This window comes from Parapedobacter lycopersici (assembly GCF_024643285.1).
GTDB classification, from domain to species: Bacteria; Bacteroidota; Bacteroidia; order Sphingobacteriales; family Sphingobacteriaceae; genus Parapedobacter; species Parapedobacter lycopersici.
Genome location: NZ_JAMSLW010000004.1, coordinates 115344 through 173014, shown reverse-complemented (window position 1 = coordinate 173014; position 57671 = coordinate 115344). Strand labels below are relative to the sequence as shown.

Below are 57671 nucleotides of genomic sequence, written 5' to 3'. Positions count from 1 at the left end.
TTGGCAGCTTGTCTTCGCCCAGGCCACGGGGGCGGAAAATGAAATATGACCCCATAACGGCCAGCAGTGCCGAAGTAAGATAAAATAATAAACTGATTAATACGGCAAGATGCGCATCAAGCTGGAAGTATTCCGCGCCGTACACGTATACCATTTCGCGTGCACCGAGGCCCCCGACGGTAAAGGGTACGACGGCAACCAGCGAAGAAAGGAGAAACATGAATAAATAAGGTGAAAATTTGCCGTCAAACCCCAATGCATATAACAGTAGAATTGCACAGACTACCTGCATCGACTGGACGCCCAGTGCCTTCAGGTGTGTAATCAGGAAATGGCGGCTAAAAGCATTGAAATACTTATTAATCACAAAATAGTAGGCCGCAGAACCCGCAATGACGCAGGCAATGGGTACCTCCCGCGGGATATTCAATTGCGGGATAAAAAGGACTAGCGCCGCTGTAATGAGGCATAGCGCCCAGAGTCCGCTTACGCGATCGAAAAACACCGCTGTGAGCAGGTGCCTGCCCTTGACATGAAACTTGCGGCGGAGGAAATATATCTTATAACCGTCTCCCCCGACACCTCCGGGTAAAAACAGGTTGTAGAACAACCCCAGCAGGTATAGCTTCAGGTTATAGCGTTCGGACAGGTGCAGCCCCATTCCCTTAAAAAACCCATTCAGCCGGGACGATGCGATTAAGATGGAACCGCAATAGGCAATAAACGCCAGCACCAGGAAAAGCGGGTTTGACTGTACCAGCGCTTCCCGGAGGTCCCTCGGCTCTACTTTGCCGAATACCCAATAGAGGGCCAATGCGGTAACACTTATTTTAAGCAGCGTCTTGGTTGTGCGCCAGAATTTCATCAGCATACCGTTAATCGCGACAATCAGCCAAAGATGACCGGGTAAATCCGAATGTAAAGCATGACCACATAACCAATGAGCAATGCAGCGTTCAACGACAGCATCCAGTTTAGATCGACCAGTCGATATTGATGCCTGAGGGTGAGAACCAGCAGCGCAATAAAGCTTAGAAACAGCAGTCCGGGGAATATAAAGGCCCACTTATTATCGAGATAGAAAAAGGTCTGCGCCAACGATCCCTGCGTCTGTTCCTTCAGAATAAAGGGTGCAAAAGCAAATAATAACAATAAAATAAACAACCGGACCAACAGTTTAGCAACAAATTTGCTGATGGTATGGTTTTTGGATGAAATAGTCATACAAATTCTGTTATCTTTACATCACAAATGTACAATTACCAAACGACACAATTTCTTTTAATTATGAATAGGTTGTTATTCCCAATCCTCGCGCTCTTTCTGTTAGCTTCCTGTGCCGCTCAGCAACAAGGGTCGGCAGATGGCTCTCCTTCCGCGTCAGCATGGCGCAATGGTGTAAAAGGCCAATGGGTACTGAAATCCGTAGGAAAAGAAAGCTTTCCCGATGCTTTTGCAGTAAAGACTGTATTTGAAGAAGCCCCTGCCGAATGTTTTGTCGGCAGCGTCTGGAACCTCCCCAATAACGGTAATGGCAGTATTACATTCAATGCCGACGGGAAGCTTTGCGCCCCCGGAGCCGTGCGTAATATTGTCTGGTCTATCTATAACCCCGGAAAAAACATGGGTGAACCCCAGTTTCAGTTTAAAAAGATTTATCCCGGAGACCGGGCCAGCAACGTAACTTCCGGTTACCGGCTCGACCTGGCATATGCCGATGCCGAACGGATGGTGTTACGTATGCCACTGGATCTTGAGGGACAAACCGGCTATCTGGTGTTCAATTTCGATCGTTATCAATAAGCTAAATTAGTTTAAACTCCATACATGATTATGAAAAATGTGAACTTATTATCCCTGCTTTTTATCGCGGTCTTTTCACTGGGTGCCTGTGCACAGGACAAAAGTAGCCGTCCGAGTCCGTTGGACAACACCATGGTCACTACCTCCGACGGTGTTACCATCACCATTCAATACAGCAAGCCTTCGTTGAAAGGCCGCCAGTTCGGTGTCGAACTCGCGCCTTACGGTGAAGTATGGCGTACGGGTGCCAATGAGGCCACCACGTTTGAAATCGATAAGGCTGTGCAAGTACAGGGGCAGCCGCTGCCGGCAGGGAAATACAGCCTGTATACCATTCCCAGCGAACAGAATATGGTCGTGATCTTTAATAAAAACTGGGAGCAGTGGGGTACGGATTATGATGAATCAGCCGATGCCCTTCGGGTTACATCAGATCCCACCGTTCAACACGACCAAACCGAACAATTTACAATTACTGCCGATCAGGACGGTAAAATTTCGCTGCTCTGGGGAGATGACCAGACATCGTTTACCGTTAAGGCCGCCAATTAATTTGTACGGCATTTTATCTGCGTGATATCACGCGGTAATACCACATTGCCATTCCATTCCGGTCGCCGGAGCGGAATGGCAAATTTTTTTCCATACGATCCCTTAAATTTAATACTTTTATCCCTTCAAGGATAGTTAAATAACACACAGTATGAAAGGAATTATTTTGGCCGGAGGCTCCGGTACACGATTACATCCGCTTACATTGGCCGTTAGTAAGCAGCTGATGCCGGTTTACGATAAGCCAATGATTTACTATCCATTGTCTACGCTGATGCTTTCGGGCATCCGCGATATTTTGATTATTTCCACACCACACGATTTACCGATGTTCCGCAGCCTGCTGGGCGACGGCTCCCAACTGGGGTGCACATTTTCCTATGCGGAACAGCCTGAACCAAACGGCCTCGCACAGGCATTTGTTATCGGCGAATCATTTATCGGTAATGATAAGGTGGCGTTGATACTGGGCGATAACATATTCTACGGCGACGGACTCTCCCGTCTGTTGCAGCAAAGCGCGGATCCCGAAGGCGGCGTTGTATTTGCCTATCCGGTTTCCGATCCCGAGCGTTATGGCGTGGTCACGTTTGATGACCAGCAGCGCGTCATCTCCATTGAAGAAAAGCCGGCTCATCCCAAGTCGAATTATGCGGTTCCCGGAATCTATTTTTATGACAATTCCGTCGTCAGCATCGCAAAAAATATCCAGCCGTCTGCCCGGGGCGAATATGAAATTACCGATGTAAATAAAGTGTACCTGACGGAAGGGCGACTGAAAGTCGGCGTGTTCAGCCGGGGGACAGCCTGGTTGGATACCGGCACATTTACGTCGCTTATGCAGGCCGGACAATTTGTGCAGGTTATCGAAGAACGCCAGGGATTAAAGATCGGCTGCATTGAGGAAGTAGCATACCGCATGGGATTTATTGACGGCGGCCAGCTCGAGACGATCGCGCAGCCGCTGCTGAAAAGCGGGTACGGACAGTATCTGCTTCGTTCCGTGTTGAAGAAAAGTAATGGATAAGGATAACCCTATGGCTGAAAAAACGAAAAAAACGGCATTAATTACCGGTATAACGGGACAGGATGGCGCTTACCTTGCTGAATTTCTATTGCGGAAAGGCTACCGTGTGCATGGATTGAAAAGAAGAAGCTCGTTATTCAATACCGACCGGATTGATCACCTGTACCAGGATCCGCACGAATCGGACCGGCAGTTTAACCTGCACTATGGCGACCTCACGGACGCTACAAACCTGATACGGATTATCCAGGAAACCCAGCCCGATGAAATTTATAACCTGGCGGCACAAAGCCATGTAAAGGTGAGCTTTGATACGCCGGAGTATACGGCAAATGCGGATGGTCTGGGAACCCTCCGGATACTGGAGGCGATCCGGTTGCTCGGCATCGGTGACCGGTGTCGTTTTTACCAGGCGGCCACATCCGAATTATACGGGCTGGTACAGGAGGTCCCCCAACGCGAAAGCACCCCGTTTTATCCCCGCAGCCCTTATGCGGTAGCCAAGTTATATGCGTACTGGATTACGGTAAATTACAGGGAAGCCTATAACCTGTACGCATGTAATGGCATTTTGTTTAATCACGAAAGCCCCGTCCGGGGCGAAACATTTGTAACCCGGAAAATTACCCGGGCGGTAAGCCGGATCGCACTCGGGCTACAGGATCAGCTTTTTTTAGGTAACCTCTCTGCCCAGCGCGACTGGGGACACGCCAAAGACTATGTGGAGGCGATGTGGCTGATGCTGCAACAGCATACCCCCGAAGATTATGTCGTGGCCACGGGAGTTACAACCACCGTCCGTGAGTTTGTGAAACGTTGTTTTTCGGAATTAGGCATCGATGTCGAGTTCAGCGGAAAGGATCAGCACGAAAAAGGAGTTATTATTGATGTGGATGAGACGCGGCTCGGCGAGCTGGGGATCGATCCCCAGCATATCCGGTTCGGACAAACCGTTGTCAGGGTCGATCCGATGTATTACCGGCCGACAGAAGTGGACTTGCTGATCGGCGATGCCTCAAAAGCCCGGCAGCAGCTCGGTTGGGAACCAAAGTATGACCTTCAGGCGCTGATTGAAGATATGGTACATGCCGATCTTCAGCTAATGCGAAAGGAGCAATACCTTAAATCGGGCGGCTTTGAGACCCTGAACTATTTTGAATAATTGCCGCCGGCGTTATTAATTGCCACCTCCTTTGCCGTAAAGCATGTTGGAACAATTTTTGCATTGTTGAACCAGTTAGATAATGGTGGGGTTTTGCTGTATATAAAATTATGCAAGAAACACATACGATGCAGGAAACAAGTGTTGATTCCAGGACCGAAGAAGGCAGAAAAGACACGACAAAGATTTACTTTTTTTTAGTTGCTATTGCAGCGCTGCTTGCAACCAATGTGTATTTTTATATCAAGTATAAAAATTCGGGCGATACCGTATATGAACTGACCAGCGGGAAAGTGAATATGGAAACCGAGATTGACCGGATAGAGGCAGAGTTGGATCGGTTGTCGGGAGAGCGCGTTGCACTTAGCGAAGCATTGCAGGCATCACGGGATAGTGTGCGGGTCGGAATCACCCGGTTGCGGGAACAGTTGGCCCATAATGACCTCACCCAGGGGCAGCTTGCCACTGCCCAGACCGAAATAAACCGGCTGAAAGGAGAGGTGGCCAGGTACGCTGAGGAAGTAGGTAATCTGCGCAACCGCAATACAGTACTCCGCACGGAGCGGGATCAGTTACGGGAACAGGTATCCAGCTCCGCCGACCAACTGGCAACACTGGAAGAAGAAAATACAGACCTGGAAGCGAAAGTACGTCTTGCGTCCGCCCTTAAAGTATCGGATATCCAAATTGTCGGCGTTCGTGAACGCAGCAACGGTAAAGGAAGCCAGGAAAGCCGGGCACGCCGGGTCGATAAGCTGGAAATCAATTTCAATGTTGTGGATAACCCCCTGGCTGAACTGGGGACACACGAAGTATACATGCGGGTCATCGATCCCAACGGCAACCTGCGTATGCGTGACAACGGACTTTTTGAAGTTGATGGCAACCAGATCCAGTATTCCTATAAAACCAATATTGAGTTTAGCAACGATGGTAAGTCCTACCGGATCGATTGGATAGACCCTAAAGGATTCCAGCGTGGTACTTATACCATCCTGCTGTACGCGGATAACACCGTGATGGGCCAGAGTAGCATCGTGCTGAAATAACGAAACCCTACCCGAGGTCGCTATATAAACTGTTTTTCCTCCTGGTAAGATCCAATGAAGGGATGACGATATAGAAGACCGTTCCTTTCCCAACCGCGGTTTCATACCGGATTGTGCCATTCATACCTTCTATCGCCTGTTTCACAAATGCCAGCCCGAGACCGGTTCCGGAGCTCTTGGTTGTGAAATTGGGCTGGAACATTTTGCCCCGGGCCTCCGGCGCTATGCCATGCCCGTTGTCTTTGACAGCAATCGACACATGCTGCTGCAGATCGTAACCGATACTGATATCGATACGGCATTTCCGCTTGGCAATGGCAGCCTCAATCGAATTTTTGATCAGGTTATTGAAAGACCGGAGCAGTTGGTCATGGTCACCCTGGATTTTGACGGAATCGTCATCACATAGTTTGGTAATCTGTATTTCTACCCCTGCATTGCTGCGGAATACTTCCACGGCGTTGGTCATGATGTCCAGTATGTCCACCTCCTTGAGCTGGATATCCGGCATCTTGGCGAATTCGGAGAATTCCGAAGCAATCAGCGACAGGCTGTCAATCTGTTCGATGAACGAGGTGCTGAATCGCTCAAACCGCTCGTCAAATCTCGGATCCCGTTCCTTCCATGAACGTTCCAGTTGTTGAATGCCCAGCTTTAATGGCGTAAGCGGATTTTTGATTTCATGGGCTACCTGCTTCGCCATCTCACGCCAGGCAGACTCTCGTTCCGACCGCATGATCGTATTGGCACTTTGTTCAAGCGCCACAATCATCAGGTTATACTCCCGGATAAGACTGCCGATCTCGTCGTGGCGCTTCCAGAATATCGGTTCATTCTGCTGGCCAATACCGGTCTTGGCCAGGCTCCGCTGTACCAACGCCAGCGGCGCAGTAATCTTGTTGGCCACGAATACCGCAAATAACCCAAGTACCAATATCACCAAAGCATAAATATTGATCAATGTGTTAAGCAGCATGCCCACATTTTGATCAAATTCTTTTTGATACGAATAATGGGGCAGACTCAAATAAGCAACAGGCTCATAACGATCGTTCCGGATGGGTGCATAGGCCGCAATGTAATTCAGCGTACCCAGTTCCTCGTGCTGAATGAATTCCGATCGCTGACGCGCAGCCATGTGCAGCCAGGCTTTCGGGTCCATGTAGCGGGAAATAAGCCGGAGATCATAAATCCGGGGCTGTGTGGAGTAAATAAGCTGGCCATCCATTCCGTATAAATTCAGGTCAGACGCAATGGATTCCACCATTGCGTTGAACTGCTCATCGTTGTGAATACCATGGGTAATTCCCGTCGCCTTGAGCATGCGCAGTTCAAACCGCCTTGAAATATCAATGACGTACTTCAGCACAGCATTCTCCTGCTGCTTCCGGAATTGGCTGCTGATGCTGAAATACGTGATAATACCGGCGGTAATCAGGGTGAAAACCACGGCCATTACCATAAAAGTCTGTATACGGGTACTGTATAATACCCGATTGGTCAGGATCAGAAAACTCCATCGCAGGTTCCGTAGACTGAAATCGTTGCTGTTTAACGTAAGAATAAGCCACTGGATGGTGTAAGCGAGGATTGCAAAAATAAGCATCACCAGAAAAATGAAGGAAAGTGACGCCAGTTGCATCCAGTTGCTTTGTTCCGGTTTGCTTAACACAATCAGTGTCCGGCTATTCGGGCGGTACATCAAGTGCCCGAATCCGTCGGTATAACCCAGGTGGATATATTTGCGTTGTTCAGTGGGAAAATTGTTGTCAGTAGGGGGATATACATAGTCACCATACTGGCTGACCAGGTTGCCGTCGCGGTAAAATGCATAGGCATATTCAGCAATCAGGTTAGTCTGCTGTTGCTCAAGTCGACTGTCAGTTAAGATGTCCGGATAGGTGGATAGCTGACTGAACGACCTGTTTTGCAATTCAATGACGAGAATCCCCAATTGATCCCCGTCTTCGATCACGGGTAACTGCGCAAAGTATTCAAAGTTGCCGAAACTACTATTTCCACGATAGAAATTTTCCGACACCTTAATTGCACCCGATATTACTTTTTCACGATATTCTTCGTGCTTTCTGGCCGAACTTTGGCCAATCGGAATCCAGTTTGTATCGTATTCCCCCGCGCTGAACTCATATTTCGACAAGTATCCGCTCAGGTATGTCCGTTTCAAATGCTCATCCAATAACCCCTGGTCCTTACTCCCCGGGTTTTTGAAATAATCAATCAGTACCGGGTCCTTGACTATTTCCTGTTCCAGGTCATAGAAAAGTGCGATCGCATTGGCATCGTCCAGCGACTCCAGCCGGGAGATGGCCAGCTTCTGTTCTTCCTGTTTTTTATGGCGCTGAAACTGGGCGTGCTTCAGGGAGGTTACCGAAGCCAGAAGCAGCAGCGTCGAGATAAATACCGCCAGGTCAAACTGCCCCTGGTGCCTGACATACCAAGTGCGCAGCAGAATCAGTGTCGTCAACAGGACAAACGTGGTCGAGAAATGCCGGGTGTACATGAGCAGTACCGCCACGATTGCAAAGGCAAGCACCTGGATCGAAAATAACCGGCGCATATTGGGAATGAGCTGATGTGCAATATGCACCAATAGATCGATTAACAACAGAAGCGCCATCATACTCAGGCACAGTGCCGAAATTCCCAGCCAGCTGTACACGTTGAGGTTTAGGATGTTTGCCAGATTGAAATTGATCCCGGAATTATTAATCAGTCCTGCAAATACTTCCGATAACCCATAACTCAACAGGTAGAGCAACAGTCCGAAGGTTAGGATAACCGCCGCGCTTCCGATTTTGGTATAGCTAAAGGCCGGCATTTTCAGGCGGCCCTTAAATGCATAAAGGTATCCGACAAACCAGGTAAAGGCAACGATGTTTAAAATGAAGCCGCCCAGGTGCGGAAATAAGAAGCTGGAAGCGTAATTGCGCGGATCGAAGATGCCTGTAACGAAATGGTTGGCCAGCCATCCGAAGTGCAGGTCGATATACCGGATGCAGGCCAGGCATACCGCAAATACCAGGATGGAAACCCATATCCAGCCCCGTCTGGCCATCCACATACAGATGATATTCAGCAATAACATCACGGAGAAACCGGCCAATAGCCACATGGTTAATTCCAGTTTGGTAAAAAACGTGTCGTGCTGTGCATCCTGTAATTTTACTGAAAACAGGTATTCTCCGGTGACACTCCGTATGTTGTAAACCGGGCTATCGTCATAGTCGGCAATCGCTAAGTTGTCGGTCCGTATTAAATCACGGGAAAACGTGTTCTGCAAATACACGTTATTTTTCTGGAAATCCGCCTTAATGGGAATCAGGAACAGGGCTGAAAAGTTTCCTGCACTTTTTTTGATGGACTCATACCATCCGTTTCCGGCTTTGACGATCCCTACACCATCCCGTATGCCGGCATCCGTCTTCGGAACAAATTTGTCTGTTCCCCAGAAAACCAGCTCATTGTTGACGTAAGTGAACGGGTAAATATCGTTGCCCTCAACAAAATACGAAATTACTTCCTCGGACAGCTCAATGTTATTTTCGAGGTCTTTTAAGGCCTCAAACCGGGCCGCATCCTCCAAGAACGTATTGATTGTCTGTTCCTTGTTATGCAGGTTGCGCTGAATGGTACGTGCATCAAGCAGCAGCGTTTCGTCGTTGTTGAACGTAAGGTGGATGGTGATAGCGGTGCCCACGAAACACAATGTCAACGCCAGCAGCAACAGCCTTATTTTGAAAACAGTACTCACGTTCCGTTTATTTGGATAACGTAAAAATAGAAAATCCCCACAACAATAACGATTGAGGGGATTGCAAATTGCGTACTGGCCATTGCGAACAACAGCCGGTCGGCACCATTAATGGGCTTCTTCTTCCTTGAATAGCTTCGCGTTTAAATACTCCCGGTTCATGCGGGCAATATTGGTCAGCTTAATGCCAACCGGGCATTCAGCCTCGCAGGCACCGGTATTGGTACAATTGCCAAACCCTTCCGCATCCATTTGCGCCACCATGGCCTGGGCACGGCTGTAGCGTTCGGTCTGGCCCTGTGGCAATAGGGCATATTGCGAGATCTTAGCCGATACGAACAGCATAGCGGACGCATTCTTACAGGCCGCCACACAGGCACCGCAGCCGATGCAGGTTGCCGATTCAAAGGCCTCATCAGCCACGGTTTTGGGGATCGGAATGCCGTTTGCATCGGGCACGCCTCCTGTATTGACATTGACATATCCACCGGCATGCTGAATACGGTCAAACGCGGTACGGTCAACGGCAAGGTCTTTAATAACCGGGAAAGCCGCGGCCCGCCAGGGTTCGATCACGATGGTTTGTCCATCATGAAAGCTGCGCATGTGCAGCTGGCAGGTAGTCGTCCCCTGCTTGGGTCCATGCGGCCGGCCATTGATGTGCAATGAGCACATCCCACAGATGCCTTCGCGGCAATCGTGGTCAAAATATATCGGATCTTCTCCCTTCCGTACCAGATCTTCATTTACCACATCCAGCATTTCAAGAAACGACATATCCTGCGATATGCCATTTGCTTGATAGGTGATGAATTTCCCCCGTGTTTTGTCATTTTTTTGACGCCATACTTTCAGCGTCAGGTTCATGTTTCCACTCATGTTTTTTTGCTTTAAGCATTAAGCGATGCATTATACTTTACGTTCATGGCATGATAGGCCAATCCGGTAAAGCGTATCGCCTATTTTATTTATAGCTTCGTTGCGTCAGTTTGACATTCTCAAATTCCAGTTCCTCTTTATGAAGTACCTCCGGCTGGTTATCTCCCCGGTATTCCCATGCAGCAACATAACGGAAGTTCTCATCGTCACGTTTCGCTTCCCCTTCCTCCGTTTGGCTTTCTATACGGAAGTGTCCCCCGCATGATTCCCGGCGGTGCAGCGCATCATCTACCATCAGCTCACCCAATTCCAGGAAATCGGCGACCCTTCCCGCCTTTTCCAATGACTGGTTCAATTCTTCGTTCTCACCCAGTACAGTCACATCTTCCCAGAATTCCTTGCGCAATTCCTGGATCATTCCCTTCGCTTTTGCCAGTCCTTCTTCGGTACGTGCCATGCCGCAGTATTCCCACATGATGTGGCCCAGTTTTTTGTGGATATCGTCCACTGTTTTGCTGCCTTTCAACGACAGTAACCGGTGTACACGGTCTTCCACTTCTTTCCGGGTCTTTTCAAAACTGGGGTGTTTTTCATCCACCGGGTCAAACCCTAAACCGGCCAGGTAATCACCCACCGTATAAGGAATCACAAAATAGCCATCGGCAAGTCCCTGCATCAGGGCCGAGGCACCTAAACGGTTCGCTCCATGGTCAGAGAAATTACATTCGCCAAGCGCGTATAATCCCGGCACCGTGGTCATCAGGTTATAGTCCACCCATACACCGCCCATGGTATAGTGCACGGCAGGATAAATGCGCATGGGTTGTTTATACGGATTCTCGTCCGTAATCTGGTAATACATATCAAAGAGGTTGCCGTACTTGGCCCGTACAGTATCCTCACCCATGCGGTTGATGGCATCTTTAAAATCAAGGAAAACGGCAATGCCCGACGCACCTACGCCGCGCCCCTCGTCCACTACCTCCTTCGCATTCCTTGATGCCACGTCGCGGGGCACCAGGTTTCCGAATGAAGGGTACTTGCGTTCCAGGTAATAATCCCGGTCTTCTTCCTTAATATCGGAGATTTTCAGCTCTCCTTTGCGCAGTTTCTGCGCAAGCTCCACTGTTTTCGGTACCCACACCCGGCCGTCATTCCGCAGCGACTCGGACATCAGTGTCAGCTTCGACTGGTGGTCGCCGGTAACCGGAATACAGGTAGGGTGAATCTGCGTATAGCAGGGGTTGGCAAAAAATGCACCCCGTTTATGCGCCCGCCATGCCGCGGTGACATTACAGCCCATGGCATTGGTCGATAGGTAGAACACGTTGCCGTACCCGCCGGTGCATAGCAATACCGCATGGCCCGCGTGCGTTTCAATGGCACCCGTCACCATGTTCCGGGTAACGATACCACGCGCATGGCCGTCAATCGTAACCAGGTCCAGCATCTCATGCCGGTTGTATGCTTCTACTTTCCCTTTGCTGATCTGCCGGTTAAGTGCTGAATAAGCACCTAGTAAAAGTTGCTGTCCCGTTTGGCCACGGGCATAAAACGTACGGGAAACCTGCGCACCGCCAAATGAACGATTATCGAGCAGGCCGCCATATTCGCGTGCGAACGGCACGCCCTGTGCCACGCACTGATCAATGATATTAACGGAAACTTCCGCAAGGCGATAAACATTGGCCTCGCGCGAACGGTAGTCACCGCCCTTAACCGTATCATAGAATAAACGGAAAACGCTGTCCCCGTCATTCTGGTAATTTTTTGCCGCGTTTATACCGCCCTGGGCAGCAATGGAATGTGCCCGGCGGGGGCTATCCTGGTAGCAAAATGATTTTACATTGTAGCCCAGCTCAGCTAATGAGGCTGCAGCCGAGGCACCTGCCAGCCCGGTTCCTACCACGATAATGGTATATTTCCGCTTATTGGCAGGGTTTACCAGTTTAAGATTAAACTTATGTTTTGACCATTTTTCGGCCAGTGGCCCTGCTGGTGCTTTGGAATTCAACATAACAGATTCTTTATTAAGAAGGCCTTTTGGGCACGGTAATTAGCTTATTTTAAAAAATAGAAGTACAGCGGCATAGCTGCGAAAGCAATCGGAATAACCACGCCGAAAATCCAGATACCCAGGAAACGGATAATAGGGATGTATTTCCGGTTGTCAAATCCCAGCGTTTGGAATGCGCTTTTAAAGCCGTGGATCAGGTGAAATGATAAAGCGGCCATACCCAGCACGTAAAACGCAACCAGGTACCATTCCTTGAATGCAAATGCCACCTGCTTGTAGAGGTCTTTGGCCTTGATGACTTCCACTTCGTTATCCACGTAACTTACGTATTCCGTGAATTCACCTGCTACCAACTCGGTCACCGTGGTCTGATTTGTTTTTAAATCGGTGCGGTATTCCACATAGGGTACACTGTCGTTATGGTATTTCCACCAGAAATTACTCATGTGCGTTACAATGAATACCAGCAGCACCGTGCCTAAAATGCCCATGTTCCGGGAACTCCACGCACTGTTTTCCGATCCGCGGTAAACCGCATAGCCAACCGGCCGCGCCTTCCGGTTATGGATGGTCACCACCAATGCGTATATCGCGTGTACCACGATCGACGTATACAGAAGATAAGAGATGATCTTAATCGGCGTGAAATGGGTCATAAAATACGCATAATCATTGAACGCCTTGCCCTGGTCATTATAGAACAGCTGTAGGTTGCCAATGAGGTGCACCACTAAAAAACTACACAGAAACAACCCGGTCAAACTCATGATCAGTTTCTTCCCCAACGAAGAAGACAACACCTGTTTAGATTTACTCATTCTCCTTGAAATATTAATTTTGGTAAGCAAAACTACCAATAGATTTAATATCGGTGAAACCAAACCAAAAAAATCAGTAATTTAGAACTGTTCTAAGTTTAATATACCCAAAAAAAAGCGCCAGGTTGTTAAACCTGGCGCAGTAATTATTAACGTAGCCGGATGGATTAGAACAGGCGATAACCTACTCCAACCGTCCAAAGATTTACTTTTTGCGGGGCGTTGTCATTTTTGCTCAGTTCGCTTAAGCCATGCTCATAACGAACATCCGCCCGGAAATTGCTGATGTCCAGTCCAAGTCCGCCCGTTACCGCCCAAGCCTGGTTTTTATACTCGCTGAATTTTGGAACCTGGCGTAAAGATTCGCCAATATTCTTATCTACAACAAACGAAACAACGGGACCGGCAACAATGCGTAATCCCGCGGGTCCAAATCCAATCCGCGTGCCCAGTAGCAGGGGTAAATCCAACGAAGTAAAAGTCACTTTACCTTTTTTATCTTCTTCAATCAATTTGGCTTCCGAGCTTTTGCCGGTTACGTACAGTTCGGGTTGGAAATGGATTCCCGCACCGCCGATCCGTGCCCATACCCCGGCCTGGTATCCCGTACGGGTGCTGGCATCCAGCCATCCGCCATCTTCCGACTTCAGGTTGGAAAAGTTAAGTCCTGCTTTAACACCGAACTGGAATGTCGGCAGCAGCTGTGCATTGGCTACAAAAACCGTTGCAGTAAAAAGACAGAGTAGAATAAAATACTTCTTCATAATAATCCCATTTAGTTTTTTAATGTAATTGTATGGTACCTGATGTTTACTTTCCAAGGGTCCGCAAAATTCAAGCCGAAAATGTAAACCCTACTAAACTTTTGCCTGCATTACGGGATTTTATATTTTTGTAGAAATCAAACGACATGGCAGCATTTAAAATGAGCCCCGAAGAATGGGAAATACTGAAGTTGAAGTTTACAAGGAAATACAATCACCTGACCGAAGAGGACCTGCAATTTCAGGCGGGGCAGGAGGACGAACTGATCGGCAGGCTTGCCCAGCGGGTGCGTCGCAACCGGGATTATATCCGGTACACGCTCAGTAAAGGGCTGGTCGACCTGGAAAGTAACCGGCTCTAAGCAAATGGAAGAGATCTCCTGGGCCGATTTCGAAAAAGTGGAGCTTCGTGTAGGTACCATTATCGCCGTTTCCGCCTTTCCCAAAGCAAAAAAACCAGCCTACCAGCTGAAAATTGATTTCGGCAGTGAACTGGGAGTCCGGCAGAGCAGCGCACAGATCACTGCGCATTACCAGCCGGAAGCCCTCATCGGCAAACAGGTTATTGCCGTTGTTAATTTCCCCAGAAAACAGATTGCCAATTTCATGTCGGAGTGTCTGGTTACTGGCTTTGCAGATGAACAGGGAGACATTGTGCTCAGTACCGTGGAGCGAAAGGTGCCTAATGGAGCCAGGTTAATCTGAATAATGGACTGCCAGTTAATATCCGACGAATGAAATACATCAATTTTGAAGATGCCGAGGATGCTGTTTCTGATGAATATTTCATGAAACTAGCCCTTAAGGAGGCCCAACAGGCACTTGCACAGGATGAAGTTCCGATCGGTGCGGTGATTACCTATAATGGCCGGATCATCGGCAAAGGACATAACCTTACCGAGCGGCTGGGCGATGTAACTGCCCACGCGGAAATGCAGGCCTTTACCGCCGCCGCCCATTACATTGGCGGCAAATACCTTCAGGGCTGTACACTGTATGTCACCGTTGAACCGTGTGTCATGTGCGCAGGTGCTGCCTACTGGACGCAGATCTCCCGGATCGTGTTCGGGGCACTCGATGAAAAACGGGGATTTTCCGGATTTGGAGATGCCATACTGCACCCCAAAACAACCATTGTCGGCGGTGTTTTGGCCAATGAATGTGCCGAACTGGTCACGTCATTTTTCCGTAATAAACGGTTGAAGTAGCGGGCGGCTGCGTTATCCAAAACAAAATGCCCGTTATTTTCGTTATATTTGTCTATCACTTACTCAATAATTATTAACTTTTAAAACTATATATATTATGGCTTTTGAATTACCGGCGCTACCTTACGCCACAGATGCATTGGAACCCCATATCGATAAGGAAACCATGGAAATCCACCACGGTAAACACCATCAAGCTTACGTGGATAATCTCAATAAGGCCATTGCCGGCACCGACGCGGAAAACAGCTCCATAGAGGAAATCAGCAAGAACATTTCCAAATACTCAGCTGCGGTACGCAATAACGGCGGCGGGCATTTTAACCACTCGTTATTCTGGACCATCCTGTCGCCAAACGGCGGCGGTGCACCCTCAGGCGAACTGGCAACAGCGATTAACGAAGCCTTCGGTTCGTTTGATGAACTGAAAAAACAACTTCAGGCTGCCGGTGCCACGCGTTTCGGTTCAGGCTGGGCCTGGCTGATCGTGGATGGCAACGGAAAATTACAGGTCACATCAACGGCAAATCAGGATAATCCGCTGTTCGATATCGCAGAAGTAAAAGGAACACCGATTCTGGGCATTGACGTATGGGAACACGCTTATTACCTGAAGTACCAGAATAAACGGCCGGCCTACCTCGATGCGGTTTTTAACGTGATCGACTGGAATGCAGTAGCCAAGCGTTATGCTGACGCGAAATAAAGGCTGAGCGCCTTAAAATATCACAACGGACAGCGGCTATGCCATCGGCATATTAGCCGCTGTTTGTTTTTACTGCGGTGGTGGTTCGGCTAAAGGCAAGGGTTTTTAACCTGCCGGATTGGTGAAACACCGGGTGTTGGCCCCGCAATTGATTCATATTCAAGGACACCCCGACCAAATGGACAGACGGATAAATTGCAGAGTCCGCCGGCTTTTGGTACCTTTGTATTGTCTTACCCAAAAGATTATACCATGTTAAAAGGTTTTTTCCATGTCCCCGAACCCGTAAATGAACCCATACTTTCCTACGCGCCCGGATCCCGGGAGCGGAAGCTGCTGCAGCAGGCACTGCAAACGGCCATGGCGCAGGAAGCGGATATTCCGATGTATATCGGTGGCCGGGAAGTCCGTACGGATGACCGGGTTTCCCTTCATCCGCCGCACCGCCATAAACACGTGCTGGGTCATTACCACCGGGGAAGCCGGGAGCACATCACGCAGGCGATCGACGCGGCGCTGGCAGCCAAAAGCCGTTGGGAAAACCTTCCATGGGAACAGAGGGCCGCTGTATTTTTAAAGGCGGCCGATCTCATTGCCGGTCCGTACCGCTATAAGCTGAATGCAGCAACTATGCTGGGCCAATCCAAAAATGCGTTTCAGGCCGAAATCGACTCCGCCTGCGAAATCGTAGATTTCCTGCGGTTCAACGTAAAGTACATGACCGAGATCTACGCACAGCAACCTCCTATTTCGCCGCGGGGTACCTGGAACCGGCTCGAGCAACGGCCGCTGGAGGGGTTCGTATTCGCCCTCACGCCGTTTAATTTCACGGCCATTGCGGGCAACCTGCCCACCTCAGCCGCATTGATGGGCAATGTGGTGGTTTGGAAACCGGCCGATACACAGATTTATTCAGCCAATGTACTGATGGAGGTTTTCCGGGAAGCCGGAGTACCCGATGGCGTGATCAACCTCATTTATGTCGATGGTCCCACGGCTGGCGACGTTATCTTCCAGCATCCCGATTTTGCGGGCATACACTTTACCGGTTCCACCGGCGTGTTCCAGACCATATGGAAAACAATCGGGGAAAACATTCAGCGCTATCGGTCGTATCCGCGGATTGTGGGCGAGACCGGCGGCAAGGATTTTATTGTCGTACACCGTTCTGCGGATCCAAAGGCAGCCGCCACGGCCATTGTACGGGGTGCCTTTGAATACCAGGGACAGAAATGCTCCGCCGCATCAAGGGTATATCTTCCCCAATCGCTGTGGCCGCAGCTCCGGGAATTGATGGTCAACGATATCCGGTCATTTAACATCGGCCCGGTAGAGGACTTTTCCAATTTTATCAACGCGGTAATCGATGAAAAATCGTTCGATAAACTCGCTGCTTACCTTGACCGGGCAAAACAGGATACAGATGCGGAAATTATTGTCGGGGGCACTTACGACAAACAGGAGGGGTATTATATACAGCCTACCGTGATCGTGGCTAAACGTCCGGATTACGTCACCATGTGCGAAGAATTGTTCGGCCCGGTACTGACTGTTTACGTCTATGACGACGCGGATTGGGAAAACACATTGCAATTAATCGACCAGACGTCCATTTATGCCCTGACGGGAGCCGTCATCGCGCAGGACCGCTATGCGATCGACCAGGCTGCCCACGCACTGCGTCATGCAGCCGGAAATTTCTACATCAACGACAAGTGTACCGGAGCTGTTGTGGGGCAGCAGCCTTTCGGGGGTGCGAGGGGGTCAGGAACCAACGACAAAGCGGGCTCCATGATCAACCTCCTGCGCTGGGTTTCTCCGCGTACGATTAAAGAGACATTTGATCCGCCAACGGATTACCGATACCCGTTCATGGAAAAGGAGTAACCCGATACCTGCCTGCAATACCATTATTTATTTATGAAGAAACCCCGCCGGTCCGGCGGGGTTTCATATTAAAATGAATTCCCGGCTTTTGGCCCCCCGGGAACTCAGGCAAACGCATAGGGGATGCTATTTGTAGGCAAATACTTCGCCCAGTCCCTCCATATCCGTAAACGTGATGTTTAAGTCAACAAGTTTACCGGTTGCAATGTCAATGACCATACCATGCACAGCCAGGTCATCCCGTTCCTTCCACGCATTCTGGATAATGCTGGTGGTGCACAGGTTGAACACCTGCTCAGCCACATTGAGTTCAATCAGGCGGTTTACTTTATCCTCGTGCTCGCCAATGCCGTCAATTTCCTCACGGTGCAGCCGGTAAACATCTTTAATGTGGCAAATCCAGTTATCAATTACACCAAATTGACTGCGGCTTAACGAAGCTGCCACCCCGCCACAGCCGTAATGACCTGCCACAATCACATGCTTTACCTTGAGCACATTCACCGCATAGTCAAGCACGCTTAGCATGTTCATGTCGGAATGCACCACCATGTTGGCGATGTTGCGGTGCACAAAAACCTCTCCGGGCAGCGTATTCGTAATCAGGTTGGCCGGTACACGGCTGTCGGCACAGCCAATCCATAAAATCTCAGGATTCTGCCCCTTGGCCAGCTGCTGGAGCTTTCCTGTCTTATCCTCCTGTACTTCCTTGATCCATATTTCGTTACCGGCTAATATCTTTTCAAAACTTGCTTTTAGTACGGGATTATTTAATTGTTTCTTTAACATATAGTATTGATTACAATGATTATTAAAATGATTGCTCCGGGGTTTTATACCCGAAGATTTAATACACCTTCGCTGAACTATTCTTCTTCCTGTTTGATCCGTTCTTTTTTAGGAACATTATTCTTGAGGATGGTCTGTGTAAAACGCTTGATATTCGGCACATTTTTCTTGTTTACGATGCCTACCAGTTCAATTGTTTTCCCCTTGCTTACGGCGTTCTGTTCGAAATCCTTAATGACTTCGATGACATCCTTGTCGATGAAACGGCTCTGTGAACCGTCAATAATGATCTCGTTGATCCGTTTCGGGAGACCGTAAAGCGACTTCTGTATCGACGCCTTGTTCAGAAACGATACTTCCTCTGCCAGTGTGATCGTGATTTTCGCACCATGGTCATTGACATCAATATCGTATTCAAATGCATTCGACAGGTTGTTTTTAAGGATGTAAAATATACCAACTACCAGTCCAATGGCTACTCCGGTTAGCAGGTCGGTGAAAACAACAGCTAATATAGTCACAATAAATGGAATAAACTGATCCAATCCTTTATGCCACATCTGCTTGAAGATCGAACCCTTGGCCAGCTTATATCCGGTGTGCAGCAGGATAGCTGCCAGACACGATAACGGAATCAGGTTAATGACGGTCGGGATGGCCAGTACGGCGATGAGCAGCCAGACACTGTGTAGAATCGCACTCTGCCGCGAGCGCCCTCCGGCATTGACATTGGCTGAGGAACGGACGATAACGGCTGTCATCGGCATACCGCCCAGCAGGCCGCTGGTCATGTTGCCGATGCCCTGGGCCACTAACTCACGGTTTGTCGGTGATACCCGCTTGAACGGATCGATCTTGTCGACCGCCTCCAGGCTCAGCAGGGTTTCCAGGCTGGCGATGACTGCAATTGTGAAACCGATAATCCAGACGTCCTTATTGAAGAGCTGTGAAAAATCAGGGAATGTGAACAAGCCGAGGAATTCATTGAATGAATTCACGATGGGAACAGCCACCATGTGTTCGTTTCCCACGTCCAAAGCCGTACCGGTAAAGGCCTGGCCAAGCACCACACCCATCACTACGACGAGCAGCGGCGCAGGCACCACATTAAGTTTCTTGATTCTCGGCCAGAAGATCAGGATGGCCAAGGATACCGCACAGATAATCAGTACGCCGGGGTGAATGGCTCCCATGGCTTTCTCCAGCGCCGAAAATGTATTTTCCTGATTGAGCTGGATAAAACTCTCCTCGCCGAAGAAACTGGAATCGTATCCCACGGCATAAGGAATCTGCTTGAGAATAATCGTAATACCAATGGCAGCCAGCATACCGATAATGACAGAAGATGGAAAAAAATTGCCAATCATTCCGGCCTTCACTATCCCCAGAACAAACTGCATTGCTCCTGCAATAAGGACAGCAAGTAAAAAGGTCTCGTATGCACCCAGTTGCTGGATTGCCCCGAGTACAATGACGGTCAATCCCGCCGCCGGACCGCTCACGCTTAATTGCGAACCGCTAAGCGAAGCGACCACGATACCACCAATAATCCCCGTTAAAATGCCGGCGAATAAGGGTGCGCCAGAAGCCAGTGCAATACCCAAACATAAGGGCAGTGCCACTAAAAACACCACGATACTGGCCGGTAAATCGTATTTTAAGTCCCGCTTTGATAATTTTAAAAACGCGGACGCACGTGTACCTAACATAATAAATAAATCTAATTGTTAAATGAATTTTACAATTCCCTGCCGCACAGTACCTGCCTATAGCGGTATCATCCGGCATCGATTTTCAGGCTGTTAAGCCCGGAAATCCGTTCAGCGTAAAAAATTTAACAATTCGGGGGAGGGGTGGGTACGGCCGGATAAAATGCACGGATGTGCCGTTTATCGTCTGCAATAAAATTGGTACTGTTCAGGTAGTGCAACGGAAGGTCGGAATGTGAAAAGATCAGGTCCTTTGCGTAGAATTTGGAAAACAGGTCCTTTGCCTGGTCACCTATGCCGCCTTTGCCGTTGTTGTTTTCAATCTCCAGCTGCAACACCACTTGCAGCAACGCCTGGCGATCAAAACCGTGGACAAAAATAGGAGCAGAGGAAATGACCATCTTCGTAAAGAAGATGGCAAAAAACAATTTAGCGTATATTTTCCTTTTTATCCCCGTTGACATTTCCCAACAAGTTATGTAACTTTCGTCGCCAATAATACAAAAATATTAAAAAACACGTTCCATACTGTTTCTTTGTGTAAATTGTTACAAAAACATGACCCATATGCGCCGTAATTATATCCTGTTACTGCTGCTATTGGCGGTACAGCTTTCCCCGCTATATGCGCAGCAGCCGAAATGGCAAGCCGTGGGCGATAAAATCAAATCGCCCTGGGCGGCACAGGTGGACCCTGGGAACCCCCTGCCGGAATACCCGCGTCCCCAGCTGGTCCGCGCACATTGGCAAAGCCTCAATGGACTTTGGGATTATCAGATCAGTCCCGGTAAGCTGGACAGCCGGCCGTCATCGTACACCGGGCAGATACTGGTGCCTTATCCGGTCGAATCCGCCCTGTCCGGCGTAGGTAAACCGGTAGGTAAAACACAGACACTTTGGTACCGCACCGCCGTTACAGTGAATAAGGAGATCCGGAACCAGCGGGTTTTGCTGCATTTCGGTGCGGTGGACTGGCGCTGTGAGGTCTATGTCAACGGACAAAAAGCCGGTGTCCATGAAGGGGGGTACGACCCGTTTTCTTTCGATATCACACCCCTGCTGAAAAAGGGGAATGCACCGCAGGAAATTGTGGTGGGTGTATGGGACCCAACGGATGAAGGGCCGCAACCCAATGGAAAACAGGTCGTAAAACCGAATGGCATATGGTATACACCGGTTACCGGTATCTGGCAAACGGTGTGGCTGGAAGGGGTGTCGGAAACCTATGTGGTGGCTACAAATCATACGCCTGACATTGACAAGGGGACAGTGCTGGTGCAGGCTGTGGTCGAATCGGCGCAGCCGGGCGACCAGGTCCGGGTCTCCGCCTGGAACGGCACGGAGAAAATAGCGGAGGAAACTGTGCCTGCAGGCAGCGATGCGTTGCTGTCCATCGCCAATGCCCGGCACTGGTCGCCCGCCGATCCTTTCCTGTACGACCTGAAGGTCGCGCTGATCCGCGGCAAAAAGCCAATAGATGAAACTTCGGGCTATTTTGCCATGCGGAAAATCTCCATGGGCAAAGATGCCAACGGCATCCAGCGTATACTGCTCAATAATGAATTCCTCTTCCAGTATGGCCCGCTCGATCAGGGCTGGTGGCCGGACGGGTTATATACTGCGCCGACGGACGAAGCGCTGCTGTTCGACATCAAAAAGACCAAGGCAATGGGATTTAACATGATCCGGAAGCACATCAAGGTGGAACCCGCCCGGTGGTATTACCATTGTGACCGCGAGGGTTTGCTTGTATGGCAGGATATGCCGAGTGGCGACCTGGGCGGCAACCACTGGGATATGCGGCCTGGCCTGACATCCGGACGACAGTACGATAAGGAACGTACCCCCGAATCTGAAGCCATTTACCGAAAGGAATGGACAGCGATTATGGATGCGCTTTATAATTTCCCCTGCATTGTGGTATGGGTGCCTTTTAATGAGGCATGGGGGCAGTTTAAAACCCGGGACATCACGGCATGGACCATGGCACACGATCCTTCGCGGCTGGTCAACAGCGCCAGCGGAGGGAATTTTTTCGGCGTGGGTCACGTGCTGGATGTCCACAATTATCCTGATGCCGTGATGCCCCGGCCGGAGCTGTTCGGTGCCAATCAGGCACTGGTGCTGGGCGAATTCGGTGGACTGGGACTGCCTATCACCGGCCATACCTGGCAACAGCAGGACAATTGGGGGTACCAGAGTTTCAAAAATGCCGATGAACTTCAAAAACGTTATCAGGGACTGGTGAATGACCTGGTCCGGCTGATTCCATTGGGCCTCTCCGCTGCCGTGTATACCCAAACCACCGATGTCGAGATCGAAACCAACGGGCTCATGACTTACGACAGGGCGGTGGTCAAAATGCCGGCAACGGTATTGCATGACTTACATCAGTTGCTTTATCAGCAGGATCCGGATTAAAAGACCTTCAGCTGTTATCGATACCGTTTGTTTTAAATGTTAGTTTCAGTATAGTTTAACCCCATGAGTGATCAAACCCAATTTATAACGCGAATTACCACCTCCTACCACCCGAAGGGTGCTGCTATTTTTCTCGGTGCGGGAATCCTGGATGGCCGGGTTGTTGCCGATGCCAAAGTAAACCTGGCGTTAAAAATGATGAACCGGCATGGGCTCATTGCCGGTGCCACCGGAACGGGGAAAACCCGTACACTTCAACTGATTGCCGAGCAGCTCTCGGATGCCGGTGTGCCAGTATTCATGCTGGATGTGAAGGGTGACCTGTCCGGGCTGCATCAGCCGGGCGCATCGAATCCCGCGCTGGTCGAGCGGGGGGAAGCATTAAAATGGCCCTTCGTACCTGCCGGCTTCCCGGTTGAATTATTTTCCCTGTCGGGAGAGACAGGCAACCCGATGCGCATCACCGTGACAGATTTCGGTCCGGTAATGCTGGGCCGGATCCTGCAGCTTAACGATACGCAGACCGGTGTGCTGGCCGCACTTTTTAAATATGCCGAAGATGAGCAGATGCCTTTGGTGGATTTTGCGGATTTAAAGAAACTACTGGCCTATCTTTCAGACGGGCCGGGGGCCGAAGCGATTAAAGCGACCTACGGCCGCATCAGTGGCAGCACTTCCGGTGCCATTCTACGGAAAATAGTTGCGCTTGAACAACAGGGCGTTGCCCATATTTTCGGCGAAAAGCAATTTGATGTCCAGGACTTGTTTGAGCGTGTCGACGGAAAAGGTGTCATCAGCCTGCTGAATATTTCGGATATTCAGCACCAGCCGATTCTGTTCTCGACGTTTTTGCTGAGTCTTTTAGCGCAGCTGTTCAGGAACCTTCCGGAAGTAGGCGACCTGGATAAGCCCAAGCTCGTGTTTTTCTTTGATGAGGCCCACCTGCTGTTCAAAGACGCACCCAAGCCGTTCCTCTCGCAGGTTGAGCAGATTGTCCGCCTGATCCGCTCCAAGGGGGTGGGTGTATTCTTCTGTACCCAGGCACCGACGGATATCCCCGAAACGGTACTGGGCCAGCTGGGAAACCGGGTGCAGCATGCGCTACGGGCGTTTACACCAAACGATGCCGAAGCACTCCGCAAGACGGTACGTACTTATCCCCATTCCGATTTTTACGAAATAGACCGTGCGCTTACCTCCCTGGGAACGGGACAGGCGCTGATTACGGTACTCAACGAAAAAGGAATTCCCACCGAAGTAGTGGCCACGCACCTGATCCCGCCCCGCGCTGTGATGGGGCCCCTGGAAGGGACTGCCTACCAGCAGCTGGTTAATGCTTCGCCTTTTTATGCCAAATATCATGAAACGGTAAACCGGCGCAGTGCCAGCGAGATGCTGGATGAGCGGGAGGGAGCCCGGGAAGCGGAAGAGGTCCGGGAGGGAAACACAGGCACAAAACCAACGGCCCGGCGGGGAAGTACCCGGCAAACCCCGATGGAAGCCGCGACCAAAGCGGCCTCGGCAACCCTGGCCCGCGAAGGGGTAAAGCTGCTCGGCAGGATTGCAAACGGCATATTGGCCGCCATGTTCCGCCGCAAGCGGTAACAGAAGGGGTACATTGCCGCTAAAAGCGGGGTTTTAACGGGTTGCAGCGTGATTTATTCCCGTTGGTTTTTATCCTGCGATTATCGTTTGCATATCGAAGCAACTTTGCCTAAGTTTGGCAACAATCGATGGAAAATTCCGTTTATTGCTTTAAAAACATACATTAGTTAAACATGAGTAAACCGACATTATTGATTCTTGCCGCCGGAATGGCGAGCCGTTATGGGAGCATGAAACAGACTGATGCCTTTGGCCCCAATGGAGAGACCATTATCGACTACTCCATTTACGATGCTATACGCGCCGGTTTCGGCAAAATCAGTTTTATTATCCGCCGGGAATTTGAGGAAAAGTTCCGTGATATTTTTGAGCCGAAACTGAACGGCCGGATCGCCACTGATTACGTGTTTCAGGATTTTGACCTTACGCCTTTTGGCATCGATAAGGAAATCGAACGGGCTAAACCCTGGGGTACTGCCCACGCAGTACTTTCCGCACGTAACCAGATCAACGAGCCTTTCTGCGTGATCAATGCCGATGATTTTTATGGCTACGAAGCATTCGAAAAAATGTCGAAATTCCTGACAGCCGGCGTAAAAGATGATACCTTTTCCCTGATGGGATACCAGATAGATAAGACACTTTCAGACTATGGTTCGGTGTCCAGGGGGGTCTGCCAGGTGGACGATGAGGGCAACATGACCGGTATTGATGAGCGCATCAAGGTCTATTTTAAAGACGTGGACGGACAGAAGCGGATCTTTTACGAGGAAGATGGCAAGGAAACCGAATTACCGCGGAGCAGCCGTGTATCCATGAACTTCTGGGGATTCACGCCGGCGGTTTTCGCGGAAACCGAGGCCCTGTTCAAAGATTTTGTAGCTGCAAATGAACACAACCCCAAGGCAGAGTTCTTCATTCCATTGGTAGCTGACGCGCTTATTAAAAGCGGTAAAGCACGGTTTAAGGTACTGCCCACCTCGGAAAAATGGTTTGGTGTAACCTATCAGGAGGATAAACCCATTGTACAGGAAAGCATTGCCCGGCTGGTCCGGGACGGTGTTTATCCTGAAAAGCTTTTTTAACGCTAAAGCAAAAAGCCCCGCAGATCATTTCTGCGGGGCTTGTTTTTATCAGTTCGTCCGACTATTTTTTATCGTCGTCCTTCACTTCTTCATATTCCACATCGGTCACATCATCCGTGCCACCGCCTGCCTGCTGTCCGGCACCGGCATCACCGGCTGGCTGTCCGGAAGCTGCTGCGTCCTGTGACGCCTTGTACAATTCTTCCGAAGCCGCATTCCAGGCATTTTGCAGTGCAGCCTGCGCTGTTTCAATCGCAGCGAAGTCTTTGGCGGCATGCGCATCCTTCAATTTTTTCAGCTCTTCTTCGATCGGTGCTTTTTTGTCGGCACTGATCTTGTCGCCGTATTCCTTCAGTTGCTTTTCGGTGGAGAAAACCAGCGCATCCGCTGCATTCAGCAGGTCGATTTCCTCTTTCGCCTTTTTGTCGGATTCGGCATTGGCTTCTGCTTCCTGCTTCATTTTCTTGATCTCGTCGTCCGACAGGCCGGAAGAAGCTTCAATACGGATCTTCTGTTCCTTGCCGGTAGCTTTATCCTTGGCCGATACATGCAGAATACCATTGGCATCGATATCAAACGTTACTTCGATCTGTGGTATGCCGCGCGGTGCGGGTGGAATACCGTCCAGGTGGAACCTGCCGATGGTGCGGTTTTGCGCGGCCATCGGACGCTCGCCCTGCAGAATGTGGATTTCCACTGAAGGCTGGTTGTCAGACGCGGTGGAGAACACTTCCGATTTTTTCGTCGGAATCGTGGTGTTCGATTCAATCAGTTTGGTCATTACACCGCCCATGGTTTCAATACCCAATGACAGTGGGGTAACGTCCAGGAGCAATACGTCCTTCACCTCTCCGGTCAATACCCCGCCCTGGATAGCGGCGCCGAGCGCAACTACCTCGTCCGGGTTTACACCCTTTGACGGATCTTTGCCAAAGAATTTTTTTACGGCATCCTGTATGGCCGGAATACGGGTGGAACCACCCACCAGAATAATCTCATCGATATCGGCGGGAGAGTAGCCTGCATTTTTCAATGCGGATTTACAGGGATCAATGGTACGTTTGATCAACCCGTCCGCCAGCTGTTCAAATTTCGCACGGCTTAATGTGCGCACCAGGTGTTTGGGCCCGGTTTGGTCGGCCGTGATGTACGGCAGGTTAATTTCCGTGGAAGAGGAACTTGACAGTTCGATTTTGGCCTTCTCAGCAGCTTCTTTCAACCGTTGCAGCGCCATCGCGTCTTTGCTGAGGTCGAAATCGTTGTTTTCGCTTTTAAATTCGTCGATCAGCCAGTCGATGATAACCTGATCAAAGTCGTCACCACCCAGGTGCGTATCGCCATCCGTGGATTTTACTTCAAATACCCCATCGCCCAACTCCAGCACGGAAACGTCGTGGGTACCGCCACCGCAGTCAAACACGACAATTTTCATGTCTTTATTGGCCTTGTCCAATCCATAAGCCAGTGCAGCGGCCGTAGGTTCGTTAATGATGCGCTTTACGGTCAAGCCTGCAATTTCACCGGCTTCTTTGGTTGCTTGCCGCTGGGCGTCGTTAAAGTAAGCCGGCACGGTAATCACGGCTTCAGTTACTTCCTGGCCCAGAAAATCCTCAGCGGTTTTTTTCATCTTCTGCAGAATCATCGCAGAAATTTCCTGAGGCGTATATTTGCGGTCGTCAATTTCCACCCGGGGGGTGTTGTTGTCGCCCTTAACAAGGGTGTACGGTACGCGGTTAGCCTCTTTGCTGGCCTCATCGTAGGTAGTTCCCATAAACCGTTTGATGGAATATACGGTCTTTTTGGGGTTAGTAATGGCTTGACGTTTGGCAGGATCTCCCACTTTGCGCTCGCCATTCTCCACGAAAGCCACAATAGACGGTGTTGTGCGCTTTCCTTCGTTGTTCGTGATCACTACCGGCTCGTTGCCTTCCATCACGGCTACGCAGGAGTTGGTAGTCCCTAAGTCGATTCCAATAATTTTTGACATATCTTAATTTTCCTTTTATACGTTGATGAACAAAATTTTACCTTTTAATGTGTATCAATGGCTGTGCCAATCCCTGTACCGTGCCAATTATTTGCAGTTTAACGTATAAAGTACAGGTCGGGTTACAGAATCCTGACATTGTGTCATTTTTTGCAGCATGGAATGCTGCGTAATCTGCTATATTGTACCCGACCGACATTGCAGTCGTCTTGCGGCCTGCGTTGACTATCGTTCGAGACTGGTTCGAGGCTTCTTCGGGGATCCCTCGAACGTCTTCGGAACGCAACGGATTGCATGCCGAGCAGCCCCGAAGCGGAGTCGAACAGGGGTCGAACGAGTCTCGAAGAAGCCTCGAACCAGTCTCGAAGAACAGTCGAAGCGCACTCGAACACCTCCCGGATATACGACGGATAGGAAGCGACCGGAATGTGGAAAACAACTGAGACCGCTGGTTGGATTGCTGCTTTTTCCGTATAATTGATGTTCATTAGTAAACTCGCCCATGCACATCGAACAATTGCGTGATTACTGCCTCCGGAAGCCCGGGGTTACGGAGGGTTGTCCATTCGGACCGGATACCCTGGTGTTTAAGGTGACGGGAAAAATCTTCCTCCTGACCGGGATGGATAGCCAGCCCCTGTCGTTTAACGTAAAATGCGATCCGGCGTATGCGCTGGAACTGCGCGAACAGCATCCGCATTCGGTGTCAGGCGCCTATCACATGAATAAAAAGCACTGGAACACCGTTGTGTGTAACGGTGAGCTGGATGACCGGACATTAGCCCGGTTTATTGACCATAGCTACGACCTGGTGGTGGCCGGGCTGCCCCGGAAAGACCGGGAGATGCTGCGTTAGCTGCTGCACCAGTTTTGACATTGGCAAGACCGGCCGCTCATCGGCAATGCGTATTTTTGCAGCGCAGCAAATAGCACATTGTTATGGATTTTACCGCTTACCTGTCCGAGTTCGGACGCATCCTGAATAACCCCAAGCCACCGGCACCTTATGATCGTCCCGAGTACCTTGATTATACGCGGCTCAACTGGTCGAGGATGAACCGTTGGCTAAAGAAAGGGCAGCTGGATCCAGCGTTTGTTGACGCGGTAACGCGTATTTCCCATCCACAGCAATGGATCGTGATTACGGAACCCTGGTGTGGCGACGCGGCACATTCCCTGCCTTTCCTGCACCTCGCCAGTACGCATAACCCACTGATTTCAGTGACCTACGAGCTGCGCGATTCCGCGCCTTTCCGGATCAACGAATACCTTACCGCCGGGAGTAAATCCATTCCGAAACTGATCATCCGGAACAGCGCCGGCGAAGACCTGGCTACCTGGGGGCCACGGCCGGCCGCATGCCAGGAGGTGTATCAGCAGCTGCTGGCGACCGGTGCGGATTTCGAACGGGTGAAGACCGACCTGCAGCACTGGTACAATAACGATAAGGGAAAATCCCTGCAGGCCGAGCTAACTGTTATCCTCACGGACATCCTTCCACCCACCGCCTAACGCCTTATATAGCGCTACTTTGGCATTCAGCTGCTGCTGTTTTACAGCCACCAGGTCCAATTCACTGGTAAGTGCACTGCTTTGGGCAGTGATCACCTCCAGGTAGGTTGCGTAACCGCTCCGGAAGAGCAGGTTTGCATTTTTAACCCCCAAACGGGAAGTAGTTACCCGCTTTTCCGCAATTTCATACTGTTCATGTAACTTGTCTATCATGGCCAGTGCGTTGGTTACCTCGTTAACGGCATCGAGCACCACCTGCTGGAAACCAAGCTCCGCTTTATCACGCTCCAGCCTGGCGATTTCGTGCTGGGTTTTCAACCGCCGTCCACTGAATATCGGCTGCGTAACCCCGCCGATAATTCCGCCGAAGAGTGCACCCGGAATATTGAACCAGTTCTGCGGTAACATCGCATTCAGTCCGCCCGAAGCATTGATGGTCAATGCAGGGTAGCGGTAAGCCTGGGCTACCCCCACCTGTGCGTTGGCCGACCGGAGGGCCAGTTCGGCCTCCCGCACGTCGGGCCGGTTGGCTACCATAGACAGCGGAACACCTGACGCCAGGTTATCCTCGGTAACAAAATCATCCAGCCGGCCGGAGCGCACAACATCCCGCGGCATTCGTCCTGTCAGGGCCATCAGTGTATTTTCCTGTACGGTGACTTCCTGTTCCAACTGGGGGATTAATGAGGCGGCGACCAGCATCTGCGACTCTGTCTGCTGTACAGCCAGGGCAGTTACCTCTCCCGCATCGCGCTGCAATTTGACAATGTGTAACGTACTGTCGTTTAATTGCAGGTTGCGCCGCGCCACCTCCAGCTGCTCGTCCAGCATCAGCAGGTTGTAATAACCATCGGCAATGGCCGCAACGAGTGCGGTCTGCACGGCTTTCCGGGCCTCATAGGTTTGTAAGTATTCGGCCAGCGCGCTTTCCTTTTGCCGGCGTATTTTACCCCAGATGTCGAGCTCCCAGCTGACATTGATTTCGGAAGAATACTGCGACTGCAATCGATACAGGTTTTCGGGTGGCTCGCCCTCGCCGGGCCGTTCGTACCAGTTGGACGACGGATTGGAATAATAATCACGCGACCGCCACTGCTGATTGACACCGCCAAGCTGTGCCTCCACTTCGGGGAGGAAAGCCGCCCGCGACTGCCGAAGCGACTGGTTGGCGATCTCGATGTTTTTCAGCGCCGCCTGCATGTCATAATTATTGGCGATGGCGGTATCAATCAGTCCGACCAGGGTGCTGTCAGTAAAAAAGTCGCGCCAGGGGATATCGCCGATATGGGTGGTGTCGCTGTTCAGGCTATCGGCCTGCCGGTACGTATCCGGCAGATCCAGATCCGGTCGGACATAATCTTTCCCTACGTTGCACGACGCGACGAGCAGCGGAATAAAAAGCAACGCTAATCGGCTATATTGCATACTGGATTGTTTCATCTGTTCATTATTTTATTTTTCAATGGTCCGCCCCTCAGTCTTCGTCTTCCGTTTTCAGCCTGTTTTTAACCCGTTCGTCGAGGTGCTTGAATATCACATACAAGACGGGGATAATAAAAATACCCAGCGTAACGCCGGCCAGCATCCCGCCGGCCGTACCGAAACTGATGGAATGATTACCCTGGGCGGAAGGGCCGACGGTCCACATCAGCGGAATCAATCCGGCCACAAATGCCAGGGAGGTCATCAGGATCGGGCGCAGACGCATGCGCGCGCCTTCAATTGCCGACTCTAGAATGCTCAGTCCCGCCCGGCGTTGCTGCACAGCAAATTCCACAATAAGGATGGCATTCTTGGCCAGCAGGCCGATCAGCATGATGAGCCCGACCTGCACGTAAATGTTGTTTTCAAGTCCCACGAGGTTTACGGCGGCATAAACACCGATTAATCCCACGGGTACCGACAGTAAAATGGCCAGCGGCAGGATGTAACTTTCATACTGTGCCGCAAGGAGGAAATAGACAAACAGGATGCTGAGTGTGAAAATCAGCGTGGTCTGACTGCCCGATTGCCGTTCTTCCAGGCTCATTCCCGTCCATTCATAGCTGTAATTTGCCGGCAGGTGTTCGGCTGCCGCTTCTTCCATGGCGTCCATGGCCTCGCCGGTACTGTAACCTTCCGCAGGACTGGCGTTGATCGCAATGGCATTGTACAGGTTATAACGGTTTACGATTTCGGGCCCCATCACCTTATTCAGGGTGATCAGTGTGTTGGCCGGCACCATTTCCCCCTTGTCGTTGCGAACAAAGATGGACTTGAATGATTCCGGATTCTGGCGGTATTCGAAATCGGCCTGCATGTACAGCCGGTACTGCCGCCCGAACCGGTTAAAATCGCTCACCCGCACACGGCCGTAATACCCCTGGACGGTACGCATCAGGTCGTTGACATCCACGCCCAGGGCTTTTGCCTTCACGGGGTCAATGGCCAGTTCGTATTGGGGGAAGTTGGCGTTGAAGGTCGTGTAGGCGGATGCGATTTCCTTCCGGCCTTCCAGGATGGTGATGAACGAATCTGCTGCCAGCCCGAAATCATACATAGACCCGCCCATCCGGTCCTGCAGCACAAACTCCAGGCCGGAGAAATCACCGAATCCCTGTACGGTAGGTCTTGGGAATACGCTGAATGAGGCTTCGTTAATCTGTTCCAGGTCCTTGCGTATGGTATCCATAAAGGCGTTGATGTTCCGGATTTCGCCCCGCTCCTTTGTGGGCTTGAGGTTAATGTACCCCACAGCAAATGCGGAGCTGGCACTCGCGTCAATGGCGTTATAACCGGAAACCGTCGTCATTCCCTCAATTGCTTCGCGCTGCTGGAGAATGCTGTCGGCCTTGGCCAATGCGTCTGTTGTACGGGCGAGCGAGGCTCCCGGTGGCATGGCCATGGAATAGGTGATGAAGCTGTCATCTTCCGTAGGGATGAAGCTCGATGGTGTCCGGCCCATCACCCAGATGCCCAGTAGCGTGATGACTACCAATCCCGCGATGCTGAGTGCCTTCCGTTTGATCAGGAAATGCAATGACCCGATGTATTTGCTGGAAAAGGAATCGAAGGCTGTGTTGAATGCCGTGAAGAACCGGTCTTTAAGCCGGTTCACTCCCGATAATGCCTGTTTTTCCTGCGGGGCGTCGGGTGCCTGTTCATCCAGGTGCTTCGGCCGTTTGAGCAGCAGCGCGCAAAGTGCGGGCGTAAGGGTGAGGGCATTCAGTGCTGATATCAGGATGGCCGTGGCCAGCGTATAGGCAAACTGCTGGAAGAATATACCCGATGGCCCGCTCATGAAGCCCACAGGAAAGAATACCGCGGCCATGACCATGGTGATGGAAAGGATGGCACTGGTAATTTCGCCCATGGTCGACAGGGTGGCTTTCCGGGGGCCGAGGGTGGTCCGTTCCATTTTCTGGTGTACGGCTTCGACGACCACAATGGCGTCGTCGACCACAATCCCGATCGCAAGCACGAGGGCAAACATGGTCAGCACATTGATCGAAAACCCGAACAATTGCAGGAAAAAGAACGTACCGACGAGCGATACCGGTATCGCGATGGCGGGTATGAGCGTAGAACGGAGATCCTGCAGGAAAATAAATACAATGAGAAAGACCAGGATAAAGGCTTCAAAAATAGTGTGCTGTACCTGGCTGATCGACTCGTCAATCTGGTCGCGTACACTGTAGCTGATGTTGTAGTGGATGCCATCCGGAAAATTTCCGGATAGCCGTTCCAGCACATCCCTGATCTGAATGTCAATTTCCCGCGCATTTGAGCCGGATGTCTGGATGATATTCAGCGTTAGTCCGGGATACCCGTTTACCTTGTTGTCGCTCCCGAGATTAGTAGCGCCCAGTTCAACCCGGGCAATGTCGCGGAGGTAGAGTACTGACCCATCTTCATTGGTTTTGATGACAATCTTTTCGAACTCCTCAGGCAGCGTAAACCGGCCTTTGTGCCGGAGAATGGTTTCAAAAGCTTCATCTGAGGTTTCACCGAATTTACCCGGAGCGATCTCGAAATTCTGGTCGCGTATTGCAGCGGTCACATCCTGGGGCACCAACCCGTAGAGTGCCATCTTTTCGGGGTTCAGCCAGGTACGGATGGAATAGTCACGCGCGCCGACGCGCCTGACCTGCCCGACGCCATCCACGCGTGATAGCTCACGCATGAGATTAATCTGTGCATAAGCCTGGAGGAATGTTTCGTCGTATACCGTATCGGGGTGATCGCTGTAGATGTCGATGGTCATGATGATCCCGCTCTGCCGGGGCTCTACGGTAATGCCCGATTCGATTACCTCGGCGGGAATATTGGCGTTGGCCTTTGAAACACGGGTCTGTACATTCACCGCTGCCTGGTTTGGATCGGTTCCGGTTTCAAAAAAGACATTGATATTGCCCGACCCGGAGTTGGTGGCCGACGAACGGATGTACGTCATGTCGGGCACGCCGTTGATCGCCTCTTCAATGGGCAGGAGCACGGCACCGGCCACCGTTTCGGCATTTGCACCGGGATAAGACGTGGATACCGTAACACTTGGCGGGGCAATTTCCGGAAAACGGGTAATGGCCAGCTGCCACATACTAACCAGCCCGATGATGACGAGCAACGTGGATACTACGGTAGCTAAGACCGGTCTGTTGATGAATGTTTTCAGCATAAAAAGTAACTTGTTCTGCCTGCGCAATAGCCCGAGGGAGGCTGTTACATGCGCACGGCAATATTAAAAGCTGTTAAAAAATCAGTAAGAAGCCAGGTGTACTAACTGCCCGAGAGGTTTTTTATAATGGGCTGAATCTCCATGCCGTCGGTAAGCTTATCAAAACCGGTCAGGATAATCCGGTCGCCCACCTGGAGGCCCGCCTCCACGATGTAATTGGAACCGCTGCTTCCTCCCACTTTAATCGCTCGTTGTTTTACGGTGTTCTCCGGTGTCAGTGTATAGACAAATATTTTGTCCTGTAAAGCGGTTGTGGCAACCTGGGGGACTAACAATACGCCGGATTGGCTTTCTTCCATCTTCAGCGTGCCGCTGTTTCCGGAGCGGAGGATATTATCAGGGTTGGGAAATGTAGCGCGCAGGGATATGGCTCCGGTGGTACGGTTTACCTGTCCATTGACCGCGTCAACCACACCCTTTTCCGGATAGGTTTCTCCATCAGCCAACACGAGTGATACGTAAGGAATCAGGTCGGACGACTTCGATTTGCCCAATGTGTCTTCCTGCGCGGTCTTTTCCGTTTCCGGCTGATTCTGTCTTTTGTTGAAGTAGAGAAAATCCGATTCGCTCATGGCGAAATACACAAATACATCGTGCGTATCGGATAATACGGTCATGGGTTCCGAATCGCTTTTGGTAACCAGGTTTCCGATCCGTTTCGGAATCCGTCCGATGTAGCCGCTTACCGGTGCCTTTATGGTGGTAAATCCCACATTAATCCGTGCCGTGGCAACGGCGGCAGTGGCCTGGTCGAGCGACGCTTTGGCTACATCGTATTCCGATTTAGCTGTACGGAGCCGCACTTCTGAAATTACTTCATTCACTACCAGTGGCCGTAAACGCTCGACTTCCAGCTTGGCATTTTCCAGCTTGGCCTTCTCTACATTTTCACTGGCGATCGCATTATTGAGCTGCTCCTGGTAAGGCAGCGGATTGACCTTAAAAAGTTTTTGACCTTTTTTTACAAAGGCTCCCTCATCCACGTAAATCTCTTCCAAAATGCCCTCAACCTGTGGACGTATTTCTACATTGGCTGTGCCTTCTATCGTTCCCAGATAGTCCCTTACGGTAATGGCTGTGGACGTGTCGACGACGTGTACGGGCAACGCCAGCGCAGCCTGTTCCCGTTCGTTCGTTTTGGACGATCCGATGGTACAGCTCGAAAAATTAAAGCTGGATATTCCTATTAATATGCTGATTATTAGTGTGTTGTTTTTATTTACGATTTTGATGCTCATAGCTGTTTTTCGTTTAATGTTCTAATAGCTGGTACTGTTGTTAATGATGATACTGTTGCCGCAATTCAGTAAGCCGCGGTTGTTATAGGTAAAGTCAGAATACATGCCAAGGTTCATCTCGGCCATCCGGACACGATCAAACATTTAGGTAGCTTGTGTGTTACTATTTTCGATTACGGAGTCAACGGGAGGGGATGATGAACCATCGGAATAACGGATATGAAGTTACACTATTCGATAACAAGGGCACAAAGTCCCATTGTCGCTGCGGCGATACACGATGGCCATACTGTTGACCGCGCACTGCGTGCGTACCTAACCCTGCAGGAACATGAACGTTTTCGGGAAGAGGACCCGTACACGGATTACCTGGCCATGCTGCCCGTGAACCGGGTAACGGTACGGACATCGCGGTTTCAGCTCGACTTAAACCGCCGTCGCGACAGCGCTATATACCACCGGCCCGAGGACGCATGGGGGTTGCAGGTCTGGCAGCCGGAGCTGCCCGACGCCCTGTGTCAGGAACTGTTGCAGCAATACGATGCCTTTTACGGGGATATAGCTGCGCTGCTGGACGACACGATAGCGGCATTTGGTGGTTTTGTGGTGCTGGATATCCACAGTTACAATTACCGGCGCGAATCGCCCGATGCCGAAGCCGATCCGGCGGAAAACCCGGAAATCAATATCGGGACGGCACACAATCATGGAATATGGAAAACCTTCGGCGAGCGTTTCACCCATTTTTTAACGCACCACCGGATTGGCAATCACCAGGCTGACGTACGGGAGAATATCAAATTTGGCGGCGGTGGATTCTCGGAATGGATAAATGATCGGTACGGATCGTACGGTTGTGTTTTATCGCTGGAGTTTAAAAAAGTATTTATGGACGAATGGACCGGCAGGGTGGACATACAGCACCTGAACGACTTGAAACAGCTGCTGCAGTGCAGTATCCCGTATTTACTGGATATGCTTGATAAAAAGCAAAAGGAAAGGCCCGATGACCACTGAAAAATACATCAACCGTATTGCCGACAAACTCAAAAAGGGTAACCCGTTGCATATGGACCTGCCGAATGGCGGAAAACTGCACCTGGATCGCCCGGTGCCTTTTTTGCTGGTTTATCGGATACCGCCCGGGGCTGAAGACACATTTACGCCTACACTCGGCGAAACGGAATCGGCATACCTGGTTTCGTCCGCTCACCCGGATGATGAATCGACCCGGCTGACGATCAAAACGATTGCCAATAACCTGGCCGATAAATTTGGCGGCTTCATGCTGCTTGAGGTATGGCTTTCGGATCAGGCGGATGCTGCGGCATTTACCATTCACCTGAACCAGAAAAGCGCGTTGCCGGTGGCCGAAAAACTGCGGAACGAATTGCAGGAAATCCGGCTGAGCCAGAGCAGCAAGATGGAGGCCGTGCTGGAGCGGGAGAAAAAAATGCCTGCGCCGCCTTACTATGATGCGCTGATGGGCAATGAGGAAGCCCGTAAAAGTGAGATTATCCTGATCGGCCTTGAAATCGCCCCCATTTACATCGACCAGCAAACCGGATTGCCTTACCCGTTGATCCTGCGGGAACTGCGTGAAGGGTTTGGCAAAGCACTGAAAAAAAGCTTTTTTGAATTTGTGCGCATGCAGACATCGTACAATGCGGCGCATTTTGAAATGCTGGGAACGACGGAGCTGCATGAACTGGTATGGGAAATTGATGACAAGCTGGCCGAGTATACCCAGCTGTTTGATTTTCTGTTGCTGGTAACACCGATCAACGTGAAAGAGGAGTGGGCCGGCTTTTCCAAAAGCAAGTACCTCGGGACACCTTCGTTCCACTACCGTCCGATGCCGATAGACCCCGAGCTGATTAAACGCAAACTGTACAACCTGCCTATTGAGCACATTTCGGACCCGACACTTGCGTATCTGTTCCGCGACAAGCGGAAGGAGATCGACCGCATGCTGAACATGCTCGGTGAGCGGGAGAAGCCCGATTTCCTCTACAGCAGCCAGCAGCTTTTCGGAAATATCGAGGAAAGCCTGCTTGAGACGGCCCGCGCCATACTGGTCGCCGCCGAACCCAGCGAATTGCCGAAACAGCGTGAAATGCTGCAGGCAGCCGAGTTTGCCAGCCTGGCTGAAACCGAACTGCAATTCTTAAAACAGCAGTACGGACAGGTATCGACGGCCGTCCGGATCCGGGAAGATGTGGAAGGGGTGATGGTTTCCCGGGGCACGCTGAATGTCAGCAGCCGGTACAGGATTTCCCGGGCCCGGGCATTTGCGCTGGTCCAGCATGAGATCGGTACGCATGTGGTAACCTACTACAACGGGATGGCGCAGCCGCTAAAATTGTTTTACCTGGGCGTACCGGGTTATGAACAGTTGCAGGAAGGACTTGCCGTACTTGCGGAATACCTGGTCGGGGGGCTTACCAATGAGCGGATCCGTATACTTGCGGCACGCGTGGTGGCCGTATACCACATGATTGCCGGCAATTCGTTTTCGGATACTTTTTTTATGCTGACGGATAAATATCAGTTTAAGTCGGAAACAGCATTTCATATTGCCATGCGGGTATACCGCGGCGGAGGGCTCACCAAGGATGCGGTATACCTGAAGGGCCTGCTCAACGTCATCGAGTACATTAAGCAGGGAAAGGATATCACCAAACTGCTTGTTGGCAAAATCAGGCAGGACTATTTGCCGGTCATCGAGGAACTGATGCACCGCGGCCTGCTTAATCCGTCGCCACTGCGCCCCAGGTTTCTGGATAAACCATTCATCGACCGGCTGGATGATATCAAAAACGGTGGCAGCATTTTTAAAATGATCGGTTAATTAACCCTTTTATCGTTAACTCACGCAACATGAACATTGGATTTTTAGTTAATCAAACACACAAGGAAGGGGCTGAATATACGACTACCGGACTTGCGCTGGAAGCCCATCGGATGGGTCATCGGGTATATTATATCGGTGTGGGCGACCTGGCTTACCTGGCTAACGGGCAGATGGGAGCCCACGCGCGCAGCCTGCCGGATCGGGAATTCCGGTCGCCCGCCACCTTACTGGAGGCCCTGCGTGAGAGCAAGAAGGAACCGGTCAGTGCGAAACAATTGGACGCACTACTCCTCCGGAATGACCCGGCAGCGGACCTGGAAAGCCGGCCATGGGCGCAGGATGCCGGTATTTCCTTTGGCCAGCTTGCCAGCGAACAGGGCGTTACTGTACTTAATGACCCCCATGGGCTGGTTTATGCATCCAGTAAAATGTACCTGCAGTATTTTCCGGAAAAGGTACGCCCTTCGACCATCATTACCCGGAATATAGCTGATGTGGAGGCCTTTTACCGCGACCACCAGCGCAAAATTATTCTTAAGCCGCTGAAAGGATCCGGCGGGAAGAATGTGTTTCTCGTTGATAAAAAAGACAGCAAAAACATGAAACAGATCGTAGAAGCCATCTGCAGGGATGGTTTTGCCATCGCCCAGGAATACCTGCCGGAAGCCCGGAAAGGGGATATCCGGCTGTTTTTGATGAATGGGGAGGTGCTGGAGACGGATGGCAAACCGGCCGCTATCCGGCGGGTTCAGCAGGGGGGAGACATCCGGAGCAATATCCACCAGGGGGGCGAAGCAAAGAAGGCGACCCTGAACAAACAGCTCCGGGAAATTGTGGAGGTAGTATCTCCGAAACTCAGGAAGGACGGTATGTTCCTGGTTGGGCTCGATGTGGTTGGGGATAAGTTAATGGAAATAAACGTGTTCAGTCCGGGCGGACTGCGCCACGCGGGGAAATTGCACGGCACGGATTTCTTTCCGACAGTTATTGCCGCAGTAGAAGAGAAAGCAGCGGCACGCCAGCATAAAACGGTGTGATGAAATGTTAAAATTGCCGCAAGCATTGGCGTGATTGGGCAAAAAAGAATATATTAGCCGGGTGTGCAAAGCTAATATTGACTTGAATGAGCCTGATCAAAAAAATCGTTTCCTGTTTATTTTTTAGCCTGTTTTTCGTAGCTGCGTTTGCCCGGCAGGATACGGTTAGTATCAATACGCTGGTTGAGCGTACCCAGAAACTGCTGGACGCCTACCCGATCGAAAAGGTACACCTTCACTTTGATAAACCTTATTATGCAGTCGGCGATACCATATGGTTTAAGGCCTACCTGAACAGTAATATGTACGATTACGACCTGAGCAAGGTGGTATATGTGGAGGTCATGAACGGCCGCGATTCGCTGATGCAGTCGCTGCGTATCCCGCTTACCGACCGGATGGGTGACGGCCACCTGGTGCTCGACCAGGAATGGTATACCCAGGGCAATTACCGGTTCCGCGCCTATACCAAATGGATGGTCAATTTTGACCCGGCTTATTTCTTCAATAAGATTATCCCGATTGGCGATGTGCTTAATAATAACCTGCACCACACCATCTCATTCAAGGATGTCAGCAATGGCAAAAACGCCCGTTCGCAGGCTACCATTCAATTCAGGGATCGTGAAGGGAAGATTCTGAACAACAGAAAAATCAATTGGCAGGTGACTTCGGGCTGGGAGACCCTTGACAATGGTAAAGGGGAAACGGATGCCATGGGGAACGTCATTATTAATATTAATGGAAATGACCGGGAACTGCTGCGCGCGGGCAACCTGCACGTATCATTATCCCCGCAGAGCGGGTCGGCATCGCCGCTTGTCGGAAATTTTCCGCTTCAGGCAGCCCTTTGGGATGCAGACGTGCAGTTCTTTCCGGAAGGTGGTGAATTGATCGCGGGACTGACCCAGAAAATAGCCTTTAAGGCGGTTGGAAATGACGGACTGGGGCTCCCCGTGAAAGGCGAGGTAGTCGGTCCGGGTAATCAGACCGCAGTATCCTTCACCGATACACACCTGGGCATGGGACAGTTTACGTTCGTTCCCCAGGCCGGAAATTCCTATACCGCCAACGTAACTTTTGAAAACGGGCAGGAACGGACTTATCCATTGCCGCCGGTGGTTGCCGAAGGTATCGGCCTGACATTTCTAAAGGCTGATACGGCCCAGATTCAATTGGCTATTGTGGCCAATGAAGCTTTTCACAAGACCCACGAAAATGAGGTGTATTACGTGATCGCCCAAAGCAACGGTATCCTGTGCTATGCCGCCCAGGCTACGTTGCGGAATTCCTCCGTGCTGATCAACCTGCCGAAGGACCGCTTTCCAACGGGCATCGCCCAGTTTACCCTGTTTACATCGGACGGCAAGCCCATCAGCGAGCGGCTGGCTTTTGTGGAAAATATCAAACCCCTTGATATTCAGGTCAAGTCGGATAAACCGGCTTACAACGCAAAGGAACCGGTGAACCTTGATATTGCAGTAAATAACAATGGCGATCCGACCGCGGGCGGTTATTCGATTTCAGTGACGGACGAAACTAAGGTTCCCTTTGATGATAATCAGGCGGTTACGATTCTCAGTAACCTGCTGCTCACGTCGGATATTCAGGGATATGTGGAGCAGCCGAATTTTTATTTTAACGGGCCGGACGGTATCCGGTGGGAGGCACTGGATCTGCTGCTGCTGACGCAGGGTTACCGCCGCTTTTCGTATGAAGAGGTGCTGGCGGGCCAGTATCCGCAGGTGTATTTCCTGCCGGAACAGGGGATCGAGATTTCGGGCGTGCTGCGCCTGAATAACGGGAAACCGGTGCCTAACGGCGGACTGTTGCTCTCCATACCCGAGCGGAGTTTCCGAACGGATACCTATACCAACGAAAATGGGGAGTTTGTTTTTAAGGACCTCGTGTTTACGGACTCCGTGCGGGTGACGATCAATGCGCGCGGTAATGATAATTACCGGAATATGGTCATTAATGTAAACCCTACGCAGTTTCCGGCGATCGATTCGAGCAGCTACCGGGCCGATAACCTGCTTAACATCGACACATCGCTCGCCCCTTACCTCAGCAACAGCCGCAACGAATACCGGACTTCCATTCTGCTGGAAGAAGTGGAGGTGACCGGCAGGACCGGTCCGGCATTCACGCATAAAGACTATCCCGCCCTATCGGGACTGAGTATGGCGGACCATCGCATTGAGCCGGACCGCCTGAAGGGCTGCAACGTGCTGATGATGTGCCTGCGTACGGTGCTGACGGGGATTACTTACGATGATCGCAACCAGAATTTCTACATTACGCGTGATTACAATGCCGGCGGACGGATACCGGTACAGTTTTTTCTCAATGGCATGGCCGTGGATGTAAATGCGCTGAACGGCATTATGCCCGCCGAAATTGAGGGTATTGAGATATTTATGCGTGATGAACTGGGCGTGGTAAGCCGCAGCTACCAGAATAATGGTGTCGTTTCCATATACACCAAAAAGAAAGAAAAGGCACCCCGGATGTCGTTGAGCGAAATTGAAAGCATGCTGCCTAAAAGCAACATCATTGACCTCACACCGTTGGGATATGTCAAGGAACGCAAATTCTATGTGCCTAAATACGACACACCTGAACGCCGCGCGGTAAACGACATCCGCTCCACGATATACTGGAATCCGGATGTAACTACCGGTGACGACGGGAAGGCCCGGGTTAGTTTTTATAATGCCGATGGAAAAGGCAGCTACCGCGTCGTTGTAGAGGGTACTGATGTACACGGCAACATCGGCCGGACGATTTACCGGTATACGATAAACTAAACTGGCGCTGTGACTATGTGCCGCGGCGCGGGGGAGTCCCGGGCTCGACTTCGAGTTCCTGCTGGACGATCCTTACCGCATAGGAAGCGGGTGAAATACCCTTGCCGTACCGGTGTGCGTAGGCTTTCGTGAATTCAGCACCAAAATATAGGATTGCCGCCGAATAATAGATCCATAGGAGCAGTACAATGACGGCGCCTGCCGCCCCATAAGCCGATGCCGGCGCACTGTATTGCATGTACAATGAAATCAGGTACCGGCCCAGCATGAACAGCAGCGCGGTGAAAATGGCGCCGCCGACGGTATCACGGAAACGCAGACGTGCATCAGGCAGCACACCGAAAATGGTGCCGAACAGCGTCGTAATCACGAGGAATGTAAGTCCGATATTGATCCACTCCACCATCCAAAGGGAGATTTCGGGGAAATATTGTCCGATCTGGTTGCTCAGTGCAACAATAATTCCATTCAGGAGGAGGGAAGCAATCAACAGGAAGCCCAGACCAAGTACCATGGAAAAGGAAAGGGCACGGTTAACCAGCATTTTCAGCCACCCCTTTTTAGGTTTCGGCTTTAAGCCCCAGATGGTATTCAGCGAGTCCTGTATTTCCATAAAGATCGTGGTCGAGCCTACGATCAGTGTGCCGATGCCAATGGCAATGCCGATGCCGGATTCATCGGCGAAACTGATCTTTTCAATAAGCTGCTGGATCTGTACAGCGACATCAGCGCCGAACAGGGAGGTCAGCTCGTCAAATACCTCGGTCCGCACGCCCTCCTGTCCGGCGATATGCTCACCATACAGAAACCCGACAGTCCAGATGACAATCAGGAGCAGCGGCGCAATGGAAAAAAGGGTATAATAAGCCAGGGAAGCGCTCATCTTCATTGCCCGGTCGCTTGAAAACGAACGGTAGGTCTCCATTATGAGCTCTCCTATTTCTTTATAAAAGGAAATACTAAAAACTTTCATGGGCCAATATCATTGAAAATGGAGCCTTCTCCGTTAACAAAGCACCATTATTCTTCCGGATAGATGCCGTCGATCACGGCTTCGTTGCGCTGCAGGATGACTTTGCGCTTCAGGCTCAGCTTTGGCGTCAGCTCGCCGGCGTCAATCGTCCATTCCTTTGGTAATAGCACAAACTTCTTTACCTTTTCCCACTGGCCAAACCCTTGGTTGAGCCGGTCAATTTCACGCTGGTATTTGTCAATAACCGCGTCCGATTTAATGGCTTCTTCCCTTGATTTGAATGGAACTCCCTTCACTTTGCACCATTTTTCAAGTTCATCAAATGCGGGCACAATCAGTGCGGAAGGGAATTTCCGGTTTTCGCCCACCACCATCACCTGGGCAATCAGTGTGGATTCCATGAATTTATTTTCCAGTGCCTGGGGGGCAACGTACTTGCCGCCCGCGGTTTTGAACATCTCTTTCTTCCGGTCTGTAATGCGCAGAAATCCGTCGGGAGTCAGTTCGCCGATGTCGCCGGTGTGAAAATACCCCTCGCTGTCAATCGCCTCGGCGGTGGCCGCGTCATTTTTGTAATAGCCGATGCTCACGTTCGGTCCGCGGCAGAGGATTTCACCGTCACCGGCAATCTTGACTTCGACACTCCGGAGCACCCGGCCTACGGTACCGAATTTTACACCGTCTTTCTCCAGGCTGTTCACGGCAATTACCGGTGATGTTTCGGTAAGCCCGTACCCTTCGAGAACGGGTATTCCGGCAGCCCAGAAAACACGCGAAAGACGGGGCTGCAGGGCTGCACCGCCGGAGATGAGCAGTTTGATATGACCACCCAATGCGGCCTGCCACTTGCTGAATACCAGTTTGCGGGCAATCCCAAGCTGCAGGGCAAACCACCAGCTGTTTTTACCCGGCTCCTGATAACGGAGCCCCAGTTGCAGTGCCCAGAAGAACAGGTGCCGCTTCACACCCGAGAGTTCTTTGCCTTTGGCCACAATACGGTCATATACCTTTTCGAGCACCCGGGGAACCGTGGTAAACCCGTCCGGCTTTACTTCATTGATGTCGGCCACAATGGTGTCCATGCTTTCGGCATAATGGATTTCCACACCTTTCAGGAAGTAGAGGTACACCACCATGCGTTCAAAAATGTGGCACAGCGGCAGAAAACTGATGGCTTTTTTAAAGAAACCGGGCAGCAGGTGCTGGCAGTCGTCTACGTTGCTCATCACGTTCCTATGGGAGAGGAATACGCCCTTCGGTTTACCCGTGGTACCGGAAGTATAGATCAGCGTCAGCAGGTCATCCGCGTTCACGGCCTCCCGGTAAGGGGTAAGGTCAATGTTGCTCTGCTTGCCTTCATCAATCAGCTGCTGCCATGAGGGTTGGCCCTTTACCGGATCGAACGTATAAATGGGAACAGCCAGCTCGTGCTGCTTAAGCGCTTCCTGTACCTTTTCATGTAATTCGGTGTCGCTTAACAGGATGATTTTTACATCTGCATCGTGGATAATAAACGAGAGGTCCTGGCTGGACAATGTGGGATAGAGCGGAACAATCGCCGCACCCAACTGGCTGACCGCAAAGTCGCAGAAATTCCATTCCGGCCGGTTTGCGGACATTAACGCAATTTTATCTCCCTTGCCGATCCCCCGGGCTGCCAGTCCCCTGCTGAGCTGGTCGACAAGGGTCAGGAAGTCGTCCGTGGAGTAGGTTGTCCACTGTCCATTCGCCTTTCCGGCGACCATTACGGATTTGGCGTGGTTGGCCTTATAATGGGGGAGAATGTCAAAAATGCGCATTGGAGCTGCCATATCAGGTTATTTTATCCCGGTTTATCGTGTTTGAGATATAATACACTAAAGATAACAATTATTCGCTGAAATTGTCGTTCTGAAATCGAAGAATTAGCCTACATTTGGCATTTGTTTTGACAAAAAGGCTATGATAGCCTACTTTCGTTTATCGTTTACATTACATATTAGCTCGTTATCGCATGAAAAGAAAAGGATTTGTTTGGTTAGTGGTTTTGATGGTCATCGGGGTTGCACAGCAAACGGCGCTGGCCCAGGAAGGTCCAACCTATTCACGGGCTGTGGGTGGTCGCTTTGGTGTGGCAAACGGGATTACCTATAAGCATTTTCTTACGGAGAGTAATGCGATAGACGGGATTGTGAATTTTCAGGGCAACCGGAACTTCACCATCTTTAAGTTGCTGGGATTATACGAAATTCACCGTCCCATCACGTTTATCGATGTGGAAGGCCTGCAATGGTATTACGGCTTCGGTGGCGGACTCGGTGTATACCGTTATAAAGACACGGACGAAAATGGCATGGCCTGGAGCTTCGATGGCGTAGTCGGTGCCGATTATAAAATCCCCACGGCGCCGATCAACCTTTCACTTGACTGGAAGCCCACGATGGAACTGACACCTGAATCGGGCGTACGGTTCGACGGGATCGGCCTGTCTATCCGGTTTGTCTTTTAAGGATACGGATGATGCCGGCGTCCCCCTGCGGAATGCCGGCAGCCTATCGGCTACTGCTGGGGTTGCGAAAGCCAGATGTTGCCCAGCCGTTCCTGTTCTTCGGTTGCACCGGATAGCGGCATAATGTTGAATGCACCCTTTGTTTCCTGCCTTAACGTGATTGTCAGTTCCCGCAAGCGGCCATCACGCGATACCAGCACCTGCAACACATCACCTACCGCTGCCGTCTGCATCACCCGGTTCAGTTCTTTGCCGCCCGCGTCGAGCCGTTCGCCGTTGATGGCAATCACCTCGTCGCGTACGTTGATACCACCGTCCCAGGCTCCGGTACCGCGGCTGACGGCGGATACCATAATGCGCCCGTCGTTTACCGAGGTAGCGAATCCGAGCTCGGGGATATTCCGGTCTTCATGATAATCCACCAGTTCGTAACCCACTGCATTCAGGTAGCGGTTATAGTCGATCGGTTCCGTCGTGTGGGCGGCCTGAAAAATATCGGCCAGCGATGTGCCCGCCACCTCCTCCATCAACTGCTGAAGTTCCGGTTCCCTGAAGCCTCGCTTTTTTTCGACATAAAAAGTTTGGTAAGCGGCTTTCAGCACATCATCAAGCCGTTTTGTCCCGTTGGTCGCCTCGAGTATCCGCAGGTCGAGTATCAGGGCCAGTAACGCCCCTTTGTTATAATAGGATACCGATGTGTTGGCCGAATTTTCATCCGGGCGGTAATACTTGATCCAGGCGTCGAAACTGGCCTGTGCGGCAGACTGTATCCGGTTGCCCGCACGGTTTTCAACGGCATTGACATCGTTGACCAGCGCCTGCAGGTACGCAGATTCGGTCAGGAAGCCGCTCCGCCGGAGAATCAGGTTGTCAAAGTAAGCGGTAAAGCCTTCCATGATCCACAGTGACCGGGTGTAATTTTCCGTATCGTAATTGAAAGGCCCGAGCTCGATGGGGCGAAGCCGCTTGACATGCCATAGGTGAAAGTATTCGTGGGCCACCAAACCGAGGAATCCCACATAGGAACGTTCGTTCTGGTAGCCGTTGCGGCTGGCACCCAGCACGGTTGAATTGAGGTGCTCCAGTCCGCCGCCGCCCGATTGGTAGTTGTGCACGATAAATACATAACGTTTGTTGGGATTTACGCCAAAGACCCGTGTACATTCCTCAACGATGGTCGAGCAGTCGCGGATAAGCCGTTCTTTGTTGTAGTTGCCGCCGCCCACCATGGCAATTTCGTGATGGACACCGGCGGCCTCGAACGTGATGATATCCTGGTTGCCGACTTCAATGGGTGAGTCAAACAGCAGATCGAAATCCGCAGCTTCGAATGTGTTGGGTTTTCCGGCCACGGGCTCAAGTCCGGTCGAAACCGAAGACCATGCAGGGTGGGGGACCACTGAAATTTCCGCGGGATGATCCAGCATTCCGTCCACATACAGGAAAGTCGCCGCAGGCGATAGGAATGCATGGCTGTCGTCAATAAAGTTGGTGCGTACCGACACCTCAAAGCCATAAATCCGGTAGTTGATGACCACCCTGTCACTTTTACCCGAAGCAACACGCCAGGTATTTTTATTGATTTTACCTACTTCAAGGGAATTGCCCGAAGCATCGTGTGCTGCTACACCTTCCACATGTTTGGCGTACTCACGCACCAGATACGACCCGGGTGTCCATACAGGCATTTTTACATCGATGAAATCCTTCTTCAGGCCGGAGACTTCCATTTTTATTTCGGCATAATGTGCCTGGGGTTCTTTGAAAGAAATTTCGAAACGGATGTAGGTGTTGCCAAAGGCGGGGGCGGTGAGGGTGACCATAAAGATAAACAGATTGGTAAAAAATTTTTTCATGCTCATGTCAGACTAGGCGTAATGCAAAAGTATAAGTATAGGACGATGTGCCAAAGGAATTAACGGTTTTGCTGTAAAAAATGTGATACAGGTATTAATTACCCGGTCGAGAACAGTAGTTTTGACATGTTAAGTGTGTATATTTATTATTCCTTAAAGCGAATAAAACACAGTTTAGCATGCCAGATACTAAAAATGAAACGAAATTACCTTTATATTGCGATAGCGGTGGTCGCCGTGGCGTTTGTCAGTTACTTTCTGACGCGTAACGGCAAGGCAAAAGTAGCCGCTCCCGAAGCGGGGCAACGGGGTGGTCCCATGACCGTGAACGCCCTTGTTGTCGAACCTCGTGCCTTTGCCAACATCATTACCCTATCGGGCTCCATTGAGCCCAATGAACAAGTACAGATCCGGAGTGAAGTGTCGGGCATTGTACGGAGTCTTGGCTTCCAGGAAGGGTCCATGGTACAGAAAGGCCAGCTGTTGCTGCACATCGATGATTCCGAGTTGCAGGCCCAGCTGATTCAGGCCCAAAGCCGTGAAAAACTGGCAGAAGATAACGAAAACCGGGCGCGGTTGCTGCTGGAAAAGGAAGCCATCAGCCAGCAGGAATATGATGTGGCCCATGCTGATTTTGAATCGGCCAAGGCGCAAACGGCATTGATCCGTGCACAGATTGCCAAAACAACCGTCCGTGCGCCGTTCAGCGGCAAGGTAGGACTTCGGTCGGTCTCTGAGGGAGAATACCTCACGCCCACGACTGTGGTGGCCAATCTCTTGAGCATCAACCCTGTGAAAATCCTGTTCTCCGTGCCGGAGAAATACAGTACGCAGATCCTCGACGGGCAGGACCTTAAATTTTCGGTCAGTGGCTCAGACACCAAATACGATGCTAAGATTTACGCAATTGAACCCGGGGTCGATCCGGCAACGCGTACGATCAGCATCCGTGCGCTGGCCAATAATCCGGGGGGACGGCTATTTCCCGGTTCGTTTGCCCGTATTGAATTGCCACTGGAGCGCATCGACACGGCGGTGCTGATTCCCACACAGGCAGTGATCCCCGTACAGAATGGAAAACAGGTTTACCTGTTTAAAGACGGCCAGGCAAAGGCCACCCCGGTGGAAGCGGAGAACCGCACGGCCAGTGAAGTGCTGGTTAATGAGGGGATAGCCATTGGCGATACGGTGCTGGTTTCCGGCCTGATGTCATTGGCCGACGGTACACCGGTACAGGTTGATCTAATTGAATCAAATAATTAACCGACGATGAGTTTATCCTCCACCAGTATTAAAAGACCCGTGCTGACCATTGTGATGAGTCTGATGCTCATCCTTTTTGGCATTATCGGCTATACATTTCTGGGTGTCCGGGAATTCCCGTCGATAGACCCCCCGATTGTGTCCGTGCGGACCAGTTATTCAGGGGCGAACCCCGATATCATCGAATCGCAGATTACGGAACCGCTGGAACGGTCCATCAACCAGATTGACGGCATCCGTAATATTTCCTCGACCAGCAGCCAGGGGTCAAGCCGTATCAATATCGAATTTCTGCTGAGCAAAGACCTTGAGGAGGCGGCCAATGACGTACGGGATAAGGTATCACAGGCGATGCGGAGCCTGCCGCAGGACATTGACGCGCCTCCGGTGGTTTCCAAGGAGGATGCGGACTCCGAACCGATCATTGTCATGACGGCCCGGAGCGAATCACGCTCGCCGCTCGACCTTGGGGATATTGCCGACAATGTACTGGCTCAGCGGTTACAGACCCTGCCGGGAATCAGTTCGGTGCAGATCTGGGGAGAAAAGCGTTATTCCATGCGGCTATGGATCGATCCAATGCGGTTAGCTGCATATGGCCTGACGCCACTGGATGTACGGAACGCATTGAACCGGCAGAATGTGGAACTGCCATCGGGGAAAATCATTGGGGATAATACGGAGCTGACCATCAAAACGATCGGTAACCTTACCACGGAAACGGAATTCAATGACCTGATCATCAAATCCGACGGCGACCGCATTATCCGGTTCAGCGACGTCGGCAGTGCCGTTCTCGGTCCGCAGAACCTGGAGAGCGAATTCCGGGAGTCGGGCACCCCGATGGTGGCATTGGCAATCATCCCCCAGCCCGGTACGAATTACATTGATATTGCGGATGCCTTTTATGAACGCATGGAGCAGCTCAAAAACGAGGTGCCCGCCGATGTGCAGCTGGATATCGCAATGGATAACACGCTGTTTATCAAAAAATCTGTGCTGGAAGTCGCCGAAACGATATTGATTGCCCTGGTGCTGGTGATTCTGATTATCTTCCTGTTCTTCCGGAACTGGGGAATTGCGATCCGGCCGCTGATCGATATCCCGGTTTCGCTGATTGCCACATTTTTTGTCATGTATTTATGTGGTTTCTCCATCAACGTGCTGACTTTGCTGGCCATTGTGCTGGCCACGGGATTGGTAGTGGATGATGGTATCGTAGTCACCGAGAATATTTATAAGAAAGTGGAAGAGGGGATGTCGCCCATACAAGCGGCCATCAAAGGGGCCAATGAGATTTTTTTCGCGGTCATCTCGATCTCTGTTACGCTGGCGGCTGTCTTTTTGCCGGTTATGTTTATGGAGGGCTTTGTGGGGCGGCTGTTCCGGGAGTTTGGCGTAGTCATCGCCTCGGCCGTACTCATATCGGCATTTGTATCGCTGACCCTTACACCCATGCTCAATGCTTACCTGATTCGGAGCGAAGGGCCGAAACATTCCAGGTTCTATCATTTTACGGAACCGTACTTTGAAAAAATGACGTCGGGATATGCCGCTTCCCTGCGCCGGTTCATGCATGTCAAATGGCTGAGCTTTCCCATCCTGGCGATCTGTTTTGGACTGATTGCCTGGTTTTGGGTACACCTGCGGAAGGAAACGGCACCTTATGAGGACCGGGGGGCAATCAATGCCAGTATTACGGCCCCGGAAGGGAGTACGTTTGAGTATATGGACCGTTTCATGCTGAAACTCATGACACTGGTGAATGATTCCGTGCCGGAAAAAGTGGTCAATATGGTCAATACCTCGCCCGGTTTCTCCGGTACGGGATCGCCCAATACGGGACGGATGCGCATTGTACTGGTGCCACCGGATGAACGGGTGCGCTCGCAGGATGAAATTGCCGAAGCATTAAGCCGGCAAACCCACCGTTTCACCGAGGCCCGTACATTTATCTCACAGCAACCCACCATTTCGGTGAGCCGCCGCGCGGGCATGCCCATCCAATACATTATCCAGGCGCCCAATTTTGAAAAACTGGAAGAAAAAATTCCAGAATTTATGCGATTGGCGACGGTTGATCCGGCATTTGAAAATGTGGATGTTAACCTGAAGTTCAACCGGCCGGAACTGAATGTCAGCATCAACCGGGAAAAGGCGCAGAGCCTCGGGGTTTCCGTACTGGATGTCGCACAAACGTTGCAGCTATCGCTCAGCGGCCAGCGTTTTGCCTATTTTATTATGAATGGCAAACAGTATGAGGTCATCGGCCAGTTTATGGACCAGGACCGGAGTTCGCCGTTTGACCTGGCCACGATATCGGTGCGTAATACAGCGGGCGAGCTGGTGCAGCTGGATAACCTGGTGAGCCTGGCTGAACACAGTAGTCCGCCGCAGCTGTATCATAACAACCGGTTTATGTCGGCCACCGTTTCTGCATCCCTCGCCCGGGGGCATACGATTGAAGATGGGATAAGCGCCATGGACAGTATCGCCAGCAAAGTGCTTGATGATAGCTTTTCAACGGATCTGGGCGGTGAATCACGCGATTTTACGGAAAGCAGCTCCAACACGGCGTTTGCGTTCGGACTGGCATTATTGCTGGTATACCTGATCCTGGCAGCGCAGTTTGAAAGCTTTTTGGACCCATTCATTATCATCCTGACCGTTCCCATGGCGGTTGCCGGCGCCATGCTCTCGTTGTGGCTTACCGGAGAGTCATGGAACGTGTTCAGTCAGATCGGTACGATCATGCTAATCGGGCTGGTCACGAAAAACGGGATATTGATTGTGGAGTTTGCCAACCAGCTGAAAGAGAAAGGAGTACCGTTGAAACAGGCCATTGTGGAAGCCGCTGAGGCACGGCTACGACCCATTTTGATGACAAGTCTGGCCATTGCACTGGGTGCACTTCCGATTGCACTGGCGTTGGGTGCCGCGGCCACAAGCCGCATCGGTATGGGGGTGGTTATTGTGGGAGGAACCCTGTTTTCACTGATCCTTACCTTGTATGTTATTCCGGCCGTGTATGCCATGTGGTCGAGGGAATACAAAGCAAACCGTGAACTGCAGGAGGCGGAGAAGGTGGAGCAGGAGGTGGTAAGTATGACTCACGCCTAGTTGAACGAGATGGATAGACGGCCTGATTCTTTTATGATAATGAAGATATTGTTGTGTTGTGTCATGCTGGTACTTCCTTTTTTGGGGAAGAGCCAGTCGATCATGACGTTGAAGGAAGCCATTGCACTGGCACTCGAAAGCAATTATGACATCCAATTGGTATCAACCGATGTCGCTGTTGCCGAAAATAATGTAAATATCGGCAACGCGGGGATGCTGCCGACCGTCAGCGCCAATGTGTCGGCCGCTGCGGGCATCCAGAATACCACGCAGACACTGCTGGATGGCGAGACCCGCTCGGTGCGTAATGGTGAGAGTCACTCCAACGCTTATGGGGTGAGTCTGGACTGGACCATATTCGATGGCATGCGGATGTTTACCCGTTATGAGCAACTGAAAGCCCTCAGGACCTTGGGTGAGGCCAACCTGCAGGCTTCCATTCTGAATACGGTGTATGAGGTCGTCAGTAATTATTTCAACCTCGTGCAGCAGAAACAGCTGATTGCGGCCACGCAGACCGCATTGGAACTGTCGGCCTTCCGGTTACAGACGGCACAGAACCAGTACCAGATCGGGCGCGCGTCCAAGCTGGAAGTGCTGGCGGCCCGGGTCGATCTGAATACCGATACCACGAATCTGCTGCGTCAGCGCGACCTGTACAACAGTACCCATGTCCGGCTTAATGAACTGCTAGGCCGTGCGGTTGACACGGATTTCGGTGTGGTGGATACAGTGATCATTTCCCGCGATGTGCATTACGAAAACTTATTACTTTCGGCACATAATCAGAACCCGACATTACAATCAGCACAGATTAACCAGCGAATCAATGAACTGGAACTTAAGCTGGTAAAGGGCAACCGCTATCCGGTAGTCAATGTTTCCTCGGCATACACCCGGTCCCGATCACGTACAGAACTGGGGTTTTCCACCCAGTCAAAGAACAATAATTTTAATTACGGCATTACGGCATCCGTTAACCTGTTTAACGGATTTTTACAGCGACGGAATGAACAGAATGCCGAGCTGGGTATTGAATCGGCCACTATCCTGGTTGATCAGGTGAGGAAAAATATTGAAGCACAACTGCTTACCGCATTCCAGACGTATCTGATGAACCTCGATCTCGTCCGGCTGGAAGGAAATAACAGGGCCATTGCCCAGGAGAATATGGATATTACGCTGGAGAAATTTAAACTGGGCAGTATTGCGCCACTTGAATTCCGGGAGGCACAGCGTAATTTCGTGGATGCCAGTGCACGGTACAGCACCGCGCAGTACCAGGCAAAGCTGGCTGAAATATCCCTGCACCAGATTGCCGGTGCCCTGAAAATGGAGTAGGATACCAATACCTGTGCGCGGCAATATCTTTTTCCTCCGACGCTATACCGGAACACCGTTCCTCCGGACGCGGAGACCCGGGCATGCGCTGTGTTTTCTTCTTTTTTTGTGTAAATTTGTGTTAACAATTATTCGTTGTAAAGCTAACTGGCTAAATAGTTGAGGGTTCGATGATATTAGTTGCTGATAGTGGTTCTTCACAATCGGATTGGATGCTGACCCTGCCTGACGGCAACACGTTGTCGTTTACGACAAAGGGGCTTAATCCTTTTTTTGTGAATGAAAAGGAAATCGCAAAGATTATCCAGCATGTGCCGGATATTCAACCTTATATGGATCATATTGAGGAGGTGTATTTTTTTGGCTCCGGTTGCTCCAGCCCGGATCGGCGTGAGCTGGTGTCCAATGCGCTATCACCGCTGTTTGCCAACGCGTTTATTTCTGTGGAAACGGAACTGATCGGTGCGGCATATGCGACGTGTGGCGACCGGAAAGGCTACATTGCTACCCTGGGGACAGGGTCCGATGTCAGTTTTTTCGACGGGAAAGAAGTGCTACCTACCCGTCAGGGTGTGGGTTATGTCCTCGGCGATGAAGGTTCCGGCGTGTGGTTTGGTAAAAAGCTGATTACGGGGTTCCTGTATCAGACCATGCCCGCTGATCTGCGGGATAGCTTTGACGCACGATTCCGCCTGAATAAGGAGGCCGTTATAAAAAATGTATACCAACGGGCCTCTCCTAATGCATACCTGGCTTCATTCGCTCCATTTATGAGTGACCACGCCGACCACCCTTATATCGATGGGATATTACGGGACGGGTTCCGGGAATTTGTGATGACCGATATCAAACCTTTTCCGGATTACCGCGATTATGTATGTCATTTTGTGGGCGCTATTGCCTTTTATTTCCGTGACCAGTTACGCCAGGTCTGTGAACAATACGGGGTTAAGGCCGGGAAAATACTCAAGAGTCCCATCGAGGAATTGTTCAAGTTTATCGTCGAACGTGAACACTACTACGAAACACAGCCTAATCCATAGGGATTAGCAACAATAACACATGATTAATTAAATACGTAAAGCAATGAAATGGTTATCATTATTATTAAGCATGTCGGTGATGGCATCTGCCGATAATGTGCATCAGTTTACGGTTACATCCGTAGAAGGCCAGCCGATTCAACTGTCCCAATATAAGGGCAAGAAAATCTTGATCGTTAATACGGCTTCGGAATGTGGTTTCACCAAACAGTATGCGGGACTACAGGAACTGGCCGAGCAGTATGCGGATAAGGTGGTAGTGATTGGCTTCCCGGCAAATAATTTCGGGGGACAGGAGCCGGGGAGTAATGCGGAAATCCTGGGGTTTTGCCAGAAGAATTTCGGCGTAACTTTTCCGCTGGCGGAAAAGAGTAGCGTGAAAGGCTCGGATATCTCACCATTGTTCCAGTATCTCACTACGGCAAACAACCCGGATTTTACTGGTGAAATCAAATGGAATTTTGAGAAATTCCTGATTGACGAACAGGGGAATCTGGTTCACCGGTTCCGGTCCGACGTGGAGCCTCTGAGCTTGGAGCTGACCAGCAAACTTTAGTTCAGGCACCATACAAAATGATGAAGCCTCCTGATGGGCAGGAGGCTTCAAACTAACCAATTATAAACCTAAAATTATGAAAAGTCTTCTTATTGGGGATAGTCGGTCTGTTACCGGATATCCTTTGGTACAAAGATACACGCAATATTTTGGGTAGCCTGATTTTTTATGTTAATTTTTGTTAAACAAGTTGATAAAAACAGACCCTGCAGCGTGGTTCATAACTCTCCCTTTCGCCCAACAGTAACTTTTCGTCATTATCGGCAATCCGGAACGAATAATTTGCCGGGGCGCCGCACTGCATACACACCGCGTGCACTTTGGTGACGTGCTCGGCAATTGCCATCAGTGCCGGGATCGGGCCAAAGGGCCGACCTTTAAAATCCATGTCCAACCCTGCCACGATCACGCGTATACCCTGATTAGCCAAGGTGTTGCACACACCAGGTAGCCCATCATCAAAAAACTGGGCTTCATCAATGCCAACAACCCTGATTGAGCTGTCGAGCGATAAAATATCCGATGCATGGTTTATCGGTTTTGACCTGAGACTGTTGCTGTCGTGGGAAATGACATCGGCTGCATGGTACCGCGTATCGGTCCTGGGTTTGAAAACCGCGACATCGAGGCGGGCGAGTTGTGCCCGGCGCATCCGGCGGATAAGTTCTTCGGTCTTTCCCGAGAACATAGATCCACAGATGACTTCTATGCTGCCGTAGCGTGCATCATTATGCATAAAACGATGTTCTGAAAATAACATGGCGTGTGGGTTTTATCAACCCGCTTAGCCCTTTGCTGTGAAGCAGGAGCATAAACGGAACCGCTAATATCCAAATTAATATTAAATTTCATCAATTTAGGTGCCGCTTTTGACTTGTATATCAACGCAAGTTTAGCTAAGTTTGATGGATATTCAAATGTGTACATAATCAATGATATGGCTACGAAACAGCAGATTTTTGAGAAGATAGGTGTATTGCTGGAAGATATTAACGACCAGATGCAGGCGCTTGGAACGGGCACGGAAGGCGATACGCTGAAAACGGATTTGTTTGAAGCAACGGTAAACTATTTTGCAGCACATGTTGGTGTTTATAATAAGCTGCTGAAAGAAGAATTAAAGCAATCGCCTGAAACGGAAACCGCTGAGCGGGATATTGCGGATGCCGCTGTCTTTCCGGCGGACGATGAAACGGTATCCGGAGACGGCAAAGAAGCGACTACGGAGGAACAGGTTGATCCGGGGGCGGATGACGGGATCAGGGAATCGGATGAAGCAACGGAGGAACCGGCAGATGAGGAAAATGAAATCATCTTTACACCGGAATCGCAGTCAAATGAAGTAGAAGATGAGCCCGACGAGCCATTGGAAGCAGCGGAGCCTGTGGAAGAAATAGTGGATCAGGATCCGGCAGACGAGCCTGTGGAGGATACAGCGGAGACGAAAGAAGACAGTCCGGAGGAAACAGTGTCTGCTGAACAGGAGGAGGACCAACCGGACGACGCGGAGTCGGCGGCGACTCAGGGGTATAGTGATGAACAGGAATCTGCCCCTGCGGCATCGGTACCAGTGGCCGATGATGCGGAGGATGAACCCGTTCAGCCGGAAGCCGGTCAGCCCATCGCCGACGATCAACGGGATGCCAATGAGGCTACCCAGGAGGTGACTATCGAGGAGAAAACATTTGCCGCGACGGAAGCGGATCTGCCCGCCCCGGTAGAAGAAAAGCCGCAACGACCCTTGTCCATTAACGAAATCATGTCGGCCCAGCGCAAGGCCGGAAGCAATCCGGTTTTGGGTATGCAGCGGGGCGACGGGGCTAAGATAACCGATCTGAAATCAGCCATTAGCCTGAATGATAAGCTGCTGTTTATCAAAGATCTGTTCAATGGGTATAGCCTGGCTTACAGTGAAGCGATTGAACTGCTCAATCGCTACGATGATTTTGCTTCGGCAGAGGCTTTTCTGCAGACCAACTATGCGCAGAAGAATAACTGGGCCGAAAAACCGGCGACCGTCGATAAGCTATACGCCGTTATGCGGAAACGATTTGGCAATTAATCGAGCCGTACGCCGCCATACCGGGAACTGATGCTGACCGAATTGCTGCCTGATTTATTCCAGTAGCCGGTATAGCTCTTTGAGGTGTTCCCACCCGACTGGCTATTGATATAAGCATGCTGGTCGTTGTAATCGAATCCACCGTAGCTTACCGCTACGTTGAAATTAAATGTTGCGTCGGGAGAGGGGTTGATGTCAACACTGGAATAAGCGGCAGCGACATTGGCCTTTTGGATGCTTTTCCCTAATCCCATTTCAAAGCCTCCGCTATATTTTAAGCTAATATCGGCCTCCCGGTTAACCAGACCGATTTCACTCCCGCTGGTGTAACTCAGGGCTAAGGTCAACCGTTCGGCTTCGCCCAGGGTGAAACCGCCGTACCGCACCGATACTTCACCTTCATTGACATAAGCAACGTCGCCCCGGGAATAGGCAATGGAAAGGGAATTTCCGCGCGCATTCAGCCGGCCAGCTGCCAGGCTGCCGTAGCTTACGGAGATATGTGCCTGGCCATCGCGGTCATCCAGTTCAACAGCACCGTAGCTGTTGGAAACGGCAAGCTCATTCTTCCGGGGCATGTAAATTTCATAGTCAATATTCAACGCCCGGCTATTACCTCCTGACGTCAGCATCGACCACCAATTACCGGATTCAGCCGACTCAATAACTGTTTTTAAAGCAATGCGGTTGCCTGTTTTGGATTCGTCAATGGATACCCGGTCCAATGCTTCCTGAGCCCGGTTTTCCGAACTTTCAGCGGTACGTACCCTGACGGTTACTTTGATCTCGTTTCGATCCCAGTTGTGTACGGCCACCTTGCCGTACCGATTGTCGATATGGAGCGAATGGCTGCTGGTAACCGGATAGCTCTTTTCAATGCGTTTTTCCTTTTGGAATGCAAAAGCAGCGGTGACGTGGGACTGTTCCCAAAGGTGCTGCCAATCCATATCCGTTGCCGCAACGGCCAGTGACCGGGCCTGTTCCGCAAGTGCCGGAACATCTATTTTTTCTATTTGGGCCGTGATTTCCTGCCGCTGTACTTCGGATACCCGGGCCAGTTGCTGCGCATCTTTCACTAATGCCGGAATATCAATCTGCCTGATGGCATCTGATGCTTCCATACCGATCCTGCGTGCGTTTTCGCTGATATCCCGGATTGCATCATCGCGGTCCTTATTACTGCTGTGGGATTGGGCCAACACGGGGACTGCGGGTAACAGGAGCAGTGTGAATAACAGGTATGGGTTAAATCTGTTCATTTTTGGTGGTATTATGTTTTTCTTTTTTTACATAGTTCATAATTTCCATCTGCTGGCCAAGTACTTCAATTTGTACCTGCAGATTGCGGATCATTGCCTCCAGGGTTAATTCCTTGTTGGGGCTCTGCGAAAGTTCCTGTTTCAACGTATTATAATTGGTCTCCATCTGACGGAGCACCTCGGAAAACTCGCCATAAAGCGCAGGGTTCGAGGCTGCAAAATCGGCAATGGAATCCCGCTTTTGTGTTACCAGCCGTACATAAGCCTGCTGCTCTGCTGCAAGCGTGGGGTTGATGCGGCTGTAA

Annotated in this window: 47 protein-coding genes (2 of these 47 cut by a window edge); 27 read left to right on the top strand and 20 right to left on the bottom strand. The window is 50.9% G+C overall.

Annotation, left to right across the window (positions count from 1 at the left end):
• Nucleotides 1-871, bottom strand: partial view of a lysylphosphatidylglycerol synthase transmembrane domain-containing protein gene (locus NEV57_RS09960; protein WP_257658177.1) — the 5' portion only. The gene continues 44 nt to the left of window position 1, outside the view; the window shows 871 of its 915 coding nt (coding positions 1-871); its start codon is at nucleotides 869-871; its stop codon lies beyond the left edge, outside the window.
• Between the two features lie 17 nt (nucleotides 872-888).
• The gene (locus NEV57_RS09955) at nucleotides 889-1224 is read right to left on the bottom strand and encodes a hypothetical protein (protein WP_257658176.1); all 336 of its coding nucleotides are present in this window, start codon (nucleotides 1222-1224) and stop codon (nucleotides 889-891) included.
• Nucleotides 1225-1287: 63 nt separating this feature from the next.
• Here NEV57_RS09955 and NEV57_RS09950 point away from each other — a divergent pair, with 63 nt between their 5' ends.
• The 5 genes from NEV57_RS09950 to NEV57_RS09930 all read left to right on the top strand — a co-directional run bounded on the left by NEV57_RS09950 (nucleotide 1288) and on the right by NEV57_RS09930 (nucleotide 5593).
• Complete coding sequence (locus NEV57_RS09950; RefSeq protein WP_257658175.1) at nucleotides 1288-1803, top strand: hypothetical protein; 516 nt, start codon at nucleotides 1288-1290, stop codon at nucleotides 1801-1803.
• Between the two features lie 24 nt (nucleotides 1804-1827).
• Entirely contained in the window at nucleotides 1828-2355 is a 528-nt protein-coding gene (locus NEV57_RS09945) for a DUF2911 domain-containing protein (protein WP_257658174.1), read from the top strand.
• 151 nt (nucleotides 2356-2506) lie between these two features.
• Nucleotides 2507-3382, top strand: coding sequence for a glucose-1-phosphate thymidylyltransferase RfbA (gene rfbA / locus NEV57_RS09940; protein WP_257658173.1), 876 nt, complete (start codon nucleotides 2507-2509; stop codon nucleotides 3380-3382).
• Nucleotides 3383-3392: 10 nt separating this feature from the next.
• On the top strand, nucleotides 3393-4544 hold the full coding sequence (gene gmd / locus NEV57_RS09935; protein ID WP_257658172.1) for a GDP-mannose 4,6-dehydratase: 1152 nt from the start codon (nucleotides 3393-3395) through the stop codon (nucleotides 4542-4544).
• A gap of 110 nt (nucleotides 4545-4654) precedes the next feature.
• Nucleotides 4655-5593, top strand: a complete 939-nt coding sequence (locus tag NEV57_RS09930) for a DUF8428 domain-containing protein (protein ID WP_257658171.1) — start codon at nucleotides 4655-4657, stop codon at nucleotides 5591-5593.
• 7 nt (nucleotides 5594-5600) lie between these two features.
• Here NEV57_RS09930 and NEV57_RS15800 read toward each other — a convergent pair whose 3' ends face one another.
• From NEV57_RS15800 to NEV57_RS09905, 5 genes are all read right to left on the bottom strand, one after another.
• Complete coding sequence (locus tag NEV57_RS15800) at nucleotides 5601-9365, bottom strand: sensor histidine kinase (RefSeq protein ID WP_257658170.1); 3765 nt, start codon at nucleotides 9363-9365, stop codon at nucleotides 5601-5603.
• A 108-nt stretch (nucleotides 9366-9473) separates the two neighbouring features.
• Complete coding sequence (locus tag NEV57_RS09920) at nucleotides 9474-10244, bottom strand: succinate dehydrogenase/fumarate reductase iron-sulfur subunit (protein ID WP_257658169.1); 771 nt, start codon at nucleotides 10242-10244, stop codon at nucleotides 9474-9476.
• A gap of 85 nt (nucleotides 10245-10329) precedes the next feature.
• Entirely contained in the window at nucleotides 10330-12261 is a 1932-nt protein-coding gene (locus NEV57_RS09915) for a fumarate reductase/succinate dehydrogenase flavoprotein subunit (RefSeq protein ID WP_257658168.1), read from the bottom strand.
• 44 nt (nucleotides 12262-12305) lie between these two features.
• A complete protein-coding gene (locus NEV57_RS09910) occupies nucleotides 12306-13079 on the bottom strand; it encodes a succinate dehydrogenase cytochrome b subunit (protein ID WP_257658167.1) in 774 nt (257 codons plus the stop codon).
• A gap of 167 nt (nucleotides 13080-13246) precedes the next feature.
• Nucleotides 13247-13843 carry a porin family protein gene (locus NEV57_RS09905; RefSeq protein ID WP_257658166.1) on the bottom strand — a complete coding sequence of 199 codons (597 nt, stop codon included), beginning with the start codon at nucleotides 13841-13843 and terminating at the stop codon, nucleotides 13247-13249.
• 146 nt (nucleotides 13844-13989) lie between these two features.
• On the opposite strand from NEV57_RS09905, the gene NEV57_RS09900 reads away from it, so the two are divergent.
• The 5 genes from NEV57_RS09900 to pruA all read left to right on the top strand — a co-directional run bounded on the left by NEV57_RS09900 (nucleotide 13990) and on the right by pruA (nucleotide 17644).
• Nucleotides 13990-14205, top strand: coding sequence for a hypothetical protein (locus NEV57_RS09900; RefSeq protein WP_257658165.1), 216 nt, complete (start codon nucleotides 13990-13992; stop codon nucleotides 14203-14205).
• 4 nt (nucleotides 14206-14209) lie between these two features.
• A complete protein-coding gene (locus NEV57_RS09895; protein ID WP_257658164.1) occupies nucleotides 14210-14548 on the top strand; it encodes a tRNA-binding protein in 339 nt (112 codons plus the stop codon).
• A 29-nt stretch (nucleotides 14549-14577) separates the two neighbouring features.
• Entirely contained in the window at nucleotides 14578-15051 is a 474-nt protein-coding gene (locus tag NEV57_RS09890) for a nucleoside deaminase (protein ID WP_257658163.1), read from the top strand.
• Between the two features lie 97 nt (nucleotides 15052-15148).
• Entirely contained in the window at nucleotides 15149-15757 is a 609-nt protein-coding gene (locus NEV57_RS09885; RefSeq protein WP_257658162.1) for a superoxide dismutase, read from the top strand.
• Nucleotides 15758-16009: 252 nt separating this feature from the next.
• Nucleotides 16010-17644, top strand: coding sequence for an L-glutamate gamma-semialdehyde dehydrogenase (pruA, locus tag NEV57_RS09880; RefSeq protein ID WP_257658161.1), 1635 nt, complete (start codon nucleotides 16010-16012; stop codon nucleotides 17642-17644).
• A 126-nt stretch (nucleotides 17645-17770) separates the two neighbouring features.
• Here pruA and NEV57_RS09875 read toward each other — a convergent pair whose 3' ends face one another.
• The 3 genes from NEV57_RS09875 to NEV57_RS09865 all read right to left on the bottom strand — a co-directional run bounded on the left by NEV57_RS09875 (nucleotide 17771) and on the right by NEV57_RS09865 (nucleotide 20606).
• A complete protein-coding gene (locus NEV57_RS09875) occupies nucleotides 17771-18433 on the bottom strand; it encodes a carbonic anhydrase (RefSeq protein WP_257658160.1) in 663 nt (220 codons plus the stop codon).
• A gap of 77 nt (nucleotides 18434-18510) precedes the next feature.
• Complete coding sequence (locus NEV57_RS09870) at nucleotides 18511-20142, bottom strand: SulP family inorganic anion transporter (protein ID WP_257658159.1); 1632 nt, start codon at nucleotides 20140-20142, stop codon at nucleotides 18511-18513.
• Nucleotides 20143-20267: 125 nt separating this feature from the next.
• Nucleotides 20268-20606, bottom strand: coding sequence for a hypothetical protein (locus NEV57_RS09865; protein WP_257658158.1), 339 nt, complete (start codon nucleotides 20604-20606; stop codon nucleotides 20268-20270).
• 103 nt (nucleotides 20607-20709) lie between these two features.
• Here NEV57_RS09865 and NEV57_RS09860 point away from each other — a divergent pair, with 103 nt between their 5' ends.
• The 3 genes from NEV57_RS09860 (at nucleotide 20710) to NEV57_RS09850 (ending at nucleotide 25253) form a co-directional block, all read left to right on the top strand.
• Nucleotides 20710-22563: a glycoside hydrolase family 2 protein gene (locus NEV57_RS09860; RefSeq protein ID WP_257658157.1), complete on the top strand. Its 1854-nt coding sequence runs from the start codon at nucleotides 20710-20712 to the stop codon at nucleotides 22561-22563.
• Between the two features lie 63 nt (nucleotides 22564-22626).
• Nucleotides 22627-24168 (top strand): helicase HerA-like domain-containing protein, encoded by a 1542-nt coding sequence (locus tag NEV57_RS09855; protein WP_257658156.1) that lies wholly within the window; start codon nucleotides 22627-22629, stop codon nucleotides 24166-24168.
• 173 nt (nucleotides 24169-24341) lie between these two features.
• Nucleotides 24342-25253 carry a nucleotidyltransferase family protein gene (locus tag NEV57_RS09850; protein ID WP_257658155.1) on the top strand — a complete coding sequence of 304 codons (912 nt, stop codon included), beginning with the start codon at nucleotides 24342-24344 and terminating at the stop codon, nucleotides 25251-25253.
• A 61-nt stretch (nucleotides 25254-25314) separates the two neighbouring features.
• On the opposite strand, the gene dnaK is transcribed toward NEV57_RS09850, so the two are convergent.
• On the bottom strand, nucleotides 25315-27240 hold the full coding sequence (dnaK, locus tag NEV57_RS09845; RefSeq protein ID WP_257658154.1) for a molecular chaperone DnaK: 1926 nt from the start codon (nucleotides 27238-27240) through the stop codon (nucleotides 25315-25317).
• 221 nt (nucleotides 27241-27461) lie between these two features.
• Here dnaK and NEV57_RS09840 point away from each other — a divergent pair, with 221 nt between their 5' ends.
• The 3 genes from NEV57_RS09840 to NEV57_RS09830 all read left to right on the top strand — a co-directional run bounded on the left by NEV57_RS09840 (nucleotide 27462) and on the right by NEV57_RS09830 (nucleotide 28752).
• Nucleotides 27462-27683, top strand: coding sequence for a hypothetical protein (locus NEV57_RS09840; protein ID WP_257658153.1), 222 nt, complete (start codon nucleotides 27462-27464; stop codon nucleotides 27681-27683).
• 59 nt (nucleotides 27684-27742) lie between these two features.
• The gene (locus NEV57_RS09835; RefSeq protein ID WP_257658152.1) at nucleotides 27743-28096 is read left to right on the top strand and encodes an MmcQ/YjbR family DNA-binding protein; all 354 of its coding nucleotides are present in this window, start codon (nucleotides 27743-27745) and stop codon (nucleotides 28094-28096) included.
• An 83-nt stretch (nucleotides 28097-28179) separates the two neighbouring features.
• Nucleotides 28180-28752, top strand: a complete 573-nt coding sequence (locus NEV57_RS09830) for a thioredoxin family protein (RefSeq protein WP_257658151.1) — start codon at nucleotides 28180-28182, stop codon at nucleotides 28750-28752.
• Here the strand turns inward: NEV57_RS09830 and NEV57_RS09825 are convergent.
• The 3 genes from NEV57_RS09825 to NEV57_RS09815 form a co-directional block, all read right to left on the bottom strand.
• Nucleotides 28711-30192, bottom strand: a complete 1482-nt coding sequence (locus NEV57_RS09825) for an efflux transporter outer membrane subunit (RefSeq protein ID WP_257658150.1) — start codon at nucleotides 30190-30192, stop codon at nucleotides 28711-28713. The genes NEV57_RS09830 and NEV57_RS09825 overlap by 42 nt on opposite strands.
• A 34-nt stretch (nucleotides 30193-30226) precedes the next feature.
• The gene (locus tag NEV57_RS09820; RefSeq protein WP_257658149.1) at nucleotides 30227-33406 is read right to left on the bottom strand and encodes an efflux RND transporter permease subunit; all 3180 of its coding nucleotides are present in this window, start codon (nucleotides 33404-33406) and stop codon (nucleotides 30227-30229) included.
• A 101-nt stretch (nucleotides 33407-33507) separates the two neighbouring features.
• On the bottom strand, nucleotides 33508-34704 hold the full coding sequence (locus NEV57_RS09815) for an efflux RND transporter periplasmic adaptor subunit (RefSeq protein ID WP_257658148.1): 1197 nt from the start codon (nucleotides 34702-34704) through the stop codon (nucleotides 33508-33510).
• 219 nt (nucleotides 34705-34923) lie between these two features.
• Here NEV57_RS09815 and NEV57_RS09810 point away from each other — a divergent pair, with 219 nt between their 5' ends.
• The 4 genes from NEV57_RS09810 (at nucleotide 34924) to NEV57_RS09795 (ending at nucleotide 41405) form a co-directional block, all read left to right on the top strand.
• On the top strand, nucleotides 34924-35721 hold the full coding sequence (locus tag NEV57_RS09810; RefSeq protein WP_257658147.1) for an N-formylglutamate amidohydrolase: 798 nt from the start codon (nucleotides 34924-34926) through the stop codon (nucleotides 35719-35721).
• Nucleotides 35711-37555, top strand: coding sequence for a flavohemoglobin expression-modulating QEGLA motif protein (locus tag NEV57_RS09805; protein WP_257658146.1), 1845 nt, complete (start codon nucleotides 35711-35713; stop codon nucleotides 37553-37555). The genes NEV57_RS09810 and NEV57_RS09805 overlap by 11 nt, the downstream gene beginning before the upstream one ends.
• Before the next feature lie 29 nt (nucleotides 37556-37584).
• Nucleotides 37585-38595: an ATP-grasp domain-containing protein gene (locus NEV57_RS09800; RefSeq protein ID WP_257658145.1), complete on the top strand. Its 1011-nt coding sequence runs from the start codon at nucleotides 37585-37587 to the stop codon at nucleotides 38593-38595.
• A gap of 86 nt (nucleotides 38596-38681) precedes the next feature.
• Complete coding sequence (locus tag NEV57_RS09795; RefSeq protein ID WP_257658144.1) at nucleotides 38682-41405, top strand: carboxypeptidase-like regulatory domain-containing protein; 2724 nt, start codon at nucleotides 38682-38684, stop codon at nucleotides 41403-41405.
• 13 nt (nucleotides 41406-41418) lie between these two features.
• Here NEV57_RS09795 and NEV57_RS09790 read toward each other — a convergent pair whose 3' ends face one another.
• On the bottom strand, nucleotides 41419-42378 hold the full coding sequence (locus NEV57_RS09790) for a YihY/virulence factor BrkB family protein (protein WP_257658143.1): 960 nt from the start codon (nucleotides 42376-42378) through the stop codon (nucleotides 41419-41421).
• Between the two features lie 47 nt (nucleotides 42379-42425).
• Nucleotides 42426-44189 (bottom strand): AMP-dependent synthetase/ligase, encoded by a 1764-nt coding sequence (locus NEV57_RS09785; RefSeq protein ID WP_257658142.1) that lies wholly within the window; start codon nucleotides 44187-44189, stop codon nucleotides 42426-42428.
• A 182-nt stretch (nucleotides 44190-44371) separates the two neighbouring features.
• Here NEV57_RS09785 and NEV57_RS09780 point away from each other — a divergent pair, with 182 nt between their 5' ends.
• Nucleotides 44372-44866: a hypothetical protein gene (locus NEV57_RS09780; protein ID WP_257658141.1), complete on the top strand. Its 495-nt coding sequence runs from the start codon at nucleotides 44372-44374 to the stop codon at nucleotides 44864-44866.
• Nucleotides 44867-44916: 50 nt separating this feature from the next.
• On the opposite strand, the gene NEV57_RS09775 is transcribed toward NEV57_RS09780, so the two are convergent.
• The gene (locus NEV57_RS09775) at nucleotides 44917-46722 is read right to left on the bottom strand and encodes a M61 family metallopeptidase (protein ID WP_257658140.1); all 1806 of its coding nucleotides are present in this window, start codon (nucleotides 46720-46722) and stop codon (nucleotides 44917-44919) included.
• A 195-nt stretch (nucleotides 46723-46917) separates the two neighbouring features.
• Here NEV57_RS09775 and NEV57_RS09770 point away from each other — a divergent pair, with 195 nt between their 5' ends.
• The 5 genes from NEV57_RS09770 to NEV57_RS09750 all read left to right on the top strand — a co-directional run bounded on the left by NEV57_RS09770 (nucleotide 46918) and on the right by NEV57_RS09750 (nucleotide 54045).
• Complete coding sequence (locus tag NEV57_RS09770) at nucleotides 46918-47985, top strand: efflux RND transporter periplasmic adaptor subunit (protein ID WP_257658139.1); 1068 nt, start codon at nucleotides 46918-46920, stop codon at nucleotides 47983-47985.
• A 6-nt stretch (nucleotides 47986-47991) separates the two neighbouring features.
• Nucleotides 47992-51105 (top strand): efflux RND transporter permease subunit, encoded by a 3114-nt coding sequence (locus NEV57_RS09765; RefSeq protein ID WP_257658138.1) that lies wholly within the window; start codon nucleotides 47992-47994, stop codon nucleotides 51103-51105.
• A gap of 39 nt (nucleotides 51106-51144) precedes the next feature.
• Nucleotides 51145-52446, top strand: coding sequence for a TolC family protein (locus tag NEV57_RS09760; protein ID WP_257658137.1), 1302 nt, complete (start codon nucleotides 51145-51147; stop codon nucleotides 52444-52446).
• Between the two features lie 170 nt (nucleotides 52447-52616).
• Nucleotides 52617-53489 (top strand): N-acetylglucosamine kinase, encoded by an 873-nt coding sequence (locus NEV57_RS09755; protein ID WP_257658136.1) that lies wholly within the window; start codon nucleotides 52617-52619, stop codon nucleotides 53487-53489.
• A gap of 43 nt (nucleotides 53490-53532) precedes the next feature.
• Nucleotides 53533-54045, top strand: coding sequence for a glutathione peroxidase (locus NEV57_RS09750; protein WP_257658135.1), 513 nt, complete (start codon nucleotides 53533-53535; stop codon nucleotides 54043-54045).
• Between the two features lie 181 nt (nucleotides 54046-54226).
• On the opposite strand, the gene NEV57_RS09745 is transcribed toward NEV57_RS09750, so the two are convergent.
• The gene (locus tag NEV57_RS09745) at nucleotides 54227-54805 is read right to left on the bottom strand and encodes a thymidine kinase (protein ID WP_257658134.1); all 579 of its coding nucleotides are present in this window, start codon (nucleotides 54803-54805) and stop codon (nucleotides 54227-54229) included.
• Nucleotides 54806-54982: 177 nt separating this feature from the next.
• Between NEV57_RS09745 and NEV57_RS09740 the strand changes: the two genes are divergently transcribed.
• Nucleotides 54983-56107: a DUF8457 domain-containing protein gene (locus NEV57_RS09740; RefSeq protein ID WP_257658133.1), complete on the top strand. Its 1125-nt coding sequence runs from the start codon at nucleotides 54983-54985 to the stop codon at nucleotides 56105-56107.
• On the opposite strand, the gene NEV57_RS09735 is transcribed toward NEV57_RS09740, so the two are convergent.
• Nucleotides 56104-57366 (bottom strand): hypothetical protein, encoded by a 1263-nt coding sequence (locus NEV57_RS09735; RefSeq protein WP_257658132.1) that lies wholly within the window; start codon nucleotides 57364-57366, stop codon nucleotides 56104-56106. The two genes, NEV57_RS09740 and NEV57_RS09735, sit on opposite strands and share 4 nt — an antisense overlap.
• Nucleotides 57353-57671: the 3' portion of a hypothetical protein gene (locus NEV57_RS09730; protein ID WP_257658131.1), read on the bottom strand. Its footprint extends 236 nt past the window's final position; the window shows 319 of its 555 coding nt (coding positions 237-555); its start codon lies beyond the right edge, outside the window; the stop codon is at nucleotides 57353-57355. Before NEV57_RS09730 ends, NEV57_RS09735 begins: the two co-directional genes overlap by 14 nt.

Coding starts and splice junctions, on each gene's coding strand:
- NEV57_RS09955 (WP_257658176.1), bottom strand. CDS start 1,224: ATGACTATTTCATCCAAAAACCATACCATCAGCAAATTTGTTGCTAAA.
- NEV57_RS09950 (WP_257658175.1), top strand. CDS start 1,288: ATGAATAGGTTGTTATTCCCAATCCTCGCGCTCTTTCTGTTAGCTTCC.
- NEV57_RS09945 (WP_257658174.1), top strand. CDS start 1,828: ATGATTATGAAAAATGTGAACTTATTATCCCTGCTTTTTATCGCGGTC.
- rfbA (WP_257658173.1), top strand. CDS start 2,507: ATGAAAGGAATTATTTTGGCCGGAGGCTCCGGTACACGATTACATCCG.
- gmd (WP_257658172.1), top strand. CDS start 3,393: ATGGCTGAAAAAACGAAAAAAACGGCATTAATTACCGGTATAACGGGA.
- NEV57_RS09930 (WP_257658171.1), top strand. CDS start 4,655: ATGCAAGAAACACATACGATGCAGGAAACAAGTGTTGATTCCAGGACC.
- NEV57_RS09920 (WP_257658169.1), bottom strand. CDS start 10,244: ATGAGTGGAAACATGAACCTGACGCTGAAAGTATGGCGTCAAAAAAAT.
- NEV57_RS09915 (WP_257658168.1), bottom strand. CDS start 12,261: ATGTTGAATTCCAAAGCACCAGCAGGGCCACTGGCCGAAAAATGGTCA.
- NEV57_RS09910 (WP_257658167.1), bottom strand. CDS start 13,079: ATGAGTAAATCTAAACAGGTGTTGTCTTCTTCGTTGGGGAAGAAACTG.
- NEV57_RS09905 (WP_257658166.1), bottom strand. CDS start 13,843: ATGAAGAAGTATTTTATTCTACTCTGTCTTTTTACTGCAACGGTTTTT.
- NEV57_RS09900 (WP_257658165.1), top strand. CDS start 13,990: ATGGCAGCATTTAAAATGAGCCCCGAAGAATGGGAAATACTGAAGTTG.
- NEV57_RS09895 (WP_257658164.1), top strand. CDS start 14,210: ATGGAAGAGATCTCCTGGGCCGATTTCGAAAAAGTGGAGCTTCGTGTA.
- NEV57_RS09890 (WP_257658163.1), top strand. CDS start 14,578: ATGAAATACATCAATTTTGAAGATGCCGAGGATGCTGTTTCTGATGAA.
- NEV57_RS09885 (WP_257658162.1), top strand. CDS start 15,149: ATGGCTTTTGAATTACCGGCGCTACCTTACGCCACAGATGCATTGGAA.
- pruA (WP_257658161.1), top strand. CDS start 16,010: ATGTTAAAAGGTTTTTTCCATGTCCCCGAACCCGTAAATGAACCCATA.
- NEV57_RS09875 (WP_257658160.1), bottom strand. CDS start 18,433: ATGTTAAAGAAACAATTAAATAATCCCGTACTAAAAGCAAGTTTTGAA.
- NEV57_RS09870 (WP_257658159.1), bottom strand. CDS start 20,142: ATGTTAGGTACACGTGCGTCCGCGTTTTTAAAATTATCAAAGCGGGAC.
- NEV57_RS09865 (WP_257658158.1), bottom strand. CDS start 20,606: ATGTCAACGGGGATAAAAAGGAAAATATACGCTAAATTGTTTTTTGCC.
- NEV57_RS09860 (WP_257658157.1), top strand. CDS start 20,710: ATGCGCCGTAATTATATCCTGTTACTGCTGCTATTGGCGGTACAGCTT.
- NEV57_RS09855 (WP_257658156.1), top strand. CDS start 22,627: ATGAGTGATCAAACCCAATTTATAACGCGAATTACCACCTCCTACCAC.
- NEV57_RS09850 (WP_257658155.1), top strand. CDS start 24,342: ATGAGTAAACCGACATTATTGATTCTTGCCGCCGGAATGGCGAGCCGT.
- dnaK (WP_257658154.1), bottom strand. CDS start 27,240: ATGTCAAAAATTATTGGAATCGACTTAGGGACTACCAACTCCTGCGTA.
- NEV57_RS09835 (WP_257658152.1), top strand. CDS start 27,743: ATGCACATCGAACAATTGCGTGATTACTGCCTCCGGAAGCCCGGGGTT.
- NEV57_RS09830 (WP_257658151.1), top strand. CDS start 28,180: ATGGATTTTACCGCTTACCTGTCCGAGTTCGGACGCATCCTGAATAAC.
- NEV57_RS09825 (WP_257658150.1), bottom strand. CDS start 30,192: ATGAAACAATCCAGTATGCAATATAGCCGATTAGCGTTGCTTTTTATT.
- NEV57_RS09820 (WP_257658149.1), bottom strand. CDS start 33,406: ATGCTGAAAACATTCATCAACAGACCGGTCTTAGCTACCGTAGTATCC.
- NEV57_RS09815 (WP_257658148.1), bottom strand. CDS start 34,704: ATGAGCATCAAAATCGTAAATAAAAACAACACACTAATAATCAGCATA.
- NEV57_RS09810 (WP_257658147.1), top strand. CDS start 34,924: ATGAAGTTACACTATTCGATAACAAGGGCACAAAGTCCCATTGTCGCT.
- NEV57_RS09805 (WP_257658146.1), top strand. CDS start 35,711: ATGACCACTGAAAAATACATCAACCGTATTGCCGACAAACTCAAAAAG.
- NEV57_RS09800 (WP_257658145.1), top strand. CDS start 37,585: ATGAACATTGGATTTTTAGTTAATCAAACACACAAGGAAGGGGCTGAA.
- NEV57_RS09795 (WP_257658144.1), top strand. CDS start 38,682: ATGAGCCTGATCAAAAAAATCGTTTCCTGTTTATTTTTTAGCCTGTTT.
- NEV57_RS09790 (WP_257658143.1), bottom strand. CDS start 42,378: ATGAAAGTTTTTAGTATTTCCTTTTATAAAGAAATAGGAGAGCTCATA.
- NEV57_RS09785 (WP_257658142.1), bottom strand. CDS start 44,189: ATGGCAGCTCCAATGCGCATTTTTGACATTCTCCCCCATTATAAGGCC.
- NEV57_RS09780 (WP_257658141.1), top strand. CDS start 44,372: ATGAAAAGAAAAGGATTTGTTTGGTTAGTGGTTTTGATGGTCATCGGG.
- NEV57_RS09775 (WP_257658140.1), bottom strand. CDS start 46,722: ATGAAAAAATTTTTTACCAATCTGTTTATCTTTATGGTCACCCTCACC.
- NEV57_RS09770 (WP_257658139.1), top strand. CDS start 46,918: ATGAAACGAAATTACCTTTATATTGCGATAGCGGTGGTCGCCGTGGCG.
- NEV57_RS09765 (WP_257658138.1), top strand. CDS start 47,992: ATGAGTTTATCCTCCACCAGTATTAAAAGACCCGTGCTGACCATTGTG.
- NEV57_RS09760 (WP_257658137.1), top strand. CDS start 51,145: ATGAAGATATTGTTGTGTTGTGTCATGCTGGTACTTCCTTTTTTGGGG.
- NEV57_RS09755 (WP_257658136.1), top strand. CDS start 52,617: ATGATATTAGTTGCTGATAGTGGTTCTTCACAATCGGATTGGATGCTG.
- NEV57_RS09750 (WP_257658135.1), top strand. CDS start 53,533: ATGAAATGGTTATCATTATTATTAAGCATGTCGGTGATGGCATCTGCC.
- NEV57_RS09745 (WP_257658134.1), bottom strand. CDS start 54,805: ATGTTATTTTCAGAACATCGTTTTATGCATAATGATGCACGCTACGGC.
- NEV57_RS09740 (WP_257658133.1), top strand. CDS start 54,983: ATGGCTACGAAACAGCAGATTTTTGAGAAGATAGGTGTATTGCTGGAA.
- NEV57_RS09735 (WP_257658132.1), bottom strand. CDS start 57,366: ATGAACAGATTTAACCCATACCTGTTATTCACACTGCTCCTGTTACCC.